The sequence below is a fragment of the Pontibacter brevis genome (assembly GCF_054779655.1).
Genome location: NZ_BAAGXV010000087.1, coordinates 57,672 through 115,342, shown reverse-complemented (window position 1 = coordinate 115,342; position 57,671 = coordinate 57,672). Strand labels below are relative to the sequence as shown.

At 49.4% G+C, this 57,671-nt stretch carries 50 protein-coding genes (1 of these 50 only partly in view); 25 read left to right on the top strand and 25 right to left on the bottom strand.

All coding sequences use genetic code 11. The annotated features are described in order from the left end of the window. Window positions 1-76: 76 nt before the first annotated feature. Together ACYVB1_RS19415 and ACYVB1_RS19410 are read left to right on the top strand one after the other, a co-directional pair. Entirely contained in the window at window positions 77-916 is an 840-nt protein-coding gene (locus ACYVB1_RS19415; RefSeq protein ID WP_460925474.1) for a hypothetical protein, read from the top strand. Between the two features lie 69 nt (window positions 917-985). Continuing rightward, window positions 986-1,501: a hypothetical protein gene (locus tag ACYVB1_RS19410; RefSeq protein ID WP_460925473.1), complete on the top strand. Its 516-nt coding sequence runs from the start codon at window positions 986-988 to the stop codon at window positions 1,499-1,501. 145 nt (window positions 1,502-1,646) lie between these two features. Here ACYVB1_RS19410 and ACYVB1_RS19405 read toward each other — a convergent pair whose 3' ends face one another. Beyond that, window positions 1,647-1,904 carry a hypothetical protein gene (locus ACYVB1_RS19405; RefSeq protein ID WP_460925472.1) on the bottom strand — a complete coding sequence of 86 codons (258 nt, stop codon included), beginning with the start codon at window positions 1,902-1,904 and terminating at the stop codon, window positions 1,647-1,649. A gap of 219 nt (window positions 1,905-2,123) precedes the next feature. Here ACYVB1_RS19405 and ACYVB1_RS19400 point away from each other — a divergent pair, with 219 nt between their 5' ends. After that, on the top strand, window positions 2,124-2,744 hold the full coding sequence (locus ACYVB1_RS19400; RefSeq protein WP_460925471.1) for an HAD-IB family phosphatase: 621 nt from the start codon (window positions 2,124-2,126) through the stop codon (window positions 2,742-2,744). 169 nt (window positions 2,745-2,913) lie between these two features. Here ACYVB1_RS19400 and ACYVB1_RS19395 read toward each other — a convergent pair whose 3' ends face one another. The 7 genes from ACYVB1_RS19395 to pxpB form a co-directional block, all read right to left on the bottom strand. Continuing rightward, window positions 2,914-3,366, bottom strand: a complete 453-nt coding sequence (locus ACYVB1_RS19395) for a GNAT family N-acetyltransferase (RefSeq protein WP_460925470.1) — start codon at window positions 3,364-3,366, stop codon at window positions 2,914-2,916. Window positions 3,367-3,397: 31 nt separating this feature from the next. Continuing rightward, on the bottom strand, window positions 3,398-4,534 hold the full coding sequence (locus ACYVB1_RS19390) for a glycoside hydrolase family 26 protein (protein WP_460925469.1): 1,137 nt from the start codon (window positions 4,532-4,534) through the stop codon (window positions 3,398-3,400). 78 nt (window positions 4,535-4,612) lie between these two features. Further along, window positions 4,613-5,731 (bottom strand): glycoside hydrolase family 43 protein, encoded by a 1,119-nt coding sequence (locus ACYVB1_RS19385; RefSeq protein ID WP_460925485.1) that lies wholly within the window; start codon window positions 5,729-5,731, stop codon window positions 4,613-4,615. Between the two features lie 176 nt (window positions 5,732-5,907). Next, a complete protein-coding gene (locus ACYVB1_RS19380; RefSeq protein WP_460925468.1) occupies window positions 5,908-7,095 on the bottom strand; it encodes an NRAMP family divalent metal transporter in 1,188 nt (395 codons plus the stop codon). Further along, window positions 7,092-7,871 (bottom strand): LamB/YcsF family protein, encoded by a 780-nt coding sequence (locus ACYVB1_RS19375; RefSeq protein ID WP_460925467.1) that lies wholly within the window; start codon window positions 7,869-7,871, stop codon window positions 7,092-7,094. The genes ACYVB1_RS19380 and ACYVB1_RS19375 overlap by 4 nt, the downstream gene beginning before the upstream one ends. Next, on the bottom strand, window positions 7,868-8,875 hold the full coding sequence (locus ACYVB1_RS19370; protein ID WP_460925466.1) for a 5-oxoprolinase subunit C family protein: 1,008 nt from the start codon (window positions 8,873-8,875) through the stop codon (window positions 7,868-7,870). Before ACYVB1_RS19370 ends, ACYVB1_RS19375 begins: the two co-directional genes overlap by 4 nt. After that, window positions 8,865-9,614: a 5-oxoprolinase subunit PxpB gene (gene pxpB, locus ACYVB1_RS19365; RefSeq protein WP_460925465.1), complete on the bottom strand. Its 750-nt coding sequence runs from the start codon at window positions 9,612-9,614 to the stop codon at window positions 8,865-8,867. Before pxpB ends, ACYVB1_RS19370 begins: the two co-directional genes overlap by 11 nt. A 164-nt stretch (window positions 9,615-9,778) precedes the next feature. Between pxpB and ACYVB1_RS19360 the strand changes: the two genes are divergently transcribed. Together ACYVB1_RS19360 and ACYVB1_RS19355 are read left to right on the top strand one after the other, a co-directional pair. After that, window positions 9,779-12,385 carry a M1 family metallopeptidase gene (locus ACYVB1_RS19360; RefSeq protein WP_460925464.1) on the top strand — a complete coding sequence of 869 codons (2,607 nt, stop codon included), beginning with the start codon at window positions 9,779-9,781 and terminating at the stop codon, window positions 12,383-12,385. Between the two features lie 20 nt (window positions 12,386-12,405). After that, window positions 12,406-13,308 carry a sugar phosphate isomerase/epimerase family protein gene (locus ACYVB1_RS19355; protein WP_460925463.1) on the top strand — a complete coding sequence of 301 codons (903 nt, stop codon included), beginning with the start codon at window positions 12,406-12,408 and terminating at the stop codon, window positions 13,306-13,308. A gap of 161 nt (window positions 13,309-13,469) precedes the next feature. On the opposite strand, the gene ACYVB1_RS19350 is transcribed toward ACYVB1_RS19355, so the two are convergent. Beyond that, entirely contained in the window at window positions 13,470-13,991 is a 522-nt protein-coding gene (locus ACYVB1_RS19350; protein WP_460925462.1) for a DinB family protein, read from the bottom strand. Window positions 13,992-14,091: 100 nt separating this feature from the next. Between ACYVB1_RS19350 and ACYVB1_RS19345 the strand changes: the two genes are divergently transcribed. Together ACYVB1_RS19345 and ACYVB1_RS19340 are read left to right on the top strand one after the other, a co-directional pair. After that, the gene (locus tag ACYVB1_RS19345) at window positions 14,092-14,760 is read left to right on the top strand and encodes a dual specificity protein phosphatase family protein (RefSeq protein WP_460925461.1); all 669 of its coding nucleotides are present in this window, start codon (window positions 14,092-14,094) and stop codon (window positions 14,758-14,760) included. Window positions 14,761-15,058: 298 nt separating this feature from the next. Then, window positions 15,059-15,808, top strand: a complete 750-nt coding sequence (locus tag ACYVB1_RS19340; RefSeq protein ID WP_460925460.1) for a metallophosphoesterase — start codon at window positions 15,059-15,061, stop codon at window positions 15,806-15,808. A gap of 87 nt (window positions 15,809-15,895) precedes the next feature. On the opposite strand, the gene ACYVB1_RS19335 is transcribed toward ACYVB1_RS19340, so the two are convergent. From ACYVB1_RS19335 to ACYVB1_RS19320, 4 genes are all read right to left on the bottom strand, one after another. Continuing rightward, window positions 15,896-16,750, bottom strand: a complete 855-nt coding sequence (locus ACYVB1_RS19335; RefSeq protein WP_460925459.1) for an aminotransferase class IV — start codon at window positions 16,748-16,750, stop codon at window positions 15,896-15,898. After that, the gene (locus ACYVB1_RS19330) at window positions 16,734-17,870 is read right to left on the bottom strand and encodes a DmpA family aminopeptidase (protein ID WP_460925458.1); all 1,137 of its coding nucleotides are present in this window, start codon (window positions 17,868-17,870) and stop codon (window positions 16,734-16,736) included. Before ACYVB1_RS19330 ends, ACYVB1_RS19335 begins: the two co-directional genes overlap by 17 nt. Window positions 17,871-17,900: 30 nt before the next feature. Beyond that, window positions 17,901-18,782 (bottom strand): carbohydrate kinase family protein, encoded by an 882-nt coding sequence (locus tag ACYVB1_RS19325; protein ID WP_460925457.1) that lies wholly within the window; start codon window positions 18,780-18,782, stop codon window positions 17,901-17,903. 125 nt (window positions 18,783-18,907) lie between these two features. Then, entirely contained in the window at window positions 18,908-20,236 is a 1,329-nt protein-coding gene (locus ACYVB1_RS19320; protein ID WP_460925456.1) for a sugar porter family MFS transporter, read from the bottom strand. Window positions 20,237-20,866: 630 nt separating this feature from the next. On the opposite strand from ACYVB1_RS19320, the gene ACYVB1_RS19315 reads away from it, so the two are divergent. After that, a complete protein-coding gene (locus ACYVB1_RS19315; RefSeq protein ID WP_460925455.1) occupies window positions 20,867-23,281 on the top strand; it encodes a penicillin-binding protein 1A in 2,415 nt (804 codons plus the stop codon). A 110-nt stretch (window positions 23,282-23,391) separates the two neighbouring features. Next, the gene (locus ACYVB1_RS19310) at window positions 23,392-24,267 is read left to right on the top strand and encodes an NAD(P)-dependent oxidoreductase (RefSeq protein WP_460925454.1); all 876 of its coding nucleotides are present in this window, start codon (window positions 23,392-23,394) and stop codon (window positions 24,265-24,267) included. 144 nt (window positions 24,268-24,411) lie between these two features. Here ACYVB1_RS19310 and ACYVB1_RS19305 read toward each other — a convergent pair whose 3' ends face one another. Together ACYVB1_RS19305 and ACYVB1_RS19300 are read right to left on the bottom strand one after the other, a co-directional pair. Then, on the bottom strand, window positions 24,412-25,350 hold the full coding sequence (locus ACYVB1_RS19305) for an NADP-dependent oxidoreductase (RefSeq protein ID WP_460925453.1): 939 nt from the start codon (window positions 25,348-25,350) through the stop codon (window positions 24,412-24,414). A gap of 233 nt (window positions 25,351-25,583) precedes the next feature. Further along, window positions 25,584-26,708 (bottom strand): hypothetical protein, encoded by a 1,125-nt coding sequence (locus ACYVB1_RS19300; protein ID WP_460925452.1) that lies wholly within the window; start codon window positions 26,706-26,708, stop codon window positions 25,584-25,586. Between the two features lie 851 nt (window positions 26,709-27,559). Here ACYVB1_RS19300 and ACYVB1_RS19295 point away from each other — a divergent pair. Together ACYVB1_RS19295 and ACYVB1_RS19290 are read left to right on the top strand one after the other, a co-directional pair. After that, the gene (locus ACYVB1_RS19295) at window positions 27,560-29,386 is read left to right on the top strand and encodes a PAS domain-containing sensor histidine kinase (protein ID WP_460925451.1); all 1,827 of its coding nucleotides are present in this window, start codon (window positions 27,560-27,562) and stop codon (window positions 29,384-29,386) included. A gap of 68 nt (window positions 29,387-29,454) precedes the next feature. Continuing rightward, window positions 29,455-29,772: a peptide-methionine (R)-S-oxide reductase gene (locus ACYVB1_RS19290; protein ID WP_460925450.1), complete on the top strand. Its 318-nt coding sequence runs from the start codon at window positions 29,455-29,457 to the stop codon at window positions 29,770-29,772. 33 nt (window positions 29,773-29,805) lie between these two features. Here the strand turns inward: ACYVB1_RS19290 and ACYVB1_RS19285 are convergent, their stop codons facing one another. Then, window positions 29,806-30,267 carry a DUF4268 domain-containing protein gene (locus ACYVB1_RS19285; RefSeq protein WP_460925449.1) on the bottom strand — a complete coding sequence of 154 codons (462 nt, stop codon included), beginning with the start codon at window positions 30,265-30,267 and terminating at the stop codon, window positions 29,806-29,808. Between the two features lie 360 nt (window positions 30,268-30,627). Between ACYVB1_RS19285 and ACYVB1_RS19280 the strand changes: the two genes are divergently transcribed. Then, entirely contained in the window at window positions 30,628-32,085 is a 1,458-nt protein-coding gene (locus ACYVB1_RS19280) for a M48 family metalloprotease (protein ID WP_460925448.1), read from the top strand. 459 nt (window positions 32,086-32,544) lie between these two features. Beyond that, window positions 32,545-33,621: an NADH:flavin oxidoreductase/NADH oxidase gene (locus tag ACYVB1_RS19275; protein ID WP_460925447.1), complete on the top strand. Its 1,077-nt coding sequence runs from the start codon at window positions 32,545-32,547 to the stop codon at window positions 33,619-33,621. Window positions 33,622-33,696: 75 nt separating this feature from the next. On the opposite strand, the gene ACYVB1_RS19270 is transcribed toward ACYVB1_RS19275, so the two are convergent. Further along, window positions 33,697-34,938: a PepSY-associated TM helix domain-containing protein gene (locus ACYVB1_RS19270; protein ID WP_460925446.1), complete on the bottom strand. Its 1,242-nt coding sequence runs from the start codon at window positions 34,936-34,938 to the stop codon at window positions 33,697-33,699. Window positions 34,939-35,043: 105 nt separating this feature from the next. Next, window positions 35,044-37,482 (bottom strand): TonB-dependent siderophore receptor, encoded by a 2,439-nt coding sequence (locus ACYVB1_RS19265; RefSeq protein WP_460925445.1) that lies wholly within the window; start codon window positions 37,480-37,482, stop codon window positions 35,044-35,046. 107 nt (window positions 37,483-37,589) lie between these two features. Here ACYVB1_RS19265 and ACYVB1_RS19260 point away from each other — a divergent pair, with 107 nt between their 5' ends. Continuing rightward, window positions 37,590-38,582, top strand: coding sequence for a helix-turn-helix domain-containing protein (locus ACYVB1_RS19260; RefSeq protein ID WP_460925444.1), 993 nt, complete (start codon window positions 37,590-37,592; stop codon window positions 38,580-38,582). Window positions 38,583-38,840: 258 nt separating this feature from the next. After that, window positions 38,841-40,088 (top strand): AI-2E family transporter, encoded by a 1,248-nt coding sequence (locus tag ACYVB1_RS19255; RefSeq protein ID WP_460925443.1) that lies wholly within the window; start codon window positions 38,841-38,843, stop codon window positions 40,086-40,088. Between the two features lie 108 nt (window positions 40,089-40,196). Here ACYVB1_RS19255 and ACYVB1_RS19250 read toward each other — a convergent pair whose 3' ends face one another. The 5 genes from ACYVB1_RS19250 to wrbA form a co-directional block, all read right to left on the bottom strand. Next, window positions 40,197-40,829, bottom strand: a complete 633-nt coding sequence (locus ACYVB1_RS19250; protein WP_460925442.1) for an alpha/beta hydrolase — start codon at window positions 40,827-40,829, stop codon at window positions 40,197-40,199. Window positions 40,830-40,948: 119 nt separating this feature from the next. Continuing rightward, complete coding sequence (locus tag ACYVB1_RS19245; protein WP_460925440.1) at window positions 40,949-41,884, bottom strand: ring-cleaving dioxygenase; 936 nt, start codon at window positions 41,882-41,884, stop codon at window positions 40,949-40,951. 10 nt (window positions 41,885-41,894) lie between these two features. Then, window positions 41,895-42,608, bottom strand: a complete 714-nt coding sequence (locus ACYVB1_RS19240; RefSeq protein ID WP_460925439.1) for a pirin family protein — start codon at window positions 42,606-42,608, stop codon at window positions 41,895-41,897. Between the two features lie 158 nt (window positions 42,609-42,766). Then, the gene (locus ACYVB1_RS19235; RefSeq protein ID WP_460925438.1) at window positions 42,767-43,303 is read right to left on the bottom strand and encodes a YceI family protein; all 537 of its coding nucleotides are present in this window, start codon (window positions 43,301-43,303) and stop codon (window positions 42,767-42,769) included. Between the two features lie 203 nt (window positions 43,304-43,506). Continuing rightward, entirely contained in the window at window positions 43,507-44,121 is a 615-nt protein-coding gene (gene wrbA / locus ACYVB1_RS19230) for an NAD(P)H:quinone oxidoreductase (protein WP_460925437.1), read from the bottom strand. Window positions 44,122-44,367: 246 nt separating this feature from the next. Here wrbA and ACYVB1_RS19225 point away from each other — a divergent pair, with 246 nt between their 5' ends. The 4 genes from ACYVB1_RS19225 to ACYVB1_RS19210 all read left to right on the top strand — a co-directional run bounded on the left by ACYVB1_RS19225 (window position 44,368) and on the right by ACYVB1_RS19210 (window position 47,580). After that, window positions 44,368-44,700, top strand: coding sequence for an ArsR/SmtB family transcription factor (locus ACYVB1_RS19225; protein WP_460925436.1), 333 nt, complete (start codon window positions 44,368-44,370; stop codon window positions 44,698-44,700). A gap of 48 nt (window positions 44,701-44,748) precedes the next feature. Continuing rightward, the gene (locus ACYVB1_RS19220) at window positions 44,749-45,594 is read left to right on the top strand and encodes an arsenite methyltransferase (protein WP_460925435.1); all 846 of its coding nucleotides are present in this window, start codon (window positions 44,749-44,751) and stop codon (window positions 45,592-45,594) included. 62 nt (window positions 45,595-45,656) lie between these two features. Beyond that, window positions 45,657-46,745: an ACR3 family arsenite efflux transporter gene (gene arsB, locus ACYVB1_RS19215; RefSeq protein WP_460925434.1), complete on the top strand. Its 1,089-nt coding sequence runs from the start codon at window positions 45,657-45,659 to the stop codon at window positions 46,743-46,745. Window positions 46,746-46,806: 61 nt separating this feature from the next. Beyond that, window positions 46,807-47,580 (top strand): metallophosphoesterase family protein, encoded by a 774-nt coding sequence (locus ACYVB1_RS19210; protein ID WP_460925433.1) that lies wholly within the window; start codon window positions 46,807-46,809, stop codon window positions 47,578-47,580. A 253-nt stretch (window positions 47,581-47,833) separates the two neighbouring features. Here ACYVB1_RS19210 and ACYVB1_RS19205 read toward each other — a convergent pair whose 3' ends face one another. Continuing rightward, window positions 47,834-49,414: a SulP family inorganic anion transporter gene (locus ACYVB1_RS19205; protein WP_460925432.1), complete on the bottom strand. Its 1,581-nt coding sequence runs from the start codon at window positions 49,412-49,414 to the stop codon at window positions 47,834-47,836. Window positions 49,415-49,722: 308 nt separating this feature from the next. Here ACYVB1_RS19205 and ACYVB1_RS19200 point away from each other — a divergent pair, with 308 nt between their 5' ends. The 3 genes from ACYVB1_RS19200 to ACYVB1_RS19190 all read left to right on the top strand — a co-directional run bounded on the left by ACYVB1_RS19200 (window position 49,723) and on the right by ACYVB1_RS19190 (window position 52,290). After that, entirely contained in the window at window positions 49,723-50,073 is a 351-nt protein-coding gene (locus ACYVB1_RS19200) for an ADP-ribosylglycohydrolase family protein (protein WP_460925431.1), read from the top strand. 22 nt (window positions 50,074-50,095) lie between these two features. Further along, the gene (locus tag ACYVB1_RS19195; RefSeq protein ID WP_460925430.1) at window positions 50,096-50,602 is read left to right on the top strand and encodes a hypothetical protein; all 507 of its coding nucleotides are present in this window, start codon (window positions 50,096-50,098) and stop codon (window positions 50,600-50,602) included. 437 nt (window positions 50,603-51,039) lie between these two features. Continuing rightward, window positions 51,040-52,290 carry an MFS transporter gene (locus ACYVB1_RS19190; protein WP_460925429.1) on the top strand — a complete coding sequence of 417 codons (1,251 nt, stop codon included), beginning with the start codon at window positions 51,040-51,042 and terminating at the stop codon, window positions 52,288-52,290. A gap of 235 nt (window positions 52,291-52,525) precedes the next feature. On the opposite strand, the gene ACYVB1_RS19185 is transcribed toward ACYVB1_RS19190, so the two are convergent. Continuing rightward, window positions 52,526-54,061 (bottom strand): SulP family inorganic anion transporter, encoded by a 1,536-nt coding sequence (locus tag ACYVB1_RS19185; RefSeq protein WP_460925428.1) that lies wholly within the window; start codon window positions 54,059-54,061, stop codon window positions 52,526-52,528. Window positions 54,062-54,908: 847 nt separating this feature from the next. On the opposite strand from ACYVB1_RS19185, the gene ACYVB1_RS19180 reads away from it, so the two are divergent. The 3 genes from ACYVB1_RS19180 to ACYVB1_RS19170 form a co-directional block, all read left to right on the top strand. After that, window positions 54,909-56,012: an acyltransferase gene (locus ACYVB1_RS19180; protein ID WP_460925427.1), complete on the top strand. Its 1,104-nt coding sequence runs from the start codon at window positions 54,909-54,911 to the stop codon at window positions 56,010-56,012. Between the two features lie 172 nt (window positions 56,013-56,184). Beyond that, window positions 56,185-56,391, top strand: a complete 207-nt coding sequence (locus tag ACYVB1_RS19175; RefSeq protein WP_460925426.1) for a dodecin family protein — start codon at window positions 56,185-56,187, stop codon at window positions 56,389-56,391. 312 nt (window positions 56,392-56,703) lie between these two features. After that, on the top strand, window positions 56,704-57,671 hold the 5' portion of the coding sequence (locus tag ACYVB1_RS19170; protein ID WP_460925425.1) for a peptide chain release factor 3. The gene runs 637 nt beyond the window's last position; 968 of the gene's 1,605 nt are visible here — the first part of the coding sequence; the start codon lies at window positions 56,704-56,706; the stop codon falls past the right edge of the window.

The window sequence follows — 57,671 nt, the reverse complement described above, 5'->3', positions numbered from 1 at the left end:
CTATGAACAGAAGTATATGCTAGTACTAAAATCTATCGCTGTAAAGCCTGCACATAAACCTTTTAAGCAACTGTAAATGATATCATCTCTCCTGCGCAACTTCCGTAACCGCACTCCCTGGTTTGTCGCTAATTTTGACTCCTGCTCTGGCATGGCAAAGGCTTTGGGGAATTTTATGCATGGCGAAGGCTTTATGGGCGTAGGCGAGTTACCGAACAGCGACCTGGTTGCCGAGGCGATAAATGCCTTGCCCTGGAACCTGCAAAAGACTGTTTACATAAAAGGAAGTTCTAACGAAGCCGTTGATCCCGGCAAGCTAAAGGAGGTGCAGGCAGAGGAGTTTTCGGAGTGGGCAACAGGCCTGTCCCCCAGCCGCAAGTATTCCACCATTCTCATCGGCTCGTCCAGTGGCGCCGCCGTGCATTTAGGCGCAGCCATGGGAGCCCCCTGGCTGCCGCAAACTTTCCTGATTCCTGTCAGAACTCCTGGTCACTTATCTGTAGATGCCCCGATACAGCGTATGGAATGGGCCCGGGAGCCGGCAGAACAATTACTGAAGAGCAACCCGGAGCTGCAACTCCACCACATGATGGACCCGAACCAGGACAGGCCTATGCTGGATGCCATTTCCTATTTCAGAGTAAAGCGCCTGCAGCTAGGCGAAGCCTACAAAAGGTTCATCGCTGAAAACCTGGAGAAAAACGGCACCCTCCTGCTCGTGGAGTGTCAGAAGACCTGGCCGGGCAAAAAAGTAGGCGACCGGCACTTTTTCCAGTTTGGCGGATTGGGTGGAATCAAGCCCGAGGAATACTACCAGGGAAGCGATGAAATAAAGGCATTCCTGAAACAGAACAAATCATCAGTAGACAAGTGGGACGCCCCCTCTCCTGACGGGAACATACTGGAATCTGAATAGGGCTTTGCACAGGCTCTCCGAGAGGATGCAGAAGCATTTGCCAGAGAGAATGGCTATCAGGTGCAGCGTATGGTTTACCAGGAACCTGAGGATCTGAGTCCCTTTGTAGCTGAACTGTACCGCTGGTGGTACCGGCAGCGCAACATAGAACCAGACACCCTGATAGCCGATATGTTCTTTCTGATGGATCCTTACTGGACAATCCGCACCGGCTCCGTTCCTTTCTGGCTGGCCTTTAACGCAAAGCGCTCAATCCATAACCTTAACCAGTACCTGCAACACACCGCCCCCTATGATAATATCTTTATGCTTCCCTTCTCGAATGGTGTGGATGGCGTTGGACTTGCCACGCAGAATGACTTAGAGGCTGTGCTGGCACAGGCAAAAAAAGCAGGCGACTTTCTTGGCACAGAGCCTGATTTGTACCCTTTTGATTTTGGCACCTACGCCCGTTATCAGAAGGACATACAGGAGAAAATACCTGCACGCTATCCTGCAGATGTTTCGCTGACACTCTCCCGGTTTCTTGCCTTTGCACAGCAAGTAAAAGGGAAGTTTAATGTCGCCATACAAGAATCTCTGTAGCTCCCGAAAGTATATTGTTTATTCCTGCTGTGCTCCTGCCTGTGTTGGATAAAGCAGCAGGAGTGCTTGTCTTTTCGCAGCTACCGGCAGGGGCAACTGAGTGCTGCCTCCTGCCGGTACAGGCTAAACTGCTTATATATTGAGTTTAATAGTTCAGGAAATCCTGAACATCAATATCATCTATATACGGATCTAAAACTGCGACAGCGTTGGCAGACTTCTTAAACGTACTGATAACCTGTGCCTCCTTCCCTGCCCAAAGCTCTACAAACAAACCGTTCAATGAATAGAGGGTAACCTGCCACTCATTGTATTTGCGTTGAGCAAGTATGGTACCGTCTTTCGCTAAAGACTCTGCCTGGCTCCGGAAAGGAAGCCTTTCAAACATAGAATATTCCAGCATACTTGTTCTTTATTGTTCATTCCTGATAAGTGTTGCAGCCCTAATTTAGTTTCATTTTCACCTCTTAACAAGCCTGCTGGAAAGTATACGTTTTGCTGGTTCATATTCCTTACCCACCTCTTTCATTTATTCTTTGCTGCTGCAGAACCAGACAAAAAAGAGAACAAATAAAGAAAATCAGCGTGAAAGAGAAAGCCCCGGATTTTATTTGGTTAAATAATGGAAAGTAGCGCAGGAGAAACAAAGGTTGTTGTTTTTGATTTGAATGGCACCTTTTACAAAGAGAGCTCTAAGGATGAGTTCTATAAATTTGTTCTTTCAAAAGAGCCCGGCAGAATTCATTATATCTTCCAGATGGGGTATTACAATGTTCTTAAAAAACTCCATCAGATAAGGAAAACAGAATTCAAGGAGAACTTTTTTAACTACCTGGACAATTTACCGCCAGATAAGGTGGAACAGTATGCAGAGGAGTTCTGGGAAAAGGAATTCCCGGACAAGTTTAACCAGGAACTCAAAAACCGCTTCGACAAACTGAAAGAAGAGGGCGCCGAATTGTACTGTGCCACAGGAGGACTTGAACTTTACGTGAAACCCTTGTTCGACATGTACCCTATCAACGGGTTTGCCGGCACAAGGGTACACTACGTAGGCAACACCTACAAGGTAATTGGGAAAGCATGCAAAGATGAGGAAAAGTTAGAAAGACTGGCTGCCCATTTCAAAGACAAGCCCTACAGGATAATAGAAGCTTACTCTGACAGCAAGGAAGCTATTTTAGACAAGGCAGATAAAGCCTACCTGATAAAGGACAACAAAATTATCCCTTACAGAAAGTAGCCTGTATAAGCCAGAGTGTAACTGGCAACCTTTTCAGGTTTTATCAGGCTCCGCATTATGTATTTCAACTTACGGGCAGTACAGCTTTAGGCTGTGGTCGGCTTTAACGGAATGTGAAACAGCTGCCTGTCCCTGGGCTTAGCAAGCCTGCAGATGTGCGCGTGCCCGTTTATTTTATTAACTTTTCAAAGCATACACTGTCTTCCACATCAGCATACTGGCCATAGTTAGGAATCCGGTTATACCCGTTTTTTTTATAAAGCCCGATTGCCTCGGGATACCTTATCCCGGTCTCTAAGATGCACCTTGTAAAGGACAACTCGCCTGCCCAGCTTTCCAATTCAGACAGAATTGTAGTTGCGATGCCCTTCCCTCTGCTTTCGGGGCGAACGAACATTCGCTTTACTTCCATTGTACCCGGCTCGTGTTCCTTTATTGCACCACAGCCCACTGGCTTACTGTCTTCATAAGCCATTACTACAAATTTTATTTTATCCAGCTTGTTGTATTGGGCATAAAAGGAATGGTCTTCCCCGTCGCGATGTGCTAAATCAGCATCCAGGAGTCTCACCAGGTCTATGAAGTTCGTGTCTCCTGAATGGGTTCTTATTACCTGAATCATTTTCTTTTTTACTTTCTGCTACTGGTTCTTTTTATAATAAACCTAAAAACTTCTTCCTTTTATAGATGTTGTTCAGGTCCTTCTCAAACAAGGTATAGGGGTCGTTGTAGAACTCCATAAAATTCGGCACGCTGCTATGGCCAGGGAATGGAGCATAGTAGTGTGTAGGGCTGCTGGTATCGTTTCGCCACACCAATACATAAGCCAGGCGCATGTCGTCCCTTTTCATTGTTCTTAAAAGTGTGTTCGTCCACCAGGTCGCGTCCGGGACAGACTCCAGCCCTGTTTCTGTGAACGCTGCCAGCTTGCCTGCTTTTCTCGCGTAATCTGACACGATTTTGAGCTTTGCGGCGGCTGTATCAATTGCATAGCGATCGCGCCCCATGTCGCCGTAATTGTCCATCCCCACCATGTCGACCCACTCGTCACCGGGGTAGCGCTCCAGGAACTCGGCTTCATTCCTGAATTTATTATCAGGCGAAAAAGCATAAATAAAGTTGTGCACGCCCAGGCTGTCCCGTAGGTAAGACACAGTAAAGCGCCACAGCGAAATAAATTCTTCACGGCTCGTATGGCCTTTCCCCCACCAGAACCAGTCGCCGTCGAACTCGTGGAAAGGCCTGAAAATAACCGGAGCCAGTTTTCCGTCTGCCCCCTTTACACTGTGCGCCCACTCGCCAATGCTATTCAGGATCTCCTTGTACTGCTCGTGTGCCTCGCCCCCCGGTATAATGTACTTCACCCCTGGCAGCGAAACAGTATCAACCCAATAGAAGCCCCCACCAGATACCGGGTTGGAGAAGTGCCAGGCAACTGTTGTTACCCCTCCCCGGTTGTAGGTATCTACTACGTTCTTCCTGACAGCCTCCTTCGCCTTTTGTATAACCTCCGGTGAGCGACCTGAAAACCCGCTGAAATCAACACCAATCACTGCCGGATGCGAACCGGTAACAGATTTTACATCGGATCGGTCTTCGTCGCCGTACCAGCCGTGGCCGTATTCGGTAGCGTGCTGGTGCCCGAAAAGCGTGTGGTTTTTGGATAGCTTGCCAAGGTTGTGGTACAGCGCTTTTGTTTCTTTTGTGGCGTCCGCATCGATGGGCTTAGTACCAACACAGCCCGTTAACAGCAGAGAAAAAAGCACAGGAACTAAGAAGAGGTGTTTCATGAATGGGAAGTTGAACCACAAAAGCCGCTTGAATTTTTATTCAAGCGGCTTTTGAAGCTTTTATATTAAAGGAGCTGCCTAGTTAGAGGCCGATTCAGTGTAAGCAGTAATCGTCTCGATAGTGCCATCTGGTCTGTGGGTCAGTTCTGTCACTTTGATGTTTCTCAGGTGCGTTTTGCCTGATAACTGTGTGTCGTGATAGAACAGGTACCACTGGCCATCCTTCTCCACAATGGAGTGGTGGTTTGTCCAGCCTTGTACCGGGTTCAGCAGCACTCCTTTATAGGTGAATGGGCCATAAGGAGTGTCGCCGATGGCGTAGGCAATATTATGTGTATCGCCGGTTGAGTAAGAGAAATAATACTTACCGTTGTATTTATGCACCCAGGCAGCTTCAAAGAAACGTCTGTCATTATCTCCTGCTAGCAAAGGCTGGCCGTTTTCGTCCAGGATTTGTACATCCCTAACCTCCTCTGAGAAACCGAGCATGTCCGGGCGCAGGCGTGCCACCTTTGGCGTCAGGGCAGGCTGGTCATCAGCAGGATATACATCATTTGTATTATACTGGCCCGTGGCCCAGCGCTGTAACTGTCCTCCCCAGATACCGCCAAAGTACATGTAGGCATTTCCATCCTCATCCATAAACACAGCAGGGTCAATGCTGAAGCTGTTGGCAATTGGCTCTGGCTGTGGTTTGAACGGACCTGTTGGCGAATCGCTGGTAGCTACCCCAATCCGGAATACATCGTTTTTATCTTTAACAGGGAAGTACAGGTAATAAGTACCGTTTTTGTAAGCAGCATCCGGTGCCCACAGCTGTCTGCCTGCCCAGGGAATATCTTCAATATCCAGTGCCACCCCATGATCAGTGATTTCGCCGCCTACTTTGTCCATAGAGTACACGTGGTAGTCACGCATGGCGAAATGAGATCCATCATCCTTTTCTGCTACTTTTGCATCAATGTCATGTGATGGGTAAATGTAGATTCTGCCATTGAACACATGGGCCGATGGATCAGCTGTATACAGATCCGTTACCAGCGGTTCGTTCAAAAACTGTGTGGATGTCTGCTCTGCCGTCTGCGCCTCAGCACCGTCGGCATTGTTCTCTACGTTTGTGTTCTGGCAACCACTTGCTAAAACAGAGGTTGTTAAAAGAACAAAGAGTGATTTTTTGAAATACGATTTCCTATTCATCATTTATAATTGGTTAGCATTAGTAAGCACAAGCAGAAACGAAACGCATACTCTCTCAGACATAGCCTTACGCTTGTCTGATTCCAAACATACGGTTTTATGAAATCGGTTGCAAATATTAGATTCAAGAAAATATGAGTACTTACTCAGTGCTGCTGATAATTCTGCTGTTGCAGCTAAAATAACTCCGGCAACTGCTTAACCAGTGTGTAGCCACCCATCCAGGCCATTACCACCACCACTCCCGTCCCAAAAAGAGTAAGCCAGAGCGGATGCCGGTAATTCCCCACCACTTTCCTGTTGTAAGCTGCCACCAGCATTGTGCCCAGCGTCACCGGTAAAATCAGGCCATTCAGTACCCCTGCTAATACCAGCAATTTTACAGGCCGGCCGATAAACACAAAAACAGCCGTGGAAACAGCTATAAAACCGATGATCACCCAGTTCTCATGGGCTTGAATACTTTTATGAAAAGACTTGACAAAAGAAACAGAGGTATAGGCTGACCCGATAACAGATGTAACAGCAGCCGAAAGCATCACAATGCCAAACAGCTTATAGCCCAGGTTTCCGGCAGCCAACTGAAAAACAGAAGCAGGCGGGTTAGCCGGGTCCAAAGCCAGCCCCTTGCTGATAACGCCAAGCGCAGCCAGGAAAAGGAAAATACGGATAACAGAAGCGATGGTGATACCGGACACTGCACTACTAGCCACCGCCGGCAGTGCCTTCTCTCCTTTGATGCCTGCATCCAGCAGCCTGTGCCCTCCGGCGAAGGTAATGTAGCCGCCAACTGTTCCGCCTACCAGTGTAATAATGGCAATGACATCGACTTCATCAGGCAGAATGGTTCTGATGGACGCTTCCGCAACGGGCGGAGCAGAGGTAAAGGCCACAAAGATGATCAGCAGAATCATGAGCAGGCCCATGACCTGGGCAAAGCGATCCATCACCTTGCCGGCCTCCCGCACCAGGAAAACGCCAATGGCAACGGCAGCAGCGACAACAGCACCAGCCTCAGGAGAGAAGCCAAACAGCACATTCAACCCCAGCCCTGCCCCGCCAACGTTCCCGATGTTAAAGGCCAGGCCTCCCAGCACAATCAACACGGCAATGAAATGGCCCAGGCCCGGCAAAACAGCGTTGGCAATGTCCTGCGCCCGCATCTCCGACACGGCAATAATACGCCACACATTCAGCTGCACGCCAATGTCGATGATGATAGAGACGAGAATCACAAAGCCAAAACTGGCGGCAAGTGTTTGGGTAAAGACGGTGGTCTGTGTTAAAAAGCCGGGCCCTACTGCCGAGGTCGCCATCAGAAAGGCTGCCCCTAAGAGCACACTCCAGTTTTTCTTTGGCCTCATGCCCCTGCCCCGCCTTTTGCCTGCAAGAGAATGCCCTCACTGGTGAGCACCTCCTGTATGTGGCGTGCGAATGTCAGTGCATGCGGTCCGTCACCGTGTATGCAAACGGTATCTGCCTGAATGGAAATATCCTCCCCCTGCTGCGTTTTTACTTTTCCTTCTTTCACCATACGTACCGCCTGCAGGATTGCATCGGCCGGATCTGTGAGCAGGGCACCCGGTAGTCTTCTGGAGGTTAAGGTACCGTCGGGCTGGTAGGTGCGGTCTGCAAATACCTCGTTGGCTGTCGCCAGCCCCAGTTTTTCTCCTGCCCGGATAAGCTGGCTCCCGGCAAGGCCGTACAGCACGGCCTGCGGTTTTACTTTGTATACAGCTTCCGCAATTGCCTCTGCCAAAGCCTCGTTCACAGCGGCCATATTGTACAACGCCCCATGTGGTTTTACATGGTGCAGCTCCCCTCCTTCCGCCTGCACAAAAGCAGCCAGGGCCCCTACCTGGTATACCACCATATTAAAAGCCTCCTCAGGGGAAACAGCCATTTCACGTCGGCCAAAGCCAACCAAATCAGGCAGGCCGGGGTGCGCGCCAATGGCAACGCCCTGCGCCAAAGCAAGCTTTACCGTGTGCCGCATCACGTTTGGGTCCCCGGCATGGAAACCACAGGCTATGTTTGCGGACGTGACAAAATTTAATATCGCCGCATCATCGCCCAGTTGGTAATTGCCGAAGCTTTCACCCATGTCACAGTTCAGATCCACGCGCAACTGCTCTTTCATTTAAGTGTTTTTAAATGTAGTGCTCCTTTTATTTTTTCGATGTTCTTCTCCTGCCTGATGTAAAGTAACTGCGCTTCCTCTAAGGTGACCTCGGTAAAGCGGAGTTTATCTCGTGGCGTGAGCTGGGCTAATTTAGAAAAATCAGCCGAAATAACCTGTGCAATGCGTGGATAGCCGCCGGTGGTCTGGTGATCAGCAAGCAACACAATGGGGTTTCCTTCTGCGGGCACCTGCACGGTACCAAAGGTAACGGCGCTGGAGAGCATGTCTGCCTGCTCCGCCAGCGATAACCGGGTGCCCCGCAACCGGTAGCCCATTCTGTCAGACTGCGAGGTGACCTGGTAGGCCATGCGCCAGAAATCCTGCTGGCTTTGTTCTGAAAAAAGACCGTACTCCGGTCCTTTCAGCACCCGTATGGGCTGCGGCTCTTCGTATTTAAAATAAAGCGACGAATCAACAGCCCAGTTTGCCTGCGTCCCCGAAGCACCTTTCTGGTTTTGAACCATTCCTTGCAGGAAACGCTCTGTTTTATCAGGAAACGATTTGCAGGGCAAGGTGTCTCCCGCTTGCAGCGCGCTGCCATTTAAACCGCCAAGCCCGGCGCTCAGGTAGGTCGCGTAACTTCCCAGTACCTTTGGTATATCGAAGCCCCCGGCTACGGAGATATATGCCCGGCAGCCACTGCGGGGAGAGCCGAACTCCAGCACACTACCGGCCTCTACAAACAGCGGACGCCAACCTTTAACAGGCTCACCATCAATTGTAGGCGACAAGTCTGCCCCCGTAATGGCTATCAGGTGGTGCTGCTCAAACTGTATTTTTGGCCCCATCAGGGTTACTTCTATACCCGCTTCTGCTTCTTCGTTGCCTATCAACAGGTTGGCAGCACGCAGGGCAAAGGTATCCATGGCGCCGCTCACAATGATGCCGTCTTTCTGGTAACCGTGCCTGCCCAAATCCTGGATGGTGGTTAAAAGTCCGGAGCTGATTATTTTAAGACTCATGCTGCTGCTCCTTTCTTTCGTTGAATTCCTTTTCTGTAACCGCTACAAAGCGTACGATATCACCAGCCTGTAGCAGGCTGGGGGAAGTAGCGTTTGGTGTAAAAAGAGGAACAGGCGTACGGCCAATCAATTGCCAGCCCCCGGGAGTTTGTATCGGGTAAACGCCTGTCTGCTCTCCTGCAATGCCCACCGAACCCGCTGGTATCGCCTGCCTTGGCGTTTCCTTGCGTGGCGCAGCAATCCGTTTGTCCATGCCGCCTAAATACGGGAAGCCGGGGGCGAAGCCAATCATATACACCAGGTAATCCTGTTGCGTATGCAGGGCTATCACTTCTTCTGTACGCAGTTCGTTGATGCGGGCTACAAACTCCAGGTCCGGGCCATACGCTCCTCCATACAACACAGGAATCTCAATCCGGCGAGGTGATTCGCTTTCCCGGGCATCCGTTATAAAAGGCAGCATGCGCTGCAAGAAGCCTGTTGCTTTTGTGTAAGGATTGACGTTTCCTTTCTCACTTAATACCCAGGGATCGTAATAGACGGTAACCGTTGTATAGGCAGGCACAAACTCTATCAATCCTGCAAAGGGGTGTTGTTGAAGGTAGGCGCTTAACGCCCGCACCTGTTTGTGCGTCTGCTCACTGATATCATTTCCAAACTCCACCACCACAGCAGCATCTCCCAAAGGGTACAGCTGCACTGCCGGAATTTCACGTTGCTCTTTCTCCAGGTTTATCATTCCATCATGATTGGTTAAAATTTAAGCAGGAAACAAAAAAGCTGCTGCTGCTCCTTCTCTTATCCAAAACAACGGTATCTGCCATTCTTGGTTATGTCCTGCACCAGATTTGCCTACAGGGCCTATAGCTAAAAGTAGTTATAAGTTTGTATTTTTGAGATAGTATGAAAAAGAACTATATCCAAAGCGTGGGAGCAGGCCTGCTGTTGTTTACGTGCGCAGCCACCTTTTCCTGCAGCGAAAGAATAACAACAGTGGCTGATTCCCTGACCGTAGAAACAGGTGTATCCGAAGAACTTGCCTCTTACAGGAAAAAAGTCATCAGCGGTTTGGCCTACGACATTCGCCTCGATATCCCTAAGGCAAAGGCAGACCCTGTACTGGCTTCAGAAATCATTTCTTTTAGTCTGAAAGAAAACAGCCAGCCACTCCAGATTGATTTTAAGGAGAAACCGGACCACCTGCAGCAGGTATCGGTGAATGGCAAACAGATAGAAATAGACCACCGGAACGAGCACCTGGTTATCCCGAAGCAGTATTTAAAAGAGGGGCAAAACCAGGTAACGATACAGTTTATTGCCGGCAACCTGTCGCTGAACCGGAACGAGGAGTTTCTGTACACCCTGCTGGTGCCGGACAGAGCGCGCACAGTTTTCCCGGTTTTCGACCAGCCCAATTTAAAGGCTTCCTTTAAACTGGCTTTAACCGTGCCTAAGGACTGGAAAGCCCTTGCCAACGGACCGCTTTTGGACTCGCTTGCTGTAGGTGCAAAGAAGACGTACCGTTTCGGCGCATCCGATACCATCAGCACCTATCTATTTTCTTTTGCGGCAGGAAAGTTCAAGCATGTATCGCGGGAAGTAGACGGCCGCGTGATGCATTTCTATCACCGGGAAACAGATGAAGACAAGCTGGCGCAGAGCATGGACCCGATTTTCGGGATACATGCCGATGCCCTTGCCTTTATGGAGGAATACACGCAGATACCCTACCCTTTCCAGAAGTTTGACTTCATTGCCATCCCGGATTTCCAGTACGGCGGCATGGAACATGTAGGCGCCATCGACTACAAGGCTGCTTCCCTTTTTTTGGATGAGGGGGCTACACAGAGCCAGAAGATTGCCCGATCCAACCTCATCGCCCATGAAACCGCCCACATGTGGTTTGGTGATCTGGTAACCATGCAGTGGTTTAACGATGTGTGGATGAAGGAGGTCTTTGCCAATTTTATGGCAGACAAGATTACGCAGGTAGCGCTGGAAAACGCAAATTACGACCTGAAGTTCCTGATAGACCACTTTCCTGCAGCCTACAGTGTAGACCGGACCGCCGGAGCCAACCCTATCCGTCAGCCCTTAAGCAACCTGCAGGATGCCGGCTCCCTTTACGGGAACATCATTTACCACAAAGCACCCGTGGTGATGCGCCAGCTGGAACGCCTGATGGGGGAAGAAGCTTTTAAACAGGGCTTGCAGGAATACCTGAAAACGTACGCCAACAGCAATGCCACTTGGCCTGAACTGATTGCCATTCTGGATGCCCGCACACCCGCCGACCTGCAGGCCTGGAACCAGGTTTGGGTAAACGAGCCGGGCAGGCCGGTGTTCAGCTACGACCTGAAAATTGAAAACGGGAAAATAAATCAGCTGGTGCTCAGGCAACAGGGAGAAGATGGCTCAGACCGGCTGTGGCCACAGCTCTTCGAGGTTAAACTGGTGTACCCCCATAACCAGAAGGAGCTCACCATAAACATGAACCAGCAGGAGGTAGTAGTAGAAGCCGCTGCAGGTGAACCTGTCCCGGACTTTATTCTCTTCAACACCTCCGGCCAGGGCTATGGTGTTTTTCCTGTTGATGAGCAGATGCTGCCTTCGCTGTTTACTTTAGAAGACCCGGTGGTGCGTGCTTCTGCCTACATCAACCTATATGAAAATATGCTGAACGGCCGCACCATTACCCCGGAGCAGTTATTAGCTCTGTACCGGAAAAGGCTGGTAAATGAGACCGAAGAACTGAACCTGAGGCTGCTGACAAGCCAGCTCGACGATATCTTCTGGAAATTCCTGTCACCAGCTACCCGCTCGCGATTGGCTCCCGCCCTGGAGCAGGAGTTATGGAGCGCCATGCAGCAGCAGGAAGCTGCCAATTCAAAAAAACTGTTATTTAAGGCCTACCAGAGCATTGCCCTGAGCAAAGAAGCGCAGGACAGGCTATACCAGGTATGGGAGAAGCAGGAAGCGCCAGCGGGCGTAAAGCTGACGGAGGACGATTATACCTCCCTTGCCCTGGCGCTGGCACTACGCGACTACAAGCCGGAAGCGAACATACTGGAAAAACAAATGAGCCGCATCCAAAACCCCGACCGCAGGCAGCGGCTACAGTTCATGCTGCCCGCCCTGTCTGCGAACGAACAGAAAAGAGATGCTTTCTTTGCCTCTCTAAAGGAAGAGCAGAACAGGGAGAAAGAAGCATGGGTAAATGCCACCCTGGCCTACCTGCACCACCCGTTACGAGCCGAAACATCAGAGAAATACCTGAAGGAGAGCCTTGGCCTCCTGGAAGAAATCCAGTTGACAGGCGATATCTTTTTCCCGTACTCCTGGCTGCAGGCCACCTTTGGCTCCTACCAAAGCCCGGCAGCAGCCAACACAGTACGCCGTTTCCTGGACGCGCACCCGGATTATAACCCGAAGCTCCGGGCCAAAATCTTACAGGCAGCCGATGATTTGTTCAGGGCAGAGAAGCTTGTGCATACACAAAAAGGGTCTTAATTTAAATCTTGAACAACGCCATGAAGCCAATATCTATAGCTGTTCTTTTCCTGCTGATACTCTGCTCCTGCGGAGCTGTGGTGCGGGAAGAAAGACCCGGTAACGACATGTTGTATGCAAAGGACAACCTCGTGGCCTGGTGCACCATTCCGTACGACAGCAGGAAGCGAAACTCTGAAGAAAGAGCAAGCATGTTAAAGGACCTGGGCATAAAATCGTTTGCCTACGACTGGCGCTGGGAGGATTTGCCGAACATGGAGCATGAGCTGGCCACGCTGAAAAAGCATGACATAGAACTGGAAAGCGTGTGGTTCTGGATAGATGGTGGCTCAGGCAAAGTATTTGACGAAGCAAACGAAATCATCCTGAACACGCTGGAGAAAACAAACACCCGAACCGAACTCTGGGTTAGCTTCCCGGCCCGCTACTTTGAAGGTATGACAGATGAAGAAAAGCTACAGAAAGGCGTCAATACGCTGCAACAGCTACATGCACGGGCATCGAAAATAGGTTGCACGCTGGCCTTGTACAACCACGAAGACTGGTTTGGTGAGCCGGAAAACCAGGTGAATCTGATTGAGGCCTCCGGCTTAAAGGACATCGGTATTGTGTACAACTTCCATCACGCCCACGAGCAGCTGGACAAATTTGAGCACACCCTAAAAATAACCATGCCTTACTTAAGAGCTGTTAACCTGAACGGCATGCGGGCAGGGGGACCGAAGATTATGACCATTGGAGAAGGCGATCGGGAACTGGAAATGCTCCGCAAACTCAAAGCCTCCGGTTTCAAAGGCTCCATCGGTATCATTGGCCATACCGAAAACGAGGATGTCGAAGTTGTCCTGAAGCGGAACATCGCCGGCCTAAAAAACCTGCTGGCGCAACTAGGCGAAACAAAAGCTTTAAGAACTTATAAGTAGCGTAAAAAAGCACCTGGCCTCCTTTGTTATTCTGAACACAGTGAGAAATCTGTGTATTCTGGAGTATTTGAGAATTCCGGATTTCTCACTGCGCCCGAAATGACAGCATTTTGCTATTTAAGATGGCTTGAGTCCGAAACGAGGTTAGCTTTCACAAAAGCTTATTCCGCTGAATGGCGCATAACCCGTGCCGTTACAGTCAGCTGCCCCACGTGCCGCATGGTATGCTCTGCACCATGCACCAGCAAGCCCAACACATTGGACGGGATTTGCGCCCGCCCTACACCCCGCGGCTCCAGCAGTGTTTCCTCATTTGTATGGCGTAACTGCTGCAGGGCCTTTTCCACCTGCTGGTTAAATATTTTTACCAATTGCCGGGCTGTGCACCCCGCCTCCGGGCACTTTCCTTCCGTGGACAGCGCATTCAGCTGCTCCTGCGTTAAAGCCAGCCCCTTTGCATAAGTAAAAAGCCGGTCCAGCACACCTGCCAGGTGCTGCAGGTGAAAACCAACTGAAGCCACACCTGCAGGCCTTTCCCACAGTAAATCATCCGGATAGCTTTGCATCAACTCCTCCACCTCTTCTCTGGCCTGCAAAAGCGCGTGGGCGACAGGTTGCAACAAAGGCGGCATATCCGGCAAAGGGCCGCGAAGCCATACTTCACGTGTATCAGTTTGAGCCATTCAATTCTGTATTTTCAGGTAAAAATTAAATATTCATTTATTCACTGGCAAGTTAGAACATACGCAGCCCCTTGCAAAACAAGCTGAGACTCCGTGAAAAATGGAAATACAATCTAAACTCAGGGGCTTTGTGTATCAAGCTTCCTGTAAAACCTGTCTTATTGATAGGCAAGCAAGGTGTGAGGCAACTGCCTGTTCCACACCTATGTACCCGGCACCCTCACATGGCAGGATTATTGCACATAACACTTTAACAGTAAGCAATATAAACTCGAAGGTAATACCTGCACACGCCAGGTATCTTAATCAGAATCACATGTACTCCGTTAGGCCCTGGTTGTATATAGGGAAGTGCCGTGACACGGTAAACCTCCCCCGCCTGAAGTCCAACCATATCAGGGGAATGCTCCAACTCGAAGACCTGGTAGAGCAGCTGGGTATTCACGTCCTGCACCTTCAGGTAGCAGACGGACACCCTATACCAGAAAAAGAATTCCAGAGGGGCATTCACTTTGTTTTGCTGGAGCACAAGCTGGGCCGAAACGTTTTGATTGCCTGTGGGGCTGGCATCAGCAGGTCGGTAACTTATGCCATAGCTGCATTGAAAGAGACAGAAGGCTTGTCGTTGCTGGCTGCTTACGGAGAGATCGTCAAAAGAAACTATACGGCCCTGCCGCATGCTGTTATCTGGAAGTCGCTCTGCGCCTATTACAACGAGGACGTCCCTTACATTGAGGTGTTACGGCAATACAACATCGCCAGAAGCTGAAGCACGCTTTTCTGACCTGTGGCTCTTGCGATTTAGTACTCCACCGCATCAGAAATCCTCATCATTACCTCCTTCCCTTTTCTAACAAACCCACTATTCCACTTCTGCAGCGCGAAAAAGGCAACATAAAAAGAAACAGCAAGCGCTAACATAAGCTGCAGGTCGCACGTTAACATACGCTGTATCTGCTGCAAAAGCAGGAGAAGCCATCTATCAGTTAGAGGCAGCTTCTGCTCATGCATGTACAGGTCAATGCACCCGGAGAAACAGGAATACGTTTAATTACAAGTTTTATACAATGCGAAGATTCGTGATGTCTGATAGCCATGGCGGTTATCGCGCGATGGTGCAGTGCCTGGAGAGAAGTGGCTTCGACATGGAGAAAGACCAGCTGTTTTTCCTGGGTGATGTGGTAGATGGATGGTCAGAAACGATGGAGAGCATCGACCTTTTGCTGAGCATCGGCAACCTAGTGTACCTGCTGGGCAACCACGATCAGTGGGCCCTCGAGTTTTATACCGGCAAAATGCTGCAGGATTCCCCAACCATCAACCTGTGGCTGCTGCAGGGCGGAGCCGCTACAGTAAAGTCTTATAAAAGAGGCAGGCCGATGCCCCAGGAACACCTTGAACTGCTAAAGCAGGCGAAAGCCTATCACGTGACCGAAGATAATATCCTGATGGTGCACGCTGGCTTCGATACTAGCAAACCGATAGAGGACACAGCCCCTGATTACCTTATCTGGAAAAGAGAGTTTGTGCAGCACTGTTACTACCAATATACAAAAAACAAACCTGTAACCGTAGCGCAGTACAAAGAGGTCTACATCGGCCATACCCCCACGATAGCGCTGAACGCAGCACAAAAAACGCCGCTACGTATGGGAAACGTTGTTTTAACAGATACCGGCGCAGCATTCTACGGCTGCCTTTCCATCATGGACATAGACAGCAAGGAAGTATGGCAATCCGATGAGGTGAGGCGCCTGTATCCCTACGAAGAAGGCCGCAACGGCACCAGCTGCTTTGTAGAGAGCGGTCAGGGCTGAATAATACCCTGATCCTCTAGTTTACTCCATAGTACCATGGAGGCAAAACATATTATGAAATGAGCACATGGAAAAATGGCACACCCCTTACATTGACTTCAAACTATAACTTTCCTCCAGCCGAACAAGATCCTCCAGCAACGAAACCGTAGTGGCTCCCGGTTTACCATCACCAATCACCCTGTCATCTACCTGCACAATAGGCAGAATCCGTTTTGTGGTGCTCGTGAGAAAAGCTTCCCTGGCCTGCCATATATCTTCCAGGCTAACGGCTTCCACAGCTACTTTGTACTTCTTCACAGCAAGTTCCAGCACATGCTTTCGCGTAATGCCCTGCAATACGTCCTCAGCAGGCGTCACCACAGTGCCATCCTGCCTCACAATAAAGAAGTTGCAGCGGGGAAATTCTGTCACGACACCACCCTTTTGGTACAACACATCGTCGGCCCCGCTTTCTTTAACCCTGTTTATCAGCCAGATACCCATGGAGTAGTTGATGGTTTTAACCGCAGGAACTTCCCGCACATACTCCTGCGTAATCACCTTCAGCCCTCTCTCCCGCAGCGCCTGCCCCGGCAGTACAAGAGGCTGCTGCACAATTACCAGGCTGGCCTCGCCTATGTCGTAGCCGTTGTCAGAGTACCCTCCCGTCAGTATGATTTTCATGCCGGATACAGGCAACCCGTTCAGTTGTATCAGCTTCCGGATAGTGGCCCTCAAGGCTTCATCCGAAAGGGGGACAGGAAGGTGCATCAGCTTTGCCGAAGTATAAAAACGCTCCAGGTAATCCTCTAAAAACAAGGGTTGCCCTTCCATGATTTTAAGAAAATCAAAGACGCCGTACCCCCGCTGGATGGAAAGGTCGCTTACATGCAGGTATGCCTGTTCCAGGGGTACAATCTCCTCCCGAACAAAGGCGTAAAGCTTATTTTCTGATGACACGGTAATGCTTTAAAATCTTGTTTACTTTATCAAGTGGCAGTGCTTCTACGCGATGCTGCTCTTTTCCTTCTGTAGTCTCGGCCCTGAACAGGGAATTGATGATTGCCTCTTCCGTTGCCTCAATCACGGCAATAAACAACGGCGACATTTCATCGTTGCGCAGCAGGGTTACTGTCTGCGTTTTGTCTTGTGTGGCATACGGCACCCGTAGCCCCGGGTGCGAAGAGAAAGCCACCACATAATCGCCGCTTCCGTTCGAGGCAATGCCCCCGGTTTTAGCCAGTCCCATCATCGCCCGTTTTGCCATCCGCTCCAGGTTTCGGGCATCCACTGGCGCATCCGTTGCCACAATCATCATACAGGAACCATCGGCGCTATCTTTAAGGTGCTGACTGCCGAAGTACTGTTTCAGTTCTTCCCCTACCGGAGCACCATCAACCTGCAGTACACCGCCAAAGTTGGTCTGCACCAGCACCCCCACCGTATAGCCGCCCATGGTTTCGGGGAGAAGCCGCGAAGAGGTGCCGATGCCGCCTTTGAAGCCGAAAGCCACTGTGCCGGTACCCGCGCCTACATTTCCTTCCATCACTGGGCCACCTTTAGCCTGTTGTATTGCCTGCACGACATGTGCCTCAGTTACATGCCGGCCGCGGATGTCGTTCAGGTAACCGTCGTTTGTCTCCCCCACCACCGCGTTCACCGACTGCACCGCTTCGTTTCCGGGCTGCTGCAGCACATAACCCACTACGGCATTTAAGGCTGTGCCCACGCTTAAGGTGTTGGTCAGGACAATGGGAGTTTCGATGTTGCCGAGTTCCTGTACCTGCGTAGTGCCCGCTAGTTTACCGAAGCCATTCCCGACATATACCGCAGCAGGCACTTTGTCCTGGAAAATATTTCCTTCGTGCGGCAGGATAGCGGTAACACCCGTCCTAATATGGCTCCCTTCCTGCAGCGTCACATGCCCCACCTGCACCCCGGCCACATCGGTGATGGCATTGTGCCGGCCCGTTGGCAGTACGCCTACTTTTACGCCGTACTCCCGCGCCCGCTTCCGTTGCTGGCTCCAGGCCTGCGATGTGATGCCTACCATGAAAAGAAATAAAAACAGAAACCTCATATACAATTTGTGTCTGTGCGCAAAAGAGCCTTAGCCGTGTATCAGCTTTTCAACATTCTCCGGCGCAATTTCGGGAGTGGCTCCTTTATGACTTGCTACCAGGGCACCCATGGCACAGGCCTTTTGCAGGGCTTCCGGAAAAGAATTACCCTTGATACGGCTACTCAGGAAAGTGGCCAGGAAAGCATCTCCGCTGCCAATGGTGTCTTCTACCTCCACGGTATAGCCTTCCTGCTCGAAATAGCCTTCGGCACCCAGTACGGCAGCCCCGTTTTCTCCCCGTGTTACAATAATGGACTGCAGTGTGTACTGCTTGAGCAGAAATTCCATAGCGGTTTTTTCATCAGCGAATTCCTGGTACCAGCCCGCAATCTCCATCAGTTCGTGGTGGTTCATTTTCACGATATCGGCCTGCTCCAGCAAAGGCTCCAGCACCTGCCGTGTATAATGCGGCGGGCGCAGGTTCACATCAAAAACTTTTCCTTTCGCCATTTCCAGTAAGGACAGCAGTGCCTGCCGGGATGTTTCACTCCGTGCCGCCAGGCTACCGTATATAAAGTAATCCGTCTCTGACACCAGTTGCTGCTGGTTTTCTTCCTGCTGTATATAGTCCCAGGCTACAGGTTGCACAATATCATAAGTTACTTCGCTGCGGTTGCTCACATTGGCCACGACCACACCTGTTTTTTGCGTCTCATTTACCTGCACCCATCGGGTGGAAACTCCTTTCTGCTGCAGGTAATCCAGCAGCTCTTTTCCCAAATCATCGCGGCCCACACAGCTGATAACAGCGGGTGCAAAACCCTGGTATTGCAGGTGAATCGCCACGTTCATAGGTGCCCCACCTGGTAATTTCCCGCTGGGCAGAATGTCCCAAAGCATCTCTCCAAAGCAGACGATTTTGTTTTTCATTGTGATGTTCTGTTTGTGATGAATTTCAAAGAGAGGACCTTATACGCTAACGGGTGAATTCCGCCGGTGTCATCATCCCCCTGCCCCCTTCAAAGGGGGTCTTTTCTTAGTTTCTCACCCAGTCCTCAGGAGTGCACCACCTCTTTTCCAATTTCCTCCAGCGACGTTTCTTTTGTCTCCGGCATCATGCGCCAGACAAAAATCAACTGCAGCACCATCATCACGCAGAAAATCAGGAAGGTAAGGCCTCCTCCCAGCGTTTCGGCGATGTAAGGGAAAATAAAGGCAATGACGGCTGCCAGTATCCAGTGCGTGAAACTGCCCAGCGCCTGCCCGTATGCCCGCACCTGATTCGGGAATATCTCCGAGATAAACACCCAGATAACCGCTCCCTGCGAAAAAGCAAAGAAGGCAATATAAACAAAGAGATAAATAGGCACTGCATACCCCTCAAAACTCTCGTTAAAGAAAGCGAAGGAAACCAGCCCCAACGTAATAATTAAGCCGAAGGAACCAATCAGCATAAGTTTGCGGCGCCCAAACCGGTCAATGAAGTTGAGCGCCAGCAATGTGAACAAGAAGTTCACCAGCCCCACTCCCGCCGAGGACAACAACGCGGATTCTGTGCCCAGGCCGGTCATTTCAAAGATGCGTGGCGCATAGTAGATAATGGCGTTGATGCCTGACAACTGGTTGAAAAAAGCAAAAAGCACTGCAAGCGTAATAGGCCTGCTGTAGCGCTTCGAGAAGAAGGCATCTGCCGGTTTCCGGGAATCTACCTCAGCGGAGCTTTGGATTTCCCGTACCGTCTGCGCAGCATCCACTTCCGGGTTGGCAGCCTGCAGCGTGTCCTTTGCCTCCTCTACCCTGCCCCTGCGCAGGATAAGCCAGCGCGGGCTCTCCGGCACCACGAACAAGCCCAGTAAAAATCCAATGGCCGGGAAAGCCTCTACCCCCAGCATCCAGCGCCAGTCATTCGGCCCGGTGCCGCCAATCAGGTAATTGGACAGGAAGGCGATCAGGATACCAAACACAATGTTAAACTGGAACAAGGCCACCAGCCTGCCCCGCGATTTGGCAGGCGATATCTCGGTGATGTACAGCGGTGCCGCCACCGAGGAAGCCCCCACCCCTAAGCCTCCCAGAAAGCGGAAGAACAGGAAAGCGTACCAACCCGTTGCCAGGGCCGACCCTACCGCGGACACAAAATAGAAAACAGCAATCCAGATAAGCGTTTTCTTCCTTCCTAGCTTGTTGGAGGGTATACCGCCAAACAAAGCGCCAATCACAGTACCAAAGAGTGCTATCGACACCGTAAGCCCGTGCTCGAAAACATTCAGGCTCCAGTAATCCTGTATGTCCCGTTCAGCTCCGGAGATAACAGCTGTATCGAAGCCAAACAGGAAGCCTCCCAGTGCCACAACTATAGACCATAAAAAAACTTTCTGATTCATTACTGCATTTTTTAAGATGAGATCCAGGTGCTTTGCTGGTTTGCCTCCAGGAGACAAACCAGCATTATCAAATATCCATCAATATATCGAAATCAAGATAAAGAGCCTGTTTTAATTTCAATTTTGTTGATGAAATACCCGTGCCTGCAGGCTGGTGGGGTGCCAGCCCAGGAACAGCCTAAAGATTCTGCACAGAAAAATAGAAGATTCAGCTTTTAAAATCCTTCCTTTGCATTCCAAATAACAAAACGGCATGCACTGCGCATAATCCTGACGATAGTTATTTGACTCATGGTCCGGTAAAATGCTGTTGAATTACCTTGCATGATGCTTGAAAGAAATCCCTGTTTCGCATGTTATTCAGCGTCACCTGTTTGTGCGGCAACTCCGGGTGCAGGCATTGATTTGGCGCAATTCTTGTCTGTTGTGGTGCAAAAGTGTAGGGCCGTGTTTTACCCTGGCGCAAGCTATAAGCTCTTTTTGCAACCTAATTCATAAAAGAGGGTAAAGGAGTTTTTTTCGACTAAAGCGCTGGGCACGGCCAACAAGAGGTATCTGATATAACACATGAGGCGTTTGCTAAAAAAGATAATTAAGCTATTAGTTTACGGATTAATTTTACCGGTTACCTTGTTTCTGAAAGAACAGCTACACCTGTTTTACCAGAGCCAGAAGCCAAAGTTTATCCGCACGTACTGGAAAAGAAAATGGACAAAGGCGCGGGAGTTTAAGTGGAAAGAGGCGCGGCTCTCGGATTTCGGGTTCCTTTTCAGAGCTGCTTATAAAACAGGCCTTTTTCTGTTGCTGTTTGCCTGCATTTTTTACCTCACTGTTTTTGCAGGAGCCTATGGCCATGTACCGTCCAAGCGGGAGTTAAGGTCCAAGCAAAACAACACAGCCTCTGAAGTTTACTCCGCAGACAGTGTGCTGCTGGGCCGCTACTACATACAGGACCGCACCAATGTGAAATTTGAGGACATATCACCTGCAGCCATTGATGCCCTCATCGCCACCGAGGATGTGCGGTTCTACGAGCACAGTGGGATCGATATCAGGAGTTCGTTCCGGGTGCTGATTAAGTCACTGTTGCTGCAGGGAGAGAGCGGCGGGGGCAGTACCCTGAGCCAGCAGCTGGCGAAGAACATGTATCCCCGCAAGGATTACTGGCTCTGGGACATGCCGGTGAACAAACTGCGCGAGATCATTATTGCGCGTAAGCTGGAAGGCATCTACAGCAAACAGGAACTGCTGGAACTTTACCTGAACACCGTGCCAATGGGCGGCAACCTGTACGGTATTGAAAGGGCTTCGAGGCGCTTCTTCAATACTTCTGCCGATTCCCTTAAAACAGAGGAAGCCGCTGTGCTGATTGGTATGCTTAAAGCAAACACCACCTACAACCCCCGCCTGTACCCAGAGCGGTCCAAGCAGCGGCGCAATGTGGTCCTCAACCAGATGGCCAAGTACGATTTCCTGCCTGCTGCTGTGGCAGACTCCCTGAAGGCCTTACCCCTTACCTTAAATTACCGTTACACCACCCACAACGATGGCCTGGCACCTTATTTCAGGGAACAGCTACGCCAGGAACTGGAGAAGTGGGCGGCCTCAAAGCGCAAGCGCAACGGGGAGACATACAACCTCTACACCGATGGCCTGAAAATATACACGACCATCGACGCGGGTATGCAAAAGCATGCAGAACGCGCTGTGGCGCGCAGAATGTCGCTGCTGCAGAAGCAGTTTAACGCGCATTGGAGAGGCAGAGCGCCTTGGGGCAAGGATGCCTCTGTGCTGCAGCATGCCTTGCAGCGCTCCGACCGGTATAAAAAATTAAAGCAGGCCGGTTTACCAGAAGCCGAGATAAAAGAAGTTTTCCAGAAGCCTGTTCCTATGACGGTGTACAGCTGGGACGGGAGCAAAAAGCAGGAAATGAGCCCTATGGACTCCCTTGCCTATTACGAACGCTTCCTCAACACCGGCCTTTTCGCAATGGAGCCGCGCACCGGCTATGTACGGGCCTGGGTAGGCGGCATTAACCATGCCGTGTTTAAGTACGACCATGTGCGGGCACACCGGCAGGTAGGCTCTACCTTCAAACCCATTGTGTATGCCGCCGCACTGGAAAAGGGGATTGCTCCCTGCACTTATTTCCCCAACCAGCGCCAGACCTACCCGGAATATAATGACTGGTCGCCACAGAACGCCACAGGGCAGTATGGTGGAGAATACACGATGCGGGGCGCCCTGGCTCACTCTGTGAACACCATCTCGGCCCAGCTGATTATGCAGACGGGCGTAGAGCGGACGGTGACCCTGGCGCACCGTTTTGGCATACAGAGCAACCTGCCGCAGGTGCCTTCCCTTGCCCTCGGAACAGCAGATATTTCGCTTTTCGAGATGGTCAGTGCCTATGCCACCTTTGCGAACAACGGGTACAGTGTCTCCCCGGTTTACATCGAAAAAATAACCGACCGCACAGGTAATGTGCTACGGGAACACCGAAGCAGTACAGCTGACACGAAGAGGGTGTTGTCTGAAACCAATGCAGCCATTATGCTGCACCTGATGGAAGGCGTAGTGGAAGAAGGAAGCGCCCGCCGCCTGCGCTCTGAGTTTGGTTTGAAAATGGACATTGCCGGCAAAACCGGCACCTCGCAGGAGCATGCGGATGGCTGGTTTATCGGCATTACGCCAAAACTGGTAACAGGTGTCTGGGTAGGCGCTGAAAGCCCGAAGGTGCGGTTCAGGACGCTGGCCCTGGGCCAGGGCTCCAGCACGGCCCTGCCTATCTGGGGTGACTTTATGAAACGAATTGCCCTGGACCCTGCCTATCCGGGATACCTGAACAGCCAGTTCGACCCGCTTCCTGCTAGGCTGCAGGACCGATTGGCATGCGACTCTTTCCGGGCAGAGCCACCACCACAGAACTTTTTCGAACGGATACTGGATGATGTGAAAGATAAGGCTGTGAAGACGTACGAAGAGTGGAAAGAGCAACTAAAGAAACGTAGAGAAGAAAGAAAAGAGCGTAGAAGAAGAAACTAGACTACCTGTGCCTTTATCGGATATCTGTTCGCCGCCTCTCTCCTCCTTTGCGTAAGTCCTACAAGTGTTAGTTTTGTACAGGTAAAACATCTTTAAATTAGATAGAACGCATGAAAGTAGGATTTATAGGACTAGGAATTATGGGCAGTCGTATGGCAGCCAATTTGCAGCATGCCGGGCACGAGCTCGTGGTGTACAACCGCACACAATCAAAGGCCGATGCATTGGTAGAGAAAGGAGCAACAAGAGCTGAGTCGCCGGAAGAAGTGGCAAACCAGTGCCGGCTGGTGATTACGATGCTTTCCACCCCTGAGGCAGTGGAAGAAGTAGCGCTGGGTTCAGACGGCTTTCTGCGCGCCTTGCCGGGGAATTCCCTCTGGGTTGATTGCAGCACCGTGAACCCCTCTTTCACGCAGAAGATGGCGAGGCACGCAAAGAAAATGGGACAGCGCTTTTTAGATGCACCTGTTTCCGGCTCGCTTGTTCCCGCCGAAAAAGGGGAACTGATATTCCTGGTAGGCGGTGAAGCCTCAGACCTGGAGCAGGTACAGGAACTACTGGATGTAATGGGGAAAGCCACGGTTCATGTTGGTGCGCACAGCCAGGGAGCCAGTATGAAAATGGTGATCAACATGCTGCTGGCACAATCCATGGCAGCTTTCACAGAGTCACTGCGCCTGGGTACCGCCCTCGGCATCTCAGAGGAAATGGTTGCTCAGACCCTCCTGAATACGCCTGCCGCCGCCCCCTTCCTTAAACTCAAGCAACAGAAGCTACTGAACAGGGAATTCTCCCCTGAGTTTCCGCTGGAGTGGATGCACAAGGATTTGCACCTGGCCAGCATTACTGCCTATGAGCAGAATATAGCCCTCCCCTCCCTGCAAACCACAAAAGAGCTTTATGCGCTGGCAAAACAGCAGGGCTTTGGAGAAGAAGATTTATCTGCCGTTTACCGGGTACTCCGCCCGGATGACGGGAAAAGTTAGATAAAAGACAACAGACTTTTAGCCATTGCTGGTTTACCTGCTTACATGGCATTAAAAAGAGCACAGCCCCTACTGGCCTGTGCTCTTTTCTATTATGAACCAATGTTCTTTTTCTTTCTACTTTTATCTATTGCCTGTTTCCACCTACGGCACAATCACAATTTTACCTGTTGTGTGCAGTGTCTGGATTTGCTGCATGGCCTCGGCCGTCTCTTCCAGTGAGTAGGTATTGCTGACATGCACTTTCAGCTTTCCTGACTCCGCTAACTCCTGCAAGTGTTCCAGTTGCTTTGCATTCGGCTCTACAAATACATAATGGAAATTGATGCTTTTGTCTATGTTCTCGCCATGGTTCAGGATAGAGACCAGCGTGCCCCGCTCCTTCAATGCCGGCAGACTTTGCTCTAGCGTTTCCCCACTGACACAGTCAAATATCAAGTCTACCCCATCCGGAAAAAGTTCTTTTACAGCATTTCCTACATGGTTGTTTTTGTAGTCTACTGTATGGTCTGCTCCCAGTTCTTTCATGAAGGCATGGTTTTTCTCGCTGGCAACACTTACCACGGTTGCACCTCTTTCCTTTGCCAGTTGAATGGCTAAACTACCCACTCCCCCGGATGCACCCAATATAAGCACTGTCTGGTTTTCCTGCAGGTTGCCGGCATCGTACAGGGATTGGTAGGCGGTGAGTCCCACCAGTGGGATGCCGGCAGCTTCTTCAAACGACAGGTTCTGCGGTTTTCTGGCAAAGTAGCTTTCGGGTATCACGATGTATTCGGCAAAGGTACCATACTTTACGAGCGGCCGACGGGCATAGGCATATACCTCATCGCCCACATTAAACCTCCTGGCGCTAAAGCCCCTGTCTTCAACCACACCGGCCACGTCCCATCCGGGTATCACCGGAAACTCGTAAGGCAGATAATCCTTCAGATACCCCTCTCTTACTGCCGTATCCACGGGGTTTACACCGGCAGCCTTTATGCGCACCAGCACTTCTCCTTCCTGCAGTTCAGGCACATCAACTGTTTTAATTTTGATGGCGTCTTTGCCCCCAAACTCCTCATATGTTGCTGCTTTCATTTGTTTGTCCATAGCTTTTGATTTAAATTCAGATAAAACGTGTTTCCTAAACTTACGGATGAAACAGCAGATGGGCCACCGCCGGTGCCAGTAGTTCTACAATATGATGCGTTGGCGACAAAAAAGAAACAGCCTGCACTTACCTCAAATCAGGTATAGATGCAGGCTGTTCTGAAAATAAAATCATGCAAGAGAGTGGTATGCGTAGAGCCCTTATGACAGGATTGGCAGCACTATTTTTTTATGCCTAACTCCCGTAATTCCTGCTCAATGCGCCGGTTCCAGCTTTCCTGTGCAGCCTGATCGAGGCCGTGGCGGGTCTCGCCATCGTACTGCTCCTGCAGGTGGTTCATTTCCCGGAACGACTCAATGTACTCATACTGAATGATGCTGTTATAGTCTTCGAGGGTAAGTCGCTCCTTTGTCAGCTTCTTTTTAAAACGCTCCGCCACCAGCTTCACAATATCAAAGTGCTTTTGCTCATGGTTAAGGCCGTAGGCGTTTTTTGCGTTTGCTTTCGCCCAGGATGACTCTTTCAGCACATACACTTTCATCGTCAGGTCAAGGTGTATCACGCCGTCAATCACTTCACTTTTTCCCTCATAGGCAAAGCTGGGAAAAACAGAAGCCGCAAAATTACTGGGCTTTGTAGGGCTGCCCTGGAAATCGTTCCAGGTAAGGGGCCTGTCTGTGGCATAGAAAACAGAGTCGTCTTCCACATTCAGCACGTGATCAGTGAAGGTCACTTTCAGACCTTTGGCCAGTTTTTCGTTGCGGTTCGCCTCCCGATCCATCCAGGTGTTCAGGTACTGCAAAGCATCTGCCAGGGAACGCCGCAGCGTGGGTTCTATTATCCCATGCTGCCTGGCAGGCCTGTCGTAGCGGGCACCACCTTTATACTCTATCAGCGGTACCGTTACGCCATCGCGCTCATACTCAAAAGCCATGGCCACTGTTATTTTACCGTCCACGCGCCACGGTTTTGAACCAGGTGTTTCCTGCAACTTATATTCCTTCAGGCGAATTACAACCGGCCGTAACTTAGAATTGGCAGGGGCATTATTGCGCATAAACTGACGAACGGCACTCAATCCTCCACCTTGCAGGTCTACCGGCACGGCATGAGCCAGTGGTGCCGCCGGAGCAGCTGGTATAGGCACAAGGTAGGCAACGGCTTTGCGGTCCCTGCGCTCATCAATCACGTTGGCTATATAGAATTCTTTAGGTTTGAAGGGCAATGGCTCCGCAACAAAGGCAATAGGCGCAATACCATCAGAAGGCTGTCCTGCCGACCATAAGGTTGCCACCACGAAAACCGCAAAAGTACCTAGCCAGCCTTTCTTCAGGAAGCGTTTCACGGCTCTGTGTTTAAAAGAGCTTTTAGAGAGTTTATATATCATTATATATCATTGTATGGGCTGATCAGGTTTGTACAACGGCCTCCTGCACGATGCGCTGCTATAATCTCTGTGGAATAGTGCAGGAACACATGCAGCCGCCTCTGTTACAAACAGCAACCCATCCTTTTCAGTTCTCCCGTTCGAAATCTGTAGCAGTAAAAACGGAAAGAAAACCCTTGAAGGACCATAGGCAATTCGAAGTTTTTTAGGTCGTCAGGCTGTCGCAAGGGCCATAAGTCCTGTTACGCTTATAGACATGCCTGCCTGGGCAGGAAACTGAGGGAATTATTTGCTACGGGAGAAGCCTTCGTTTTGTGTGGGGTCAAGCGAATAAAGCAAAAGTCAAATTCAGCTCCGTCAGAATCCTTAGGTGCAACAGCATCATCCAGGTTCACTTTTTTACAAACTTTCATGCGCTCACTTCTCCACCTCCCTGCCTGATAATTTGTAGTATACTCCTTTATGGCTGGTTACGACCTTTGCAGCAACAGCAATGCACAATAAACACATTATCAAAACATTGCCTGATTTATTTAGCATTAGGCGCCATTTCTGCTTTTAAATAAAGCTAAGTACTAGGGAAGTTAACGTAGCTGAAGGGCTAAATACAAAACTATTAATCTAAATATATATTATGCATATAACAATAATTTTCTAACCCTTACTGCGTTAATACAGTATAATTTTTTATTTTTTAATTCCAAAATACCCTGCTTTACGCATCTGCACAATAATAGCAGGAACTACAGGAAATTACAATTTAACATATAACAAGCATCCGGTTAAAATAGCCACTAAAGGAATCGCTAATGAACTATGAGGTACTAACGCCGGAGTTTTACCAGGCACTCATCAGGAAGAGTGCTGCTCTTATTTCTGTGGTAGATAAAAACGGGTTTTATAAGTTTGTGAGCAAATCTGCTTCGAAACTTGTGGGCTACCAACCGGAGGAGCTTTTAGGTAAAACAGCCCTGGAGTACATTCATTATGATGATTTGCAGATCATCAAAACAGCCTTTTTGCTTCTGAATACAAAGAAGGAAGTAGAGGCTCCCCCTTTCAGGTTCAGGACCAAGAGCGGCAACTGGAAATGGCTGGAAGCCATTTTTACAAATGTGATGGATGATGAGCATGTGAGTGGCTACGTAATTGATGCACGAGACATTACGATGAAGAGGGAAACCCAGGAGAACCTGGAGAGGAGCCATAGCTTTTATAACTCTTTTTACCAGAACCACCCACACGCTGTATTTACCCTAACCCCCGGAGGCATCTTTGAGCAGGTTAACTCGAACATCTGCCGTATTCTTTCCTATAGCAAACAGGAGATTGTAGGAGAGCACTTCTCCAAATTCATTGCCCCCTCCTTCTCTTTTGAAGCCATCAAGGCATTAAACCGGGCCTTTAACTGCGAACCCAGTTCCATTGAAGGAAAGGTTGTAAACAAACAGGGCAAAGTAAAAACGCTTAATTTTACGATCATTCCAATTTGCTCCAACCATACCGCTACAGCTATCGTGGGCATTGCCAAAGACATCACCGCTGAAAAAGCCGCACAGAAAGAACTGGAAAGGCTTTCACTCATTGCCAGCAAAGCGGTGAGTTGCGTCGTCATTACGGACGCTTCAGGTAAAATTGAATGGGTGAACAGTGAGTTTACAAGAGTAACAGGCTACAGTATGCTGGAGTCGGTGGGCAAGAAACCAGGAGAACTGCTTCAGGGACCAGAGACTGACCCTGATACTGTACTTGAAATGCACAGGCTGCTACAGCATGCCGAGCCCATGTCTGTGGAGGTACTCAACTACCGTAAGAGCGGCGAGAAGTTCTGGTTTTACATGGACATCACACCCATTTTCAACGACGAAGGAAAAGTGTCTCAGTTTTTTGCCATACAGTATGATATTACACAACGCAAAGAAGCAGAACACAAGATGCGCCTGCTCTCAGAAGACCTGAGCAGGCATAACCGGGAACTACAACAGTTTAATTATATTGTCTCTCATAACCTTCGTGCGCCAGTCGCCAACATTGTGGGGCTTGTATCTCTTTTAAAGAACCTGGATGAAAAAAATGAAAACTTTTTGAAGGTTCTGAGCAAACTCAAGCAAACTACCCTCAGCCTTGACGCTGTTATCAAAGACCTTGATGAAATTCTATCGCTGAGAGGAGTTAATAGTGTGGATGATGTAGAGGTGGTGTGCCTGCGCTCTGTCTGTGATGAGGTGGTCAACAGCCTGCAAGACAAAATAGATACACTAAGAGCCACTGTGCGGGTAGCAATTCCGGATGACGTATGCCTGAAAGCTAACAGGGCGTACGTATACAGCATCTTTCACAATCTGCTCTCCAACTCGCTCAAATACCGTGATAAAGAAAGAGCACCCATTGTTACCATTAAATCGACAACAGAAGACGGGCAGCACGTAATTACGGTGCAGGATAACGGAACGGGCATTGACCTGACAAAATATGGGGAACGCCTGTTTATGCTGTATGGCAAATTAGAGAAGAAAGCAGAAGGGCGCGGCTTAGGCCTTTATATGGTAAAGGCACAAGTGGAGGCTTTGGGCGGAACCATAAACGTAGAAAGCACCCCGGGCGTAGGTACTACCTTCTATATCCGCTTTTATTAAATTCAAGGCGAAGATCAGGCACAGGTCAGGAGAAGGAATTATAGCCCTGCCTGCGCTGTTTCTCACCTATGAACATCGGTTTTAAATTCAGCTTACAGGAGGCGGACAGAAACCAGGAAGGGGTTTATGCCTGCTCTTTTTGTGGTGCAGCACTGTTTGCGCCTGCTACAAAATTCAACTCAGGGTGTGGCTTTCCCAGCTTCTGGGCGCACATCGGGGAGAATGTCAGGCAGAATAAGCTGGAAACCTACGGCAGGTCCAGGATACAACTGGTGTGCAACCAGTGCGGCCTGCACCTGGGCCACCTTTTTGACCATACCCTCACTCCTACGCAGGTCAGGTACTGCATCAACGGCGATGCAATCGAATTAAAGGAGACAACGTAACCTGACCTCCAGGCAAGCCAGCAGACAATTATCTTACATCAGGCTGTCAAAGCTGTATTTCGCATTGCTCCAGAACTCATCCAGCGAGAGGATGCGGGGCTTGAAAAAAGAAATCAGCTGTGGCCAGTCGTCGCGGTTGAACACGCTGACGGGGGCTATCTCTTTGTATATCCTGCTGATGATTTTACCGTTCTCATCGGTCGCGTGCAGTTCCCACTCCCACTCTTCCCCCAGAAAATCGTGCAGCACAAACTTAAGTTCTGTAAACTGCTCAAAAAACAGTTGCTGCAGCTCGGGGTCAGGATGCGTTATCTCAATGCCGATAGAAGCTGTTTTCTTCCCGGCCTGCATCCTGAAATACACATGCTTCAGTCCCGTTTTGTAATTCAGCCAGTTCACTTTCACTCCATCCGCAGACGGCAGTGGGGCAATGTACTGCCCCAGAGTGGTCCAGAAAGCCTGACGGAGTTGTGATGCCTCTTCTCTTTTGTACATGTGGCTAAGATAGCCAATCTGCTTTTAATTGCCACAGCAGGGAATAGGCCTCACAGGCAACGGGTGAAAACCGAATGTGCCGTCACACATTATTTCGTCCTAGCTGGCATCAAAACTCTTTGTGCTGCAGCGCCCCAGTCCATGGCAAAACAGCGGGAGGCGTTGGTTTTGCATTTAGCAAAGTAACGCCTGTTTACCCGCCCAAAATCCGGTTTAACTGCCGCATGCAACCATGTACACAGGCAGCAGCAGCATCTTGTAACTTATCATTTTACATCATCGTTCCTATAGGAAATTAACCGCTCCCTATATATAACTTTTTTTAGAAACAAGTAAAAGGAAGCACTAAACAACCGAAACATGAAAAAACGTGCTATAAGCTGTTTCACAGCAGCTGTATTCTTTCTCTTTAACTCCTGCGCTACCAATCCCGTTACAGGCAAGCGGGAAGTGAGCTTAATGTCGGAGCAGCAGGAAATTGCCATGGGGCAGCAAGCTGATCCTGCTATTGTAGCCCAGTTTGGCCTGTACCAGGATCCGGCGCTGCAGCGATTTATACAGGAAAAAGGGCAGGCTATGGCAAAGATCTCGCACCGCAACAACCTGCAGTACGAGTTTAAGGTGGTAGACTCGCCTGTTATCAATGCCTTTGCTGTGCCGGGAGGTTACGTATATTTTACCCGGGGTATTATGGCGCATTTCAACAACGAGGCGCAGTTTGCCGGGGTGCTGGGGCATGAGATAGGCCATATTGCGGCGCGACACTCTGCACAGCAGCAAAGCAAGTCTATTCTGGCACAGGTGGGTCTAATTGCCGGCATGGTGATAGCGCCACAACTGGCACAGCTGGGAGATGCAGCCGCACAGGGCCTTGGGCTCCTGTTCCTCAAGTTTGGCCGCGACGATGAGCGGGAGTCAGACAGGCTGGGAGTTGAGTATGCTTCTAAGATAGGTTACGACGCTGCCGAAATGGCCGACTTCTTCCTGACGCTGCAACGCCAGCAGGAAGGAAGCGGACAAGCCGTGCCTTCCTTCCTTTCCACGCACCCCAACCCGGCTGACCGCTACGAAACGGTGCATGAACTGGCGGCAGAATGGAAAAAACAGCTCAACCTAACCAATGCAGAAGTTAACCGGAACAGTTACCTAAAGCTGATTGACGGAATGGTTTATGGTGAAGATCCGAAGCAGGGATTTGTTGAAAACAACACATTTTATCATCCGGAGCTAAAATTTAAGTTTCCTATACCACGAGGGTGGGAACACATGAACTCTCCGCAACAGTTCCAGATGGTGGCACCGGATGGAAAGGCCATGATGATGCTGACGCTGGCACCGGGCGAAACGCTGGAGGCCGCTGCACAGCAGTTGCTGCAGAACTATGGTTTACAGCCTGTAGAGTCCAGGAGCGTTACCGTGAACGGTTTGCCTGCCCTTGCCATTGTGGCTGACCAGCAGGCACAACAGGGGCAACAACAGCAACAGCCACTTCGCGCACTCATTTACCTGATTCAGTACGGGGGCAACATCTACAGTATGATTGGCGTCAGCAGCCCTGCCAATTTCAACAGCTATACCTCCGCTTTCACCGCTACCATGCAGAACTTCAGCCAACTGACCGAACCTGATAAACTGAACAGGCAGCCTGTGCGCATCAAGGTTCAGACAGTGCAGCAGGGAGCAACCCTAAACCAGGTATTCCAGCGGTACCAGGTGCCACAGGCACGGATGGAAGAACTCGCTATACTGAATGGCCTGCAGCTAAGTGACCGGGTTGAGCAGGGAACGATGATAAAACTATTGACCACGTACCAGTAATCTGTTTAGCGCAGGAGAATTGCTCCTGGTTATTTAGTGCGTATTCAGCAAAAGAAAGGCGCTCCCTCAAAAATGGAGCGCCTTTCTTTTATCAACCAGCTTTAAATCATGGTAGAGGTGAACATGTAGTTTCGCCAATCGTGCTCTTAATAAGTGGTCCTTGCGCTTTCATGCCTGTATTTGCTGGAGGCGTACCACCCCATAAAGGTACCCCAGATAACTACGTTAAACAGAAGCGGCATCAGCAAGCCCTTCACTGTAAAGCTATTAAACAGTGGTTGCCCAATGATGGGGTTCACCACCACTCACAGCCACAACGAAGGAAGCAACCCGAAAAGCATTCCCATCAGCATAGTATGAGCAGGTAAAGCAGGCGCTTTGAACAGCACAGCCTCAAAACAAATTGAATGGGAAAATGTATCATAGAAACAGTATCTGAAACTAAAAGCAGCATAAAATATGGCAGAACTATTCAGCCCCCTGACTATAAAAGATATTACACTGAGAAACAGAATAGCCGTTTCACCTATGTGCCAGTACTCCAGCGAAGATGGCTTTACCACTGACTGGCACCTGGTGCACCTGGGAAGCAGGGCCGTCGGAGGAGCGGGCCTGGTGATTGTAGAGGCCACTGCAGTTTCGCCGGAAGGGCGTATTACACCGGATGATGTAGGCCTCTGGAAGGATGAGCACATAGCGGGCCTGCAGCGCATTAACACCTTCCTAGAGAGCCAAGGGGCTGTGCCGGGGGTGCAACTGGCCCATGCCGGGCGTAAAGCCAGCCACAGAAGCCCCTGGAACGGAGGTACTGCCATTGCTCCATCCGAGGAAAGCGGCTGGCAAACAGTAGCGCCCAGTGCCCTGCCCTTTACTCCTGACGAGCCTGTGCCCGCGGCCCTGGATGAAGCAGGCATTCGCAAAGTAATTGATGACTACCGTGCCGCGGCAGAGCGGGCCATAAGAGCCGGCTTCAAAGTAGTGGAGATACATGCCGCGCATGGCTACCTGCTGCACGAGTTTTACTCACCGCTCAGCAACCAGCGCACTGACCATTATGGCGGCAGCTTTGAAAACCGCATCCGTCTGCTGTTAGAGGTAACAGAAGCGGTACAGGAAGTATGGCCGGCAAATTACCCGCTGCTGGTGCGTATCTCTGCCACTGACTGGACCGAAGGTGGCTGGACAGGGGATGACTCGGTGGCCCTGGCGAGGGTACTGAAAGAAAAGGGCGTTGATCTGATAGACTGCTCTACCGGTGGAAATGTACCGAAAGCGGATATTCCGGTTGGCCCTTTATACCAGGCTCAGTTTGCAGCAAGCGTAAAGAAAGAAACAGGCATCATGACCGGTGCCGTAGGCATGATAACAACCGCACACGAAGCAGAAAGCCTTGTCTCGGAGGGCAAAGCAGACATTGTGTTATTGGCCCGTGAAATGCTCCGCGACCCTTACTTCCCGTTGCATGCCGCCCTGGAGTTAGGCGCAGACGTGCCGTGGCCGGTGCAGTATGAAAGGGCAAAGCCGAGGAAGAAATAAAAAGCAGAGCGGCTGGGGAATTCCTTCCTCAGCCGCTCTGCTTTTTATGTGTTACGTGCCGCAGCACTTCAAAACTTACGCTACTGTAGCTGTAGCCACACGCTTCTTTGGCTTCTTTTTCTTCAGCTTGTTTACCCAGATAAGCGTGCCGGTAACAGGTAAGCTGGTAGCAACCAGGCAGGCGATGAAGTACAGTATCTTGGAGAACATACCATAGACTTCGCCGAGGTGCAGGGGCTTTATCAGCGAAACGATTTGCACATTCAGCGGCTTGTCCTCAAACAGCTCCACCTTCAGGGGCTGCCCGGTGTACTGGTCTAACTGCACTTTGTCTGCGCCGGCAAAAGCAAAAAATCCTGCGGCTGTTTTCGTCACGACTACAGCAGTTGTATCATCCTCTGGCAGCGATACCCGGATGTTTCCTTCTTCCGGCATAACGGCGTTCGCGCTGGCAATATAATCGGCAACAGAAAGCACCACAGCATCAGCAGCCGGAGGATCAGACGAAAGCGGCTTCTCTCCCCTGCCCTTGAATACTTCTGCTCCCATCACCTTGCCTAATCCATCGCGGTACCACTCAAAGGACCAGCAAAGGCCGGTAAGGCTCATGATCAGCAACAATATAAAGGAGTAAAAACCGAGTGTGTTATGCAGGTCGTGGTTTACGCGCTTCCAGTTAGCACCTGTTTTAACTTTAAAGCCTTGTTTCCAGTTCTTCAGTTTTACCGGGAACCAAAGCACCAGCCCTGAAAGCACCAGGAACACAAAGATAATGGTGGATGCTCCTACAATTATTTTTCCAACGTCTCCTTCTATCAGCAGCCAGCGGTGCAGTTGCATCACGGTACGGAAGAATTCTGTAGCAGGACCGTCTGTGGTACCCAGTACTTCAGCAGTATAGGGGTTTACAAAATAGGTAGTGGGGCGGCCTCCGCCTCCACCATGCCCGCCTTTAGCAGCCTGCGCACCAGCAGCAGCCTTTTCTCTGCCTCCTTTACCGCCACGGTCCTTCCCTTCTCCTTCAGGTTTGGCTGCTACACTTACACGGTAAGTGCTTTCCCTGTCCTGCGGAATTTCAATGGCAACTACCTTTCCTTTCAGTTCCTGCTGCAACTGCTGCCTGAGCGCATCCACCGGCATGGGCTTTGCCTGCGCATCAGCGTCCACGTGAAACTTCGTTGGCTCTACCAGGGCTTCAATTTCAGAATGGAACGTGTAGATGGTACCGCTCAGGCAGACGATAAAGAGCACGAGTCCACTGGCTATGCCAAGCCACAGGTGAATGCCGTTAAAAAGCTTACGGAAGGAGTATTTCATGATGCTGGAATGAGGTTGTCTTTCTTTCTCTCTTTGGGTACATAAGCTGCCTGCTTTTACAGCAGCATCTTATGCGCAAATTTAGAATAAATCTAAATAAAAATATTAGAATCTGTAAGTAACTACGCCCGAGAAATTTCTTGGCTGTATTCTGTCTATAAAACTGGTGCGGTAAGCATCATATCCTACTGTATCCAGTAAGTTGTTAAAGAACACCCGCACACCCCAGTGCTTCTCAAACTCATAGCCAACCTGCGCATTCAGAATGGTGTAGGCTTTGTTGAACCAAGGGGCAGTGTCCGGCTCAATCGCATGATACTGCACGCCATCCTGCGTCCAGTCGTTGTAAGGGCGCTCGCCCAGGTAATAAGCACCTACACCCAGGTTAAGGCCACGTGCAAATCCTTCGGCAATGCTGTAGTTTGCCCAGGCGTTGAAAGTATGCTTGGGAGTATTGTTGGGCGCTGAGCCCGGTACAAACGTCGTGTGATCTTTGTATTGGGCATCGATGTAAGAGTAGCCTGTCACAATCTCGAGGTTAGGGAGCACACGGCCTGTCAGTTCTACTTCCACACCTTTCCGCTCATCGTTACCGCCTTTGGTATAATAACCTGCTGATACAATGGCACCGGTGTCATCTACACGGAATACCTCCAGGTTCATGTCTTTGTTGTTGATCTGGAAGAGCGTCAGGTTAAAGCGCAGGCGGTTGTTGAACCATTCTGTCTTCAATCCGGCCTCTACCTGGTCGATGCGCTCAGCGCCCAGGGTGTTTCCGTTCACATCCACTACAGCAGCAGAGCGCGGGTTGGAGCTGTTGGTGTAGGAGCCAAAGATGTTGATGTTCTCTTTTACTGTGAACATCACCCCGGCCAGCGGGTTCCAGAAGTCCTCTGTATCGCTGGCCTCTCCGCCAGAACTTGTTTTGTTTGTGCTGTAACGCACACCGCCATACACTCTTGCCCACTTAGTCAGTTGTATTACATCCTGGAACGTAGCGCCAAAGCGGTGGTCGTAAGACTGATTTTCTCTTGTCAGTTCAAAAGCAGGAACACCTTCCGGGAGTGTGTTAGAAACAGTAGCCGGGTCAAGCACATTGATTCTGTCGATGCCGATAGAGTTATAAGTAGGCTGGTACAGGTCGATGTAGCGGTAATCAACACCTGCCTGAAAGGTATGCAGAACACTTCCGGTGTTAAGCTTCTGACCTATCAAATCGAACTGCACCACAGTGCTCTTGTCATCACGGGTGGAGTTGTGCGCAATAGAGCGGTTGTACCAGTTCACCTGGCTCACGTTGATGTTGTTGTCAACATCTTTCTTCACCGCAGAAAGGTTACTCTTAATGGCATCAGCATTATAATCAGAGTGGAAAGCGGCAGCACGAATGTACAGGTTGTTGGTCAGGTTGTGCCTGAAACGGGCTGCGTAGGTGCTGTGCCTTATATCTGTTTTGTCTGTCTCAAACCCGAGGAAACGGTTAGATGGCAGGTCGTAAATCTCATTCTTTGCGTTGCCCACCGACAGGTTAACCGTTCCTACATCGATGCTCTGCTCCTCATCAAAATAATCCATTTCGAGCGTCAGGGTACTTTTAGCATTCGGACGCCACTCTATGGAAGGGTTAATGTAGAACGACTCATTGCTCATGTGATCACGGAATTTACCGCCATTCTCATAAGACCCGTTTAATCGCACGGCCAGCGTGTTCGATTTGTTCAGGACACGCTGCACATCAAAGGTAGGGCGAACAAGGCCCCAGCTTCCGGCACGGAACGATACGACACCGCTGTTCTCGAATTTGGGTGTTTTGGTTACAATGTTTACAATGCCACCCGGTCCGCCCAGGTCTGTGGCCGCCCCCATGGTAATAGAGCTGGCACCTTTCAGCACCTGTATGCTTTCCACCCCCTGCATGTCAGTGGAGAAACCGGCTCCCCGGAAATCCGTCATCACCCGCACGCCGTTCTTCAGCGTAGGAATGCCGCGGAAGCCCCTGGAAGAGATACTTTCGCGCACGCCACCATAGGTGGCATAGGTATAAACACCCGGCACATTACGCACCCCTTCAATCACGGTTAAGGCCCCCTGCTGCTCAATCAGTCGCTCTGAAATAACAGAGATGCTCTGAATCTGCTCGCTCGGCTTCAGTGGTAGGCGCGTGATGGCATCCAGTTTTTCGGGCTGCTTGTCCCGCTCCCCAAACACCTCTATTTCTGTTACCTTATTGGCCTTGTCCTGCAAGCTGAAGGTTAACTCTTCTACCTCGCCATGCTCCATCTGCACTTCTACTGTTTTACCTTCAAAGCCCATTGAAAAGGCCCGTACCTTGTACCTGCCTTCCGGCAGCTTCTTTATATCAAAAGAGCCATTATCGTTGGTGATGGTACCGAAACGGGTATTTTCTATGACGACACTGGCAGCAGGGAGGACATCGCCGTTACTTTGAAGCACACGGCCACGGATGGCACCGCCACCATGCTGTGCCCACACGACTTGTGTGCAAAGGAGGCAGAGCGACAGGAGAGTAAATCTTTTATTCATTATCTTTATTTAGACTTATTTTAAATAACTAACTTTGGCAAAAATAAGGCACAGAAGCAGGAGGCGGGTATCGAAAAAAGAATAAAGAATATCGTGAAAGGAATTTTATGAAGATAACTTCCAAAGTAGATGCTGTTGACCAATGGATCTGCCACGAAGAACTCTCTACGCTGTACGACAATTGCTGTGTGCCACAGGAAAAGGAAGTAGTGCTGCAGGATCCTGCCATTGCTTCCTTCCGCAGCCTGCAGATTAGCGCCAAAGGTTTTTTTATCATAGAAACACAGATGGCTTTCAGGCAGGCTGTTTGCGATAGCTTTACTGTAAGCGGCGAAAGCATTATCCTTGGTTTCTACCTCGAGGGGGAGGCTTCTGCTGAAGTTACAGGCTTGTTAGAGCATTCTGAACATCCGCCCAGCCTGCACTACATCTGTTACACCCCCTCTTTTAATGCACAGTTTCGGATGCCGCCACACAAGCAGCATCATTATTTTCTGATAATTCTCTCCAAAGAATTCTACTTCAGGTTATTGCATCAGCACAGTGAGTTGCATAAGGAATTTGCTGAGAAGGTGCTGCAGGGTCGCCACACCTACCTCAGCAAAGAACCTATGGAAGTGACTCCTGAAATCAGGTGGGTGCTGAACGATATCCGGAACAGCCAGCGCACCGGCCCGCTAAAAAGACTTTACCTTGAGGCAAAGGTCATAGAATTGCTGATGCTGCAGCTTGAACAGTGGCAGAAGATACAGGAGCAGCAGCCTCAAACCACTTTGCTCAGAGGAGATGATGCACAGCGCATTGCCGAGGCAAGGGCCATACTGGAAGAAAACTACCAAAACCCACCAACCATACAGGAACTGGCGCGCCTCGTTTACCTCAACGAAACCAAATTAAAGCAGGGTTTTAAAACCTGCTGCAACCACACCATACATGGCTATGTGGTATGGCTCCGGATGGAGAAAGCGCGGCAATTGTTACAGCAGTCGCAGCAAAGCATAGGGGATATCGCCTACCAGGTGGGCTATAAAAACGCAGCGCATTTTACTGCAGCTTTTAAAAAGCACTTCGGGTTTCTGCCGAGCGATATCAGAGGGTAGCGGTTGCATTCCTGCTGCTCTCCCACGTTTCAACTAGCCTTGTATAACAGGTAACTCATCAGGTTCGTACAACAGCCTGGCGCTCTCGCCTCAGTCAACAAGAGGGATATCTTCGGATACTTTAAGGTACAAGGCAGAAGCTCCAGGCAGCTGACCTACAGATTCACTTGTCCTGCCTATTTTCAGCAAAGGAAACTCAGAATTTATATCTGAGTAAAAAGCTTGTTCTTTACTCCTCACGTTTTAGCAGAAGCATCTATGGAAACCCGAGCGAAGGCTATTCTGATATACTTTGTCCTGCTGGTGGTAGGACTATACTTCTTTTTCTGGGGCCTGGTAATGGCCAAGGCCTTCCTGGCCCCTCTGGCCGTGGCGGCGCTACTCGCCATGGTCATTCTCCCTGTTGCGCGTTGGTTTGAACGAAAAGGGTTAAAAAGGGGATGGTCTTCCCTCTTTTCAACCTTGCTCATCCTTCTCTTTTTCGGTGTACTGGCAGGCGTATTAAGTTTTGAAGTGAAAAGCTTTATAGAAGACTGGCCAAAAGTAAAACAACAGGTAGAGCCAAAGCTTACACAACTGCAACAATTCATCAAGGATAAAACGGGCATTCCGGTGCAACAGCAAACGCAAAAGGTGTCGCTGCAATTGCCGGGGTCTGCCTCTGGTGGAAGCGGGGATGCCGGAAGTGCTGGTTCAAATCAACAGCAAAGCCAGCAGCAGGGTCAGGAACAGGCACAAAAGGGAACACAGCAAGGGCAGGCATCCTCCGGTGCAAAGCCGAAACAAGGAGGAGGTGGTTCCATGTTATCTTCGGCAGGAGACTTTGTCATGAAGTTCCTTGGCTTTTTGGGTACGGCCTTGCTTACGCTGGTTTATATTTTCTTTTTCCTGCTTTACAGGAGCAAATTCAGGAAATCAATTGCGAAGTGGGTGCCTGAAGAGAAGCGCCCGGAAACAAACAAAGTCATCACCGATGCTGCTCATGTTTCGCAGAACTACCTGCTGGGCAAGCTTGCACTTTGTGTACTGATAGCCATTTTATATTCTATCGGGCTTTCCATTTCCGGAGTCAGACATGCCATCCTGATTTCTGTACTGGCTGCTGCACTTACTTTGATTCCTTACCTCGGGAACATCATTGGCTTTGGGCTCGCGTTGGCCATGGCATTCTTATCCGGAGGTAGTACAACAACCCTTTTAGGTGTGGTACTTACGTTTGGGATTACCCAGTTCCTGGAAACCTACACGCTGGAACCTTATGTGGTTGGCGGCAAAGTAAACCTGAACCCAATCATGACCATCATTGTCATCGTGCTGGGAAATGCAGTATGGGGTGTGGTAGGCATGCTGATTGCCATTCCGGCACTTGGTATTGCGAAGGTGGTTTTTGATCATGTGCCTGCACTAAACCCACTTGGTTATCTGGTAGGAGACGAAGATATGGGAGATGATGACGACAGCGACAGCGTATTCGACAAAGTGAAGCGCTGGGTATCAGGTAAATAAATCACCTTTAAAAACTGGTTTTAAATGAAGCAGCAGGTAAAAGACAGGGACATATAAATTCACAAGCCAGATAAAGCCATGCTATACTGGTAAAGAAATCCGTCGCGACTATTTATTACCGGTTGAAAGAATCTTCTTTGCCAGGTCCAGTTCCTCCTGCAGTATGGTGTGTGGCCTCCCTTTGTAGATCTGCCTTGTCACTTCTGCGCCTTTTTCCTCCATTATCTTCACCGTCTCGTCTACCCTGCTGACCGGCACATGCGGGTCCGGGTCGCCGGTGGTGATGAGTACGGGAGTACCACTAAAGTTGCCGGTATAATTGCTTGTTTCAATTTGCTGCCCGATAAGCCCACCGGTAAAGAGGAGCAGACCGCCAAAACGCTGTGCATTCCGGGTGGCATATTCCGATGCCAGACAGGCTCCCTGTGAAAAACCGAGCAGGTAAATGTCTTTGCTCTCTATCCCCTGTTCCTTTATGCCGCTAACCGTTTTATGTAGCAACTCCAGGGCAGAATCCAGTGCAGGTTGATTTTGCGAAGCAGGTGCCATGAAGCTGTATGGGTACCAGCTGTGGTTGGTGGCCTGCGGAGCAAAAAGAGAAAAATCAGCCGCATCTAAATGCGCACTCAGCGACAGGATACTTTCAGCTGTTGCGCCTCTCCCATGAATCATCACCAGTGCTTTGCCTGTCTGCTCCAGCGGCTTGCCATGGGTGATGATGGTTTGTTTGTGTGTGTACATAAGTCAATATTTTTAGCTGTCCGTGAAAACATGCAACATAAACTCCCCCTCCCCGGTGGGGCTGAAGTGGTTGTATCTGTTAGGCAGCAACTGGTTAGCCAGCTGCACAGGCTTCTGCCTTAATCCAGCTTTGGCAGCACGGCTTCAATTCTGGCTCTGTGTGGCTCGTACTGCGGTGGCAGCAGAAGCTTGCTTCCTAACTGATCCACCGGCTCATCAATGGCAAAGCCCGGGTTATCGGTGGCTATTTCGAACAGCACTCCGCCTGGCTCCCTGAAATAAAGGGAGTAGAAGTAGTTGCGGTCAATTTTGTCGGTAATATTCAGCCCCCTGCCGGCTATCTTTTCCCTGAACCGCATCAGCACATCCTCATCCTTCACCCGGAAAGCAATGTGGTGATTTGTACCGGCACCGCCATCCCCACGATTGGCATTGGGATCCTCAATCAAATCAATGATAGCGGCGTTTTCAACAGCATCGGTGATGTAGCGGTGGTGGCTGCCGTTTTGCTCCAGCAGCTTGTAACCCAGCAGCTCGGTTAAAACCTCAGCCGTTTTTTTTACACTCCGCAAGGTGAGGGTAACACTGTGAAAGCCGCGTGTGGCCACGTTCGCCTTTACGCTATCTGTCTCCCAGGGCTGGCGGCTATCGCCGTTCTTTGGAATCACCAGCTCCAGCTGCAAACCGTCCGGGTCCTGCAGGGCAATGTACTGCTCACCGAATTTCTCTGCCGGCTGGCTAAAGGATACATTGTGTTCCCGCAGGCGCTTCAGCCAGAAATCAAAGCTGCCCTCCGGCACTGAGTAGCCGATATGTGAAGCCATTCCGGTTCCTATCCTGCCACGGCGTGCGCCTGCATAAGGGAAGAAGGTCAGGATCGTACCCGGACTGCCAACTTCATCACCATAGTATAAATGATAAGTGCCTGGGTCATCAAAATTGACGGTCTTCTTAAGCAGGCGCAGCCCCAGCACTTTGGTATAAAAATCCAGGTTGCTTTTAGCTGAATCCGCAATTGCCGTAATGTGATGCAGCCCTAATATTCTGTCTTCCATAAATTGCTTCTTAATGGTTGATGGGTACTTCTATTACCAGGAACTTACTCTCAGTTAAGCAGGTGATGTGCAGGTGGTCTGTTTCCCATATGCCAATGCCATCACGCTGTTCCAGCGGCTCTTCATTATTTATCAAAAGGCTCCCGCTGATATTGAAGATGAAAAGTGCTTTATTTACCGGGTTCAGGTGGTAACGCACCTCTTTGTCTCTTTCAAAACTCCCCAGCGAGAGCTTTGCGTTCTGGTTTATCCAGCAGTGCCCCTGCCCTTCCTCGTTGCTGACAACAGTCACCAGCTTGTTCAGGCGGCCTTCTTCCGGGAAATACCGGCGCTGGTAACGGGGCGTGATGTTTTGCAGCTTCGGCTCTATCCAGATCTGCAGGAAATTCACTTCATCCCCTCCTACGTTGTGCTCCTCATGGCGCAGGCCCGTACCGGCACTCATAATCTGCACCCAGTCTTTGTGTACCACCTCTTTGTAGCCAAGAGAATCCACATGATTCATGGAGCCTGCCAGCATGATGGAAATAATTTCCATGTTCGCGTGTGCATGCAGGCCAAAGCCATTTTCTGGTGCCACAAAATCATCGTTGAAAACACGTAGCAGCCCGAAGCCTGCACGCAGGGGATCGTAGTGGCTGTTAAAGCTGAAGGTGAAGTTGCTTTTCAGCCAACCGATTTCTTTCACCCCCCGCTCACCGGATTTAAAAATTTTATGTTTCATAGTTCTTTAAGTTTATAGGAGCAACAGCGTTTCCGTTACCACCAGGCGTCAAATTCATTAAAGGAAACAGTGTGTAACATGGAAGACACAAGGACAAGACCTGCGGCATAAAAACTATTGAAAGCCTTCTCCCTGTGTCTTACGTTTCGTATCGCTGATTAAGCTTGCTTTACCAGCTGAATCTCAGCCAGCAGCCTGATATCATCGCTTACTACTACACTACCTGCCTCTGTTACGGCATCCCAGGCCAGACCAAACTCTTTGCGGCTGATTTTTCCTGTAACGGTAAATCCTGCTTTTGTCTGCCCGTAAGGGTCTACTACGATACCGCCAAACTCTACGTTCACTGTAACGGGCTTCGTAGTGCCTTTGATGGTTAAATCACCGTGCAGCCTGTATTCGTTGCCGGTTACGTGCTCGTACTTCGTTCCTACGAAACGAATTTCATTATGCTGCGCTGCATGGAAGAAGTCCGCTGACTTCAGGTGCGTGTCGCGCTGCTCGTTGTTTGTGCTGATAGAATGAACATCGGCAGTGAACACCACCTTGTTCGCGTTCGTAAACTGTTCGTCTTCTGTTTCAGCTTCTACGGTAAAGTTTTGGAAGTATCCTGTAACGGTCGTTATCATCAGGTGCTTTACCTTGAACTGTACTTCACTGTGCATCGGGTCTACTGCCCATTTTACATTGGCCATATTCTTTGTCTGTTATTGTTAATACTCACGTTTTGTTATTTATCAACAAGACAAATGTATGTACATATAATGTATATACAATGGCACCGATAAAAAAATTTCAGCAGCATTTAAATAGGTTAAAACTAAATGCCACTAGCCATCTGCCTGTGGAAAAAAGAGCCAGTCTCTTTAACAGCGACTGGCTCTGCTATGCTTTATACTTATGCCTGCTGCATTCCTTGCTTCACCCACTTGGTAATCTGCACAGTGCGTTTTGTCTGGTGTTCCACCGCACCGCGGGCTTCCGGCTTTATCTCTTCCCCGTTTGCCGTTACGCTGGTTCCGTATGGGTTGCCCCCTGCCGGGAAAAGCGCCTGATCGGTATAGCCTGGTGCGGCCACTATAGCTCCCCAATGGTACATGGTGGTATATAAGGCCAATATAGTCGCCTCCTGTCCCCCGTGAGGGTTCTGTGCACTTGTCATCGCGCTTACTACTTTGTTTGCTAATTTACCCTGGAACCATACTCCTCCTGTACCATCAAGGAACTCTTTTAACTGAGCCGGAAGATTACCGTAACGGGTTGGCATACTGAAGATGATAGCATCTGCCCACACCAAATCATCATTCGATGCAACTGTTACGTCCTTTGTCGCCTCCATATGTGCTTTCCAGGCAGGATTCTGCTCAATCGCTGATTCAGGAGCCAATTCCTTTACTTTGCGGACTCTCACTTCTGCACCAGCCTCTTTTGCTGCTTCAGCTGCCCACTGCGACAACTGATAATTAGTACCCGTTGAACTGTAGTAAATAATTGCCAGCTTTACGTTTTCCATAGTTTAGTTTGTTTATTTATTGATGATACATTTCACACTTTTACTCTTATATATTAGATAGAGTTGTACCTGACTTTAAACGATGTACTACATGCTAAACGGGTTACGCTTGCATCCAGCAACAGCGAACACCACTGCTGCAAGTGCCGGAACAGACAGGGGTGTAACAGAAATCAACGAAAATTTCCCAAACCTTTTTTGGCTACACCAGTTATCATCGTAACTTTACGATAATAACTAAAAAAAATGGGCGTAACTAAAACAGAAGCATTCACTCCATCCGACCTCATGCTGGCAAAATACGCCAAAGCACTGGCACATCCGGCCCGGGTGGCCATCCTGCGCATCTTGCTGGAGCGGCAGGCCTGCATCTGTGGTGATATTGTAGAGGAACTTCCGCTGTCGCAATCTACCGTGTCGCAGCATCTGAAGGAATTGAAAGAAGCAGGTTTGATAAAAGGCGATATCGACGGCAAAAAAGTGTGCTATTGCATAGACGAACAAGCCTGGAAACAGGCGCAGCAGATGTTGCAGGTGTTGTTTGCAAACTACACCCCTTGCGGCACCAACTGCTGCTAAAAAAATTTGAACAAGTTAATCGTAATAAACCGATAATAACCAAAGACTATGAACAACGCAGAAGAGTTAAAGAAAATCGTAAAAGAGAAGTATGGCGAGATAGCCCTGCAAAGCAAAGAGCAGAATGAGGCCTCCTGCTGTGGCGCCACCGGCTGCTGTACCGTAGACTATGCCATTTTCGCTGATAATTATACGCAACTGGAAGGCTATAATCCGGATGCAGACCTGGGCCTTGGATGCGGCGTGCCGACAGAGTTTGCCCAAATAAAGCCCGGCGACGTGGTGATAGACCTTGGCTCCGGTGCCGGCAACGACTGCTTTGTGGCCCGGGCCATTGTAGGCGAAACAGGCAAGGTATTGGGTGTGGACATGACAGAGGCCATGATTTCCAAAGCCCGCGGCAATGCAGAAAAACTGAACTTTCACAATGTAGAATTCCGCCAGGGTGAAATCGAAGACCTGCCTGTAGCCGCTAACCGTGCCGATGTGGTGATTAGCAACTGTGTGCTGAACCTGGTGCCTGACAAACGCAAGGCCTTTGCCGAAACGTTCCGTGTGCTGAAGCCTGGCGGTCATTTCAGTATTTCGGATGTGGTATTGGTTGGCAAACTGCCGGAGGGGCTTGTGAAAGCGAGTGAATTATATGCCGGCTGTGTGTCGGGTGCCATCCAGAAGGAGGAGTACCTGCAGATTATTCGTGAAACTGGTTTTGAAAACGTGGTGGTACAGAAAGAAAAAGCCATCCAGGTACCGGACGAAATCCTGAAAGACTACCTCGACGACGAAGGCCTTCGCTCCTTCCGCGAATGCAACATTGGTATTTACAGCATCACAGTATACGGCGACAAGCCGGCCAGCTCCGCCTGCTGCACTCCCGGCTCTGGCTGCTGCTAACACTATTTAATTTAAATAACCCTTTGCCTGAATTAAATATTCTTAACCAATCAATACTTCCTATGGAACACTGCGCCCCTGCTCATAACCGAAAGCGCCTTGGCTTCCTGGACCGCTACCTCACCCTCTGGATTTTCCTGGCCATGCTGGTGGGAGTTGGCATCGGCTACTTTATACCGGAGAGTTCCAGCTATGTCAACTCGCTCTCCAGCGGCACGACCAATATCCCGATTGCCATTGGCCTTATTCTGATGATGTACCCGCCCCTGGCCAAAGTAAACTACCGCCTGCTGCCCAAGGTGTTCGGCAATGTCAAAGTCATCGGGCTGTCACTGCTGCTGAACTGGGTCATTGGTCCGCTGCTGATGTTCGGGCTGGCGATTACGTTCCTGCGCGATTACCCTGAGTACATGACGGGCCTGATACTGATTGGCCTTGCCCGCTGTATAGCCATGGTGCTTGCATGGAACGATCTGGCGGATGGCAGCCGGGAGTATGCAGCCGGACTGGTAGCACTGAATAGTATTTTCCAGGTGTTCTTGTATTCCTTCTACGCCTGGTTGTTTATCACCAAATTGCCTCCGCTGTTTGGGTTTGAGGGGGCCATTGTGGACATTTCTATTGGAGTGATTGCAGAAAGTGTGGCCATTTACCTCGGTATCCCATTTATAGCGGGTGTGCTCAGTCGTGTGGTGCTGGTGCCTGTAAGGGGGCACGAATGGTACCAGAATAAGTTTATACCTGCCATTTCCCCCCTTACGCTCATTGCGCTGTTGTTTACCATACTCGTCATGTTCAGCCTGAAGGGAGATTTGATGGTGTCCCTCCCATTCGACGTATTCCGCATTGCGGTGCCGTTGGTCATCTACTTCGCTATGATGTTCCTGGTAAGCTTCTTTATGGGTAAGGCCGCCGGTGCCAATTACGCAGAAAATGCCTCCATTGCTTTTACTGCTGCCGGAAACAACTTTGAACTCGCCATTGCAGTGGCCATTGCTGTTTTCGGGCTTAACTCCGGCCAGGCTTTTGCCGGTGTGGTGGGTCCGTTAGTGGAGGTGCCCGCGCTGATTGCCCTGGTCAATGTAGCCTTCTGGTTCAGGAGAAAATACTATACCTCCAGCACAACACAACAATCTCCTGCAAAAAGCTAACACTACCATAACCTGCAGTTAACAATCCATCTTCAACTTTGATATCTAAAGCAGCCCTAATATGAAAATTGCTCTTTTCTCTGATATACACGCCAACCTGCCTGCCCTGCAAGCCATGTTCGCCGACATGGAAACCCGGTCCATTGATGCTACCTACTGCCTCGGCGACCTGGTGGGTTATAACATCTGGCCTAATGAGGTCATCAACGAAGTACGCCGGCGCAACATTCCTACCATTGCCGGAAATTATGATTTCGGAATTGGCAGAACCAGCGATGAGTGCGGCTGTGCCTACAAAACGAACGAGGACAGAGCCATGGGCAAGGTTTCTATCGCTTATACCAATGAGCTAGTGCAGCAGCCGGAGCGCCGGTACCTGCGCACTTTGCCCGCCCTCATCAGGGTAGAGTACCAGTTGAACGACGACAGATTGAACCTGCTGCTGGTGCACGGCAGCCCGCGCAAAATAAACGAGTACCTGTTTGAGGACAGGGAAGAGAAAAGCCTGCTCCGCATTATGCAGGACGCTGATGCCGACATCATGTGCTTCGGCCACACCCACAAGCCCTTTCACCGTGTGCTGCCGCAGGAGCAGGACGGCACCCTTCGCTACCGCCACGCCATCAACATCGGCTCCGTAGGTAAACCGAAGGATGGAGATATCAGGGGCTGCTATGCCCTCATCACCCTGGATCAAAGCGCCAGCGCCGCATCAAGAGAAAGTGTGGAAGTGGAGTTTGTGCGGTTTAAGTACGATGTGGAGAAAGCTGCCAGAGCCATAGAAGAAAGCCCGCTGCCAGACAAGTATGCGGACATGCTGCGCAAGGCATACTAACTGTCTGCATTCCATACCAGTGCTCTGTCCATTTTACTTGTTTATGATTGACATAGCACAAGTTCCTTCAGTAAAGGCATAGCCACTACTGCCCTGCCTGCACGAAGAAGACAGGAGAGGTGCGACTTGAAAAGCCTTGCCAAACAGGGGGTTTTTCTACAAAATAAAAAGCGGTGCGGGAGTTTCCCGCACCGCTTTTTATTTTGTAGTTGATGTGTTCTCAGGCAAAAGGACTTAGCCGGGGCAGCACTGTTTAGGCTGTTATACCAAACCGTTCCAGCCCGATTAGTTTGAGGCGGATGTTTCTGTAAGCAGCGGTGTTCTTAAACTCCTGAATAATTTCCAGCACATCATCATCAATGTTCACAGAACGCGACCCATCAATCACTACCTCCGAATTTCGGGCTACGTGATCAAGTGTCAGCATCATACTGGCTTTGTTCAGGAAGGTAACTTCCTCCGAAAGCACGAGTTCCACCTTCTCTCCTTCATGGTGGCTCTCTTTATCAATAAAGAACGGTGTTTTGTAATTATCACGCAGTATAAAGAACACCGACACTGCACCACCAATTATAATACCCGTAATCAGGTCAGTAAACATAACAGCGAGCACGGTCAGGAAGAAAGGTAAAAACTGTCTTTGACCTGCCCTGTACATGTTCCTGTACAGCGTGACAGAAGTTAATCTGTAACCTACCACAAACAACACAGCAGACAAAGAAGCCAACGGGATCATATTCAGGATACGGGGAATAGCCATTACGCAGATTAACATAATGGTACCGTGAGTGATAGTGGAAAGCGGGGTTCTACCACCTGAGGTTACGTTGGCAGATGTACGCACGATTACAGCAGTAACAGGCAGACCACCAATAAAACCGGACACAATGTTACCTATACCCTGTGCCTTCAGCTCCCGGTTAGTAGAGGTCTTGCGCTTATAAGGGTCCAGCTTATCTCCTGCCTCCGTGCTGAGCAAGGACTCGAGGCTGGCAATAAAAGTAATACTAAGGGCTACAGTGTAAAGCTCCGGATTGGTGATTTGTGAAAAATCAGGGAAAGTAAAGAAGGAAAAGAACTCTACTATTCCGTCAGCTGCCGGAAGCTGCACCAGGTGACTTTCTGAAAGAGCAAGTTCCGGAAAATAAGATTCAAACAGCAGATAGAGCCCAATGCTGACAAGTACAGCTACCAGCGCAGATGGTATGAACCTAAAAAAGGGATGCTGCTTGATGGCAGGCCTGTCCCAGGCAAAAATAATAGCCAGCGAAACAAGCGTGATGATGGTCGGGCCAAGGCTAATATAATCCGTGATGTTAGCTATAGCAGTAAAAATACCATTTATAAAGCCGTCTTCCATGCTTCCGAACAGGTCTTCTCCCCTATAGCCGAATGCGTGTGGAATCTGGTTGATGATCAGGATGAGTCCGATGGAGGCCAGAATACCCTTGATCATGGAAGATGGGAAGAAGTAGGCTATCGTACCTGCTCTTACATAACCCAATATGATCTGGAAAACACCGGCAATGATAGTGGCACTCAGTACGATTTCGAAGGAGCCTAAGGATTGTATTGCTGTGAGCACGATAAGTGCCACACTTGCTGCCGGACCGCTTACGTTGATTTTAGACCCACTTACCAAACCCACCACAATACCGCCTACAATACCGGCAATAATGCCTGAGAAGAGAGGTGCACCGGAGGCCAGGGAGATACCAAGGCATAGTGGGAGTGCAATCAGAAATACTACTAAACCTGCGGGTATGTCTGTCTTAACATGTGAGAACATCCCGCTCTTTACCTCTCCGGGTGTTGGTGTATTATTTTGATCCATAAATTGATGTATATGATTGTATATAGTTGATTTGACTTTATTCTTCGTTCAGGAAGCCTTGGGCTGTGTTAAACAGCAGTTTTACTGTACTTAGCCTGTATCTGTTGCACGTTTGCGCGATACATGCCAGTTGAAACGAACACCTTGTTTTAAAAACTAAAATGAAAGGAAAACGGACAGCTTAAAGCCAGGGACTGCCTGCTGTTTGCATCAGACGAAATCAGTCTGGAGTATTGCTTTTATGTGGTGCTGCGATGATCATTGCGGATGTAAAGATAGCGCAATTCTTTTAACACGCCTAAAGAGCTTTGTTTTTGCTTGCCGCAGCTTCTGAAAAACAAGTTAAACAGCTTAGCTTGTTAAGTTTATGCTTCATACAGACAGGTAGTATAAGAAGCTATGAGGATGCCGTCCGGAATGCTGTCTCGCCTGGAGGCGACAGCGATACCATCGCCTGTATTGCAGGTGGCATTGCGCAGGTTTTTTATAAATCTATACCGGAAAGCATTCCCTTTTCTTGTGTGACCGGAAATAAAGCGATTTATATAGCGCCAGCTTTTCAACAGTCTGAATGTGGCTATTTAAAACAGTTCTGTAAACCTTTTTCAAGTAAAGCGTACAAATCAGGTACCGTCGGTGTTGACAGCAGCCGGCAATAGCATAACAAACTGAAAAATGACAATGAGGGAAGTACAATGGAAGTTTATCGCGGTTCACGCTGTAGCAGCTTTTCTGATGATTTTAGGTGCCCGTGAACTGTTCATGCTACTTCATGCGGGGGTAGTAAGCATGGTGGGTGGTGGTGCGCCAGCAGAAACGGCGACAGCCTTTGCCCTTAGGCATCCAAACGCACCTTTAGGGCAAGTACCGGAAAGCTATTTTCATGGTATTGCTGTTTGTGGTTTAATGGGGCTGGCTGCTTCTTGCCTGCTGGCCTGGATGGAGGCAGGAAAGAGGGATTTTGCTAAAACAAACGTGCTTCTGGTCGCTATCCTGGGCTTTGGGATTGCAAAAGTCATCACCGAATCCTTTTTTCACCTTCACCATGTCGTACCCTCCCTGCATGATATTTCAGAAGTGTTGGGGTTGAAAATCCTTTTCCTGGTAAATACACTCCTTTTGCTTTCAGCAGCTCTTCTCTTAGTGTTGCGCGAACACCTCAAGAGGCGCCCTCTCAATAACCTGTAGCTGCGGCGTGTGTCGCTACGGGAGGTTTTTATCCTCAGGTACCTGCCTTCCGGATTTCGCATACAGCAGCTGGAGGGCTTTAGTTCTTTCTATAGATATATGAGACTAGAACGAAAGAAATCTAAAATAGAGACAGTTTATCAGGCTGTGTGCAACTGCCAGACATAACTTTTCCGTAACAAAAGGTGCAATTTAATTCATTGTACCTGACAGGATTATTGAACGCATTTGGATACTGCCCGGCATGCCTAAAGCATCCAGCCATAGACCTGCTCCATCGGATGAAGAAATTTATGCCTAATTTTGTCTTAGCAAAATTAGCGCGGGCAGTACTTCCTTTTGCAGCGATACCTGTGGCTGGCAGCATGCTCCCATTGTCCGGCTTTATTCCTTTTCAGGTACAGTGCCAGCATGCTTTTTTATTACCGGAACACAGAATGCGTACTTATTATATATTTCTAAAAGAGAACCTCAGCCCTGTATTTTTCGGCTGGTTACTGACCTTCTTCTCAAGCTTCGGCCAGACATTTTTTATCTCCCTGTTTGTGCCGTTTATCCTGGACCAGTTTCATCTGTCAAAATCCATGTTCGGGGGTTATTATGCGGTGGCCACCATTATTGCATCCATTTTTCTGTTGCAGTTTGGGTACCGGGTAGACAGCCGCCCCCTCCGGCCCCTTACAATCCAGACCGTATTCCTGCTTTTTGTCTCCTCCCTGGTGCTGGGGCTGGCCATACACCCGGCAATGGTCTTTATTGCACTGGTAGGTTTAAGACTAGGCGGACAGGGCTTCATGAGCCACATCAGCCTGAGTGTGATGTCCCGCTACTTCTCTGCTGACCGTGGAAAGGCACTGAGTCTCTCCGCCATGGGGTATCCTATGGGAGAAATGATATTCCCGCTTTTAGTAGGGCTGCTGCTCTCCTTCCTGAACTGGCACCTTGCACTCATCATCTCCGCGGTTACGCTGCTTTCTGTTTTTTTGGTGATTCGGAAGCTGAACCTGGAGGTCCTGGACGTGCATGAGGAAAATGTAGAGGTGTCGGGCAGCGAAAAATGGGGATACTTCAGGCAAATTGTATCAGAAAAGCCTTTCTGGGTACTTATTCCACCAGTCTTTACCTTTAGCTTTATTTCCACAGGGATTTTCTTTTTTCAATATGTGCTGGCCAATGAGAAAGGCTGGCCGCTGGAGTGGTATGCAATGTGCTTTTCAGGCTATGCCATTGTGCGTTTCCTGTTCCTGTTGTACGGCGGCATACTAACAGACAAACTATCAGCAAGCAAACTGTTTCCTTTTTATCTCCTCCCGATGGCGCTGGGCTTGCTTGCGCTCGCCGTTCTTCCGGGTAAAATAGCAGCCTTGGTTTTCCTGCTGCTTACGGGTGTTTCAGCGGGTGTAAGCAGTATTGTAACTTCGGCCGTGATAGCGGAACTCTATGGTACAGCGCGCGTGGGGCAGGTACGAAGCCTGTTCTCCATGATAATGGTCTTCAGCACAGCCCTCGCCCCGGTAGCCATTGGCTTCCTCCTGGACCACGGTGTCACCGTCAGCCAGATTGGCTTCGGTTGTGCAACAGTACTGGGCCTTGTAACAATAAACAGCTTTCGGATCAGGTTACTTCCCAAAATGGAGGAACCGTTTCAGGTGTTGGCTACAGCAGAAGCTGAGAGTACGAACAAATGAAAGATGCATCTCAGCCTGTCGACTTATCTCAATTCATTTATTTAAGCCTGCCTTATCTGCCGAAAAAACAAAAAGGAGGCAAAACCTCCTTTTTGTCCCGTTTGTTTTATAAGGTATCTTCAAGAATTACAAATGGTTGATTTTGTACTACCTTCTTTGTCCTTGAATAATTGGATACTGGATTTTCAAAGATAAACCACTTCTCCAACCGCATGCTTTTCCGTTTTGTCGCTTATTAATACTTACCACCTATTCTTTCGAAAGTAGGCTCTAAGATGCTAACCTCAATAACGGAGTCTGCCTTGATGAGTTTCCGCATACTGCTGTCGCTCAGGTTCCTTAAGTGCAGCTTCTTTCCCTGCTTCTGGTAGCGCTCCGTCAGCACGTTCACTGCTTCTATGGCCGACATGTCTGCTATTCTGCTTTCCTTGAAATCAATGATGACTTCCTCCGGATCGTTGAGCACGTCAAACTTCTCTTCAAAAGCTGTTACGGAACCAAAGAACAGCGGCCCGAACAATTCATAGTGCTTTACACCATTCTCGTCCACGTATTTCCTGGCCCTGATGCGCCGGGCGCTCTCCCATGCAAACACTAAAGCCGCCAGAACCACGCCTATGAGCACAGCCAGTGCCAGGTTGTGCAGCAGCACCGTTATAGCCGCCACCAGTATACCAATCAGCACGTCGGAGGTAGGCATTTTACCGATCATCTTAAAGCTCACCCACTCAAAAGTACCTACGGCCACCATAATCATCAGACCAGTTAAGGCCGCCATGGGAATCCTTTCAATCAGTGGGCCGGCAAACATGATAAAAATCAACAGCGTGACCGAAGCTACAATACCTGCCAGTCGTGCCCTAGCACCAGATGATACGTTGATTAAGCTTTGGCCTAGCATTGCACAGCCACCCATTCCGAAGAACAAGCCACTCAGAATGTTACCACCACCCTGCGCCAGGCACTCTCTATTACCATTACCACGAGTTTCCGTAATCTGGTCAATCAGGTTCAGCGTCAGCAGACTTTCAATTAAACCTACTCCTGCCATAATAGCGGCATAAGGGAAGATGATGTTAAGCGTCTCCAACGTAAAAGGAACGGCAGGAATATGAAAAGGAGGAAAACCACCACTGATGGAGGCAATATCTCCCACTGTTTTGGTGTCGATGTTGAACCCAACCACTACTGCAAATACGACCAGTATGGCCACCAGCGAGGACGGCACCGCTTTAGTCAGGCGCGGCAGGAGTACGATGATGGCAATGGTTAGCGCTACCAACCCCAGTAGGATATACAGCGGCGTACCTGTCTGCCACACTGTTTCCCCGTTCACGGTAGTTTTAAAAAGATCAAGCTGCGACATAAAGATGATGATGGCCAGTCCGTTCACGAAGCCAAACATGACCGGATGCGGCACCAGCCGGATGAGCTTGCCTAGCTTCAGCAATCCTACCACAACTTGTATAATCCCAGCCAAGATAACAGTAGCAAACACATATTCTATTCCGTGTGTTTGTGCCAGCGCCACAATAACGACGGCAACAGCTCCTGTGGCTCCGGAAATCATGCCGGGTCGGCCGCCGAACAGGGCTGTCACTAATCCAAGTACGAAGGCGGCATATAAGCCCACAATGGGTGGCAAGCCTGCAATAAGCGAAAAAGCCACGGCCTCAGGCACTAGCGCCAACGCAACTGTTAAACCAGCCATGATCTCGATTTTATACTCGATTGTTGGGCTGAATTCAAAAATTTTCAGATGTTGTTTCATGATTATGAGATGTATTTAAAATAATTCTTAGTGGACGTGGCAAGGTGAAAAAGACACCTTTGCGCTGCTGCTTTATTATGGCAACAACCAAAATGGGTGAAAATGGGGGTATTTTGTGCTGCGTAATAAGGCAGCACGATCTGAGTTCAAGAAGATCAGATAGAGAAGTGGGCAGCCTCTGGCGTAAGATTACCAGCCGCCTGTATCAGACTAAATCAGTCTGGAGTATTGCTTGTATGTAGAACTGCTACTGTCATTGTGGCTGCAAAGGTAAAAGTATTCTTTCAAAGAAGCCAATCATAAAACAGAAGTTTATTCGTTATAACTTATTACTGACAGCAATTCGCCTGCCTGACACCGCCTCCGCTCTCTGGCAGATACTGGCTGCTGCTGTTCTCGAAATGTAACTTATTTTGCTAACTGCAGTTTAATCTACCTGAATATACTTCAATATTAAATATGTATAGTAACCTCTCACGTTCTATCCCCACTCCACCCTGAGGCAGGCATACCTCCCGGTAAGTATCTTCACTGGGTAAAAATTTATCACCATACTTGCAGACATATTCAGCTGCACTGTTTTCCTACATCCTTCACGCCCGCTTGTGTCAATTCATTCTCTACCTAACCTAATTTCCGGTAGGTACCGATGCATATTGAAACAGGGAACCTGATACTATCAGTCCGCGAAACATTCACTTGCCACAGTGATAGGAGAAAAATCATTGAAGGCCTTGGGAAGTGTAAACTGGCTGCATTACCCCATTTCCAGTTTAAACTAACGTTGCTGTAGGGGTGCAAACTCAACAGTAGCTAAAATACCTTAGGCCCGCATAACTATAAAACCATGGCTCTTATAAAAGATAAGAAAGTAACACGGGATTCAAACATAGAACTGCTGCGGATTGTCCTCATGCTCATGATTATCGGGTATCACCTGATTGTGCATGGCGCACAAATGGGGGGACCAATAGGAGATCATGAGATAGACAATGAGTCGTCGGTGGCCTATGTCTTTCTGAAGAGCTTTCTGGTTATTGCCGTAAACTGCTTTGTGTTTATTTCCGGCTTTTACAGAATCAGGTTCAAAGTTAAAACACTCCTGAGCTTGTTCTTCCAGGCCATTTTCTATGCCCTTGCCATCAACCTGGCAGCAGACATGCTGTCTCTGGAGTACATTAGTCTTAAAGCCTACATCAAGGCAGCCTTCTCTGTTTTTGCTGGCACCTGGTGGTTTCTTACCGCCTATATAGGACTGTATCTGTTAAGTCCGCTCCTCAACAATGCCATCGATACTTTTACGAAGCACCAGTTTCTTTTCATCCTGGTGAGCATTACGTTCATCAACAGTGTTTCTGGTTTTGTGTTTTCGGCAGGCCCTATCGTAGGCACAAACGGGGGGTACTCCCTGATTAGCTTTATTCATATTTACCTGATTGCGCAGTACTTCAGCAGGTATGTGAATCTGGATAAACTGACAAAGTATTCCCCTGCCGTTTATGTGTTTTCTTCACTTACTGTATTCCTGCTCGCCTTTTTTAGTATTACCCAATTGAGCCAGACAGGTGTGGTCAAAATATATGCTTATAATAACCCGCTCGTAATGCTTGCTGCAATCTCGTTTTTCTTCTTCTTTAAAAACCTGCGGTTCAGAAGCGGCTTCATCAACAGCATCTCTCCTTATGTTCTGGGAGTTTACCTGTTTCACGACCACCAGATAACCAGAAAATACCTCATCGAAAACCTGTTTCATATGAGCCAGAATGATTCGGCTTATCTACACTTTTTCAGTCTTTTGCTCATAACGCTTCTGGTTTTCTTTACCGGCATCATTATCGACAAAGTAAGGGACATCATCCTTACCCCAGTCATAGAAGGGGCTATTCGTAGGTTTGACCTTGCCAGGATAGAAAGAGTTTATACCATGAAATCAAGTCAGCAACGGCATTGACGTAGCGTGGTTATAAGTGTAGTAAAAAGGCTGCTTTTATGGGGCGCTTACGGTATACAGGCAGGGGCTTTACACACATTTTGCACCAGCTGCCCGTACTTTCTTTAACAATATGCTGATTGTCGCGTAGAAATTTTTGTAGTAAAAATTGTTTCACTTTAAGCTTAATAACATGCCGATAGTAAAAGTAATAGAAGTAATCGCTAGTTCAGAACAGAGTTTCGATGATGCGACACGTAATGCCCTCGCTGAGGCAGCTAAGTCTGTAAAGAACATCAAGTCAATTTACATCAAGGAAATGAATGCAAACGTAACTGACAACAAGATTGTGTCTTACGGTGTGAATGCTAAAATTTCATTTGAAGTAGACAACCTATAACAAACTGACAGCAACAAGATATATCCACAAGAGAAGAGAATCCTCCTCCTTGTGGATATACTTTTTTAGCTCCTCCCCCCGAACCATCTGCCTGCTCCTGTAGCACAATTCCTGCCCCCTTCCCCTCTTCCACTTTGTTTGCACTTGCTGGTTTTGTAATTTTATAGCCTTATGCTTTGTTATAGAAATAGCAGCGTCCAACGCAACCTTGACACGCTTTTCCCATTCCTGTATAGGCAGCGTGAACAGGAGCATTGTTTACATCTTTAATTTTTTCCTGGTTCGGCGCAGACCAGAGATTACCTGAACCTGATGATGACTGAAGAAATCCTTAAAAGAAGGACATTCGCGATTATAAGCCACCCCGATGCGGGCAAGACTACCCTTACTGAAAAACTGCTTTTGTTTGGAGGAGCTATCAACACAGCGGGAGCCGTAAAAAGCAATAAGATTAACAAAACAGCCACCTCCGACTTCCTGGAAATAGAGAAACAGCGGGGTATATCCGTGGCCACTTCTGTGATGGGCTTTGAGTATGCAGGCCATAAGGTCAACATCCTAGACACTCCCGGCCACCGCGATTTCGCCGAAGACACCTACCGTACCTTGTCTGCAGTAGACAGTGTGATTCTGGTGGTGGATAGTGTGAAAGGCGTGGAGGAGCAAACCCGTAAACTGATGCAGGTATGCCGCATGCGCAACACGCCTGTTATCATCTTCATCAACAAAATGGACCGGGAAGGCCGTGAGCCTTACGAGCTGTTGGACGAACTGGAGCGGGAGCTCAACATCCACGTGCGCCCACTCAGCTGGCCCATCGGTATGGGAGCCAGGTTCAAAGGCGTCTACAACATATATGAGAAAGAACTCCGCCTCTTTTCTGTAAACAAGACCAAGGTAGCCAAAGATGTGGTTGAAATAGAAAACATCGAAGACCCGCAGGTGGACCAGCTCGTAGGAGAAAGCTTTGCCGCACAGCTGCGGGAGGATGTGGCTTTCCTGGAGGAGTATTACGAGAACTTTGACCTGAGCCTGTACAGGGAGGCTTACCTGGCTCCTGTATTCTTTGGCAGTGCCATCAACAATTTTGGGGTTGGCGAGCTGCTGGATACCTTTGTAAAAATTGCACCTTTCCCGCAGCCACGAGAGGCATCGCAGCGCGAGGTACTGCCGGAGGAGGAGGCCTTCAGCGGCTTTATTTTTAAAATCCACGCGAACCTGGACCCCAACCACCGCGACCGCATCGCGTTCTGCCGGGTGTGCTCCGGCAAATTTGAGCG

Coding starts and splice junctions, on each gene's coding strand:
- ACYVB1_RS19415 (WP_460925474.1), top strand. CDS start 77: ATGATATCATCTCTCCTGCGCAACTTCCGTAACCGCACTCCCTGGTTT.
- ACYVB1_RS19410 (WP_460925473.1), top strand. CDS start 986: ATGGTTTACCAGGAACCTGAGGATCTGAGTCCCTTTGTAGCTGAACTG.
- ACYVB1_RS19405 (WP_460925472.1), bottom strand. CDS start 1,904: ATGCTGGAATATTCTATGTTTGAAAGGCTTCCTTTCCGGAGCCAGGCA.
- ACYVB1_RS19400 (WP_460925471.1), top strand. CDS start 2,124: ATGGAAAGTAGCGCAGGAGAAACAAAGGTTGTTGTTTTTGATTTGAAT.
- ACYVB1_RS19395 (WP_460925470.1), bottom strand. CDS start 3,366: ATGATTCAGGTAATAAGAACCCATTCAGGAGACACGAACTTCATAGAC.
- ACYVB1_RS19390 (WP_460925469.1), bottom strand. CDS start 4,534: ATGAAACACCTCTTCTTAGTTCCTGTGCTTTTTTCTCTGCTGTTAACG.
- ACYVB1_RS19385 (WP_460925485.1), bottom strand. CDS start 5,731: ATGAATAGGAAATCGTATTTCAAAAAATCACTCTTTGTTCTTTTAACA.
- ACYVB1_RS19380 (WP_460925468.1), bottom strand. CDS start 7,095: ATGAGGCCAAAGAAAAACTGGAGTGTGCTCTTAGGGGCAGCCTTTCTG.
- ACYVB1_RS19375 (WP_460925467.1), bottom strand. CDS start 7,871: ATGAAAGAGCAGTTGCGCGTGGATCTGAACTGTGACATGGGTGAAAGC.
- ACYVB1_RS19370 (WP_460925466.1), bottom strand. CDS start 8,875: ATGAGTCTTAAAATAATCAGCTCCGGACTTTTAACCACCATCCAGGAT.
- pxpB (WP_460925465.1), bottom strand. CDS start 9,614: ATGATAAACCTGGAGAAAGAGCAACGTGAAATTCCGGCAGTGCAGCTG.
- ACYVB1_RS19360 (WP_460925464.1), top strand. CDS start 9,779: ATGAAAAAGAACTATATCCAAAGCGTGGGAGCAGGCCTGCTGTTGTTT.
- ACYVB1_RS19355 (WP_460925463.1), top strand. CDS start 12,406: ATGAAGCCAATATCTATAGCTGTTCTTTTCCTGCTGATACTCTGCTCC.
- ACYVB1_RS19350 (WP_460925462.1), bottom strand. CDS start 13,991: ATGGCTCAAACTGATACACGTGAAGTATGGCTTCGCGGCCCTTTGCCG.
- ACYVB1_RS19345 (WP_460925461.1), top strand. CDS start 14,092: ATGGAAATACAATCTAAACTCAGGGGCTTTGTGTATCAAGCTTCCTGT.
- ACYVB1_RS19340 (WP_460925460.1), top strand. CDS start 15,059: ATGCGAAGATTCGTGATGTCTGATAGCCATGGCGGTTATCGCGCGATG.
- ACYVB1_RS19330 (WP_460925458.1), bottom strand. CDS start 17,870: ATGAGGTTTCTGTTTTTATTTCTTTTCATGGTAGGCATCACATCGCAG.
- ACYVB1_RS19325 (WP_460925457.1), bottom strand. CDS start 18,782: ATGAAAAACAAAATCGTCTGCTTTGGAGAGATGCTTTGGGACATTCTG.
- ACYVB1_RS19320 (WP_460925456.1), bottom strand. CDS start 20,236: ATGAATCAGAAAGTTTTTTTATGGTCTATAGTTGTGGCACTGGGAGGC.
- ACYVB1_RS19310 (WP_460925454.1), top strand. CDS start 23,392: ATGAAAGTAGGATTTATAGGACTAGGAATTATGGGCAGTCGTATGGCA.
- ACYVB1_RS19305 (WP_460925453.1), bottom strand. CDS start 25,350: ATGAAAGCAGCAACATATGAGGAGTTTGGGGGCAAAGACGCCATCAAA.
- ACYVB1_RS19295 (WP_460925451.1), top strand. CDS start 27,560: ATGAACTATGAGGTACTAACGCCGGAGTTTTACCAGGCACTCATCAGG.
- ACYVB1_RS19290 (WP_460925450.1), top strand. CDS start 29,455: ATGAACATCGGTTTTAAATTCAGCTTACAGGAGGCGGACAGAAACCAG.
- ACYVB1_RS19285 (WP_460925449.1), bottom strand. CDS start 30,267: ATGTACAAAAGAGAAGAGGCATCACAACTCCGTCAGGCTTTCTGGACC.
- ACYVB1_RS19280 (WP_460925448.1), top strand. CDS start 30,628: ATGAAAAAACGTGCTATAAGCTGTTTCACAGCAGCTGTATTCTTTCTC.
- ACYVB1_RS19275 (WP_460925447.1), top strand. CDS start 32,545: ATGGCAGAACTATTCAGCCCCCTGACTATAAAAGATATTACACTGAGA.
- ACYVB1_RS19270 (WP_460925446.1), bottom strand. CDS start 34,938: ATGAAATACTCCTTCCGTAAGCTTTTTAACGGCATTCACCTGTGGCTT.
- ACYVB1_RS19265 (WP_460925445.1), bottom strand. CDS start 37,482: ATGAATAAAAGATTTACTCTCCTGTCGCTCTGCCTCCTTTGCACACAA.
- ACYVB1_RS19260 (WP_460925444.1), top strand. CDS start 37,590: ATGAAGATAACTTCCAAAGTAGATGCTGTTGACCAATGGATCTGCCAC.
- ACYVB1_RS19255 (WP_460925443.1), top strand. CDS start 38,841: ATGGAAACCCGAGCGAAGGCTATTCTGATATACTTTGTCCTGCTGGTG.
- ACYVB1_RS19250 (WP_460925442.1), bottom strand. CDS start 40,829: ATGTACACACACAAACAAACCATCATCACCCATGGCAAGCCGCTGGAG.
- ACYVB1_RS19245 (WP_460925440.1), bottom strand. CDS start 41,884: ATGGAAGACAGAATATTAGGGCTGCATCACATTACGGCAATTGCGGAT.
- ACYVB1_RS19240 (WP_460925439.1), bottom strand. CDS start 42,608: ATGAAACATAAAATTTTTAAATCCGGTGAGCGGGGGGTGAAAGAAATC.
- ACYVB1_RS19235 (WP_460925438.1), bottom strand. CDS start 43,303: ATGGCCAATGTAAAATGGGCAGTAGACCCGATGCACAGTGAAGTACAG.
- wrbA (WP_460925437.1), bottom strand. CDS start 44,121: ATGGAAAACGTAAAGCTGGCAATTATTTACTACAGTTCAACGGGTACT.
- ACYVB1_RS19225 (WP_460925436.1), top strand. CDS start 44,368: ATGGGCGTAACTAAAACAGAAGCATTCACTCCATCCGACCTCATGCTG.
- ACYVB1_RS19220 (WP_460925435.1), top strand. CDS start 44,749: ATGAACAACGCAGAAGAGTTAAAGAAAATCGTAAAAGAGAAGTATGGC.
- arsB (WP_460925434.1), top strand. CDS start 45,657: ATGGAACACTGCGCCCCTGCTCATAACCGAAAGCGCCTTGGCTTCCTG.
- ACYVB1_RS19210 (WP_460925433.1), top strand. CDS start 46,807: ATGAAAATTGCTCTTTTCTCTGATATACACGCCAACCTGCCTGCCCTG.
- ACYVB1_RS19205 (WP_460925432.1), bottom strand. CDS start 49,414: ATGGATCAAAATAATACACCAACACCCGGAGAGGTAAAGAGCGGGATG.
- ACYVB1_RS19195 (WP_460925430.1), top strand. CDS start 50,096: ATGAGGGAAGTACAATGGAAGTTTATCGCGGTTCACGCTGTAGCAGCT.
- ACYVB1_RS19190 (WP_460925429.1), top strand. CDS start 51,040: ATGCGTACTTATTATATATTTCTAAAAGAGAACCTCAGCCCTGTATTT.
- ACYVB1_RS19185 (WP_460925428.1), bottom strand. CDS start 54,061: ATGAAACAACATCTGAAAATTTTTGAATTCAGCCCAACAATCGAGTAT.
- ACYVB1_RS19180 (WP_460925427.1), top strand. CDS start 54,909: ATGGCTCTTATAAAAGATAAGAAAGTAACACGGGATTCAAACATAGAA.
- ACYVB1_RS19175 (WP_460925426.1), top strand. CDS start 56,185: ATGCCGATAGTAAAAGTAATAGAAGTAATCGCTAGTTCAGAACAGAGT.